Source organism: Selenomonas sp. AE3005 (assembly GCF_000686945.1).
Classification (GTDB): Bacteria; Bacillota; Negativicutes; order Selenomonadales; family Selenomonadaceae; genus Selenomonas_A.
In genome coordinates, this window is record NZ_JMME01000001.1 from 403,700 (window position 1) to 461,370 (window position 57,671).

Annotated in this window: 57 protein-coding genes and 1 tRNA gene (2 of these 58 running past the window's edge); 3 read left to right on the forward strand and 55 right to left on the reverse strand. The window is 50.1% G+C overall.

The features are described 5' to 3' along the window. The 5 genes in view from argF to argC are tightly spaced (at most 27 nt apart) and all read right to left on the reverse strand, a layout consistent with a single transcriptional unit that may run on beyond the window. Nucleotides 1-680, reverse strand: the 5' portion of a protein-coding gene (gene argF / locus DL94_RS0101950; protein ID WP_028128695.1) for an ornithine carbamoyltransferase. The gene continues 250 nt to the left of window position 1, outside the view; the window shows 680 of its 930 coding nt (coding positions 1-680); it begins with the start codon at nt 678-680; its stop codon lies beyond the left edge, outside the window. A gap of 11 nt (nt 681-691) precedes the next feature. Continuing rightward, on the reverse strand, nt 692-1,894 hold the full coding sequence (locus tag DL94_RS0101955) for an acetylornithine transaminase (RefSeq protein WP_028128696.1): 1,203 nt from the start codon (nt 1,892-1,894) through the stop codon (nt 692-694). A gap of 11 nt (nt 1,895-1,905) precedes the next feature. Further along, nucleotides 1,906-2,790 (reverse strand): acetylglutamate kinase, encoded by an 885-nt coding sequence (gene argB / locus DL94_RS0101960; protein WP_028128697.1) that lies wholly within the window; start codon nt 2,788-2,790, stop codon nt 1,906-1,908. A 12-nt stretch (nt 2,791-2,802) separates the two neighbouring features. After that, a complete protein-coding gene (gene argJ / locus DL94_RS0101965; protein ID WP_028128698.1) occupies nt 2,803-4,014 on the reverse strand; it encodes a bifunctional glutamate N-acetyltransferase/amino-acid acetyltransferase ArgJ in 1,212 nt (403 codons plus the stop codon). Nucleotides 4,015-4,041: 27 nt separating this feature from the next. Beyond that, complete coding sequence (gene argC / locus DL94_RS0101970) at nt 4,042-5,076, reverse strand: N-acetyl-gamma-glutamyl-phosphate reductase (RefSeq protein ID WP_028128699.1); 1,035 nt, start codon at nt 5,074-5,076, stop codon at nt 4,042-4,044. A gap of 203 nt (nt 5,077-5,279) precedes the next feature. Here argC and DL94_RS0101975 point away from each other — a divergent pair, with 203 nt between their 5' ends. Next, on the forward strand, nt 5,280-6,122 hold the full coding sequence (locus tag DL94_RS0101975; protein ID WP_028128700.1) for a transglycosylase domain-containing protein: 843 nt from the start codon (nt 5,280-5,282) through the stop codon (nt 6,120-6,122). 59 nt (nt 6,123-6,181) lie between these two features. Here the strand turns inward: DL94_RS0101975 and DL94_RS0101980 are convergent, their stop codons facing one another. The 10 genes from DL94_RS0101980 to DL94_RS0102025 all read right to left on the reverse strand — a co-directional run bounded on the left by DL94_RS0101980 (nt 6,182) and on the right by DL94_RS0102025 (nt 19,285). Next, the gene (locus DL94_RS0101980) at nt 6,182-6,748 is read right to left on the reverse strand and encodes a hypothetical protein (RefSeq protein WP_028128701.1); all 567 of its coding nucleotides are present in this window, start codon (nt 6,746-6,748) and stop codon (nt 6,182-6,184) included. A gap of 100 nt (nt 6,749-6,848) precedes the next feature. Continuing rightward, entirely contained in the window at nt 6,849-8,336 is a 1,488-nt protein-coding gene (gene thrC / locus DL94_RS0101985; protein ID WP_028128702.1) for a threonine synthase, read from the reverse strand. A 25-nt stretch (nt 8,337-8,361) separates the two neighbouring features. Continuing rightward, entirely contained in the window at nt 8,362-8,850 is a 489-nt protein-coding gene (gene ybaK / locus DL94_RS0101990) for a Cys-tRNA(Pro) deacylase (protein ID WP_028128703.1), read from the reverse strand. Nucleotides 8,851-8,969: 119 nt separating this feature from the next. After that, on the reverse strand, nt 8,970-10,061 hold the full coding sequence (locus DL94_RS0101995) for a hypothetical protein (protein ID WP_028128704.1): 1,092 nt from the start codon (nt 10,059-10,061) through the stop codon (nt 8,970-8,972). 119 nt (nt 10,062-10,180) lie between these two features. Then, nucleotides 10,181-11,047 (reverse strand): CoB--CoM heterodisulfide reductase iron-sulfur subunit B family protein, encoded by an 867-nt coding sequence (locus DL94_RS0102000; protein ID WP_028128705.1) that lies wholly within the window; start codon nt 11,045-11,047, stop codon nt 10,181-10,183. Nucleotides 11,048-11,049: 2 nt separating this feature from the next. Then, nucleotides 11,050-12,006 carry a succinate dehydrogenase/fumarate reductase iron-sulfur subunit gene (locus DL94_RS0102005; protein ID WP_028128706.1) on the reverse strand — a complete coding sequence of 319 codons (957 nt, stop codon included), beginning with the start codon at nt 12,004-12,006 and terminating at the stop codon, nt 11,050-11,052. A gap of 2 nt (nt 12,007-12,008) precedes the next feature. After that, on the reverse strand, nt 12,009-13,856 hold the full coding sequence (locus DL94_RS0102010) for an FAD-binding protein (RefSeq protein ID WP_028128707.1): 1,848 nt from the start codon (nt 13,854-13,856) through the stop codon (nt 12,009-12,011). Between the two features lie 135 nt (nt 13,857-13,991). After that, the gene (locus DL94_RS0102015) at nt 13,992-14,897 is read right to left on the reverse strand and encodes a LysR family transcriptional regulator (protein ID WP_028128708.1); all 906 of its coding nucleotides are present in this window, start codon (nt 14,895-14,897) and stop codon (nt 13,992-13,994) included. A gap of 640 nt (nt 14,898-15,537) precedes the next feature. After that, a complete protein-coding gene (gene nifJ, locus DL94_RS0102020) occupies nt 15,538-19,062 on the reverse strand; it encodes a pyruvate:ferredoxin (flavodoxin) oxidoreductase (protein ID WP_028128709.1) in 3,525 nt (1,174 codons plus the stop codon). A 146-nt stretch (nt 19,063-19,208) separates the two neighbouring features. Further along, a tRNA-Pro gene (locus tag DL94_RS0102025) sits at nt 19,209-19,285 on the reverse strand. A 237-nt stretch (nt 19,286-19,522) separates the two neighbouring features. Here DL94_RS0102025 and DL94_RS0102030 point away from each other — a divergent pair. Then, entirely contained in the window at nt 19,523-19,807 is a 285-nt protein-coding gene (locus tag DL94_RS0102030; RefSeq protein ID WP_028128710.1) for a hypothetical protein, read from the forward strand. Nucleotides 19,808-19,831: 24 nt separating this feature from the next. Here the strand turns inward: DL94_RS0102030 and DL94_RS0102035 are convergent, their stop codons facing one another. The 39 genes from DL94_RS0102035 to pepT all read right to left on the reverse strand — a co-directional run bounded on the left by DL94_RS0102035 (nt 19,832) and on the right by pepT (nt 56,464). Further along, nucleotides 19,832-20,167 (reverse strand): hypothetical protein, encoded by a 336-nt coding sequence (locus tag DL94_RS0102035; protein WP_028128711.1) that lies wholly within the window; start codon nt 20,165-20,167, stop codon nt 19,832-19,834. Between the two features lie 31 nt (nt 20,168-20,198). After that, nucleotides 20,199-21,404 (reverse strand): bifunctional phosphopantothenoylcysteine decarboxylase/phosphopantothenate--cysteine ligase CoaBC, encoded by a 1,206-nt coding sequence (gene coaBC, locus DL94_RS0102040; protein ID WP_028128712.1) that lies wholly within the window; start codon nt 21,402-21,404, stop codon nt 20,199-20,201. A 1-nt stretch (nt 21,405) separates the two neighbouring features. Further along, nucleotides 21,406-21,642, reverse strand: a complete 237-nt coding sequence (gene rpoZ / locus DL94_RS0102045) for a DNA-directed RNA polymerase subunit omega (protein WP_197020696.1) — start codon at nt 21,640-21,642, stop codon at nt 21,406-21,408. Continuing rightward, nucleotides 21,642-22,244 carry a guanylate kinase gene (gmk, locus tag DL94_RS0102050; RefSeq protein ID WP_028128714.1) on the reverse strand — a complete coding sequence of 201 codons (603 nt, stop codon included), beginning with the start codon at nt 22,242-22,244 and terminating at the stop codon, nt 21,642-21,644. Before gmk ends, rpoZ begins: the two co-directional genes overlap by 1 nt. After that, nucleotides 22,241-22,534 (reverse strand): extracellular matrix/biofilm regulator RemA, encoded by a 294-nt coding sequence (gene remA, locus DL94_RS0102055; RefSeq protein ID WP_028128715.1) that lies wholly within the window; start codon nt 22,532-22,534, stop codon nt 22,241-22,243. The genes gmk and remA overlap by 4 nt, the downstream gene beginning before the upstream one ends. 11 nt (nt 22,535-22,545) lie before the next feature. Beyond that, nucleotides 22,546-23,421, reverse strand: a complete 876-nt coding sequence (locus tag DL94_RS0102060; protein WP_028128716.1) for a YicC/YloC family endoribonuclease — start codon at nt 23,419-23,421, stop codon at nt 22,546-22,548. After that, nucleotides 23,421-24,269 carry a diaminopimelate epimerase gene (gene dapF, locus DL94_RS0102065; RefSeq protein WP_028128717.1) on the reverse strand — a complete coding sequence of 283 codons (849 nt, stop codon included), beginning with the start codon at nt 24,267-24,269 and terminating at the stop codon, nt 23,421-23,423. The genes DL94_RS0102060 and dapF overlap by 1 nt, the downstream gene beginning before the upstream one ends. 631 nt (nt 24,270-24,900) lie before the next feature. Continuing rightward, on the reverse strand, nt 24,901-25,371 hold the full coding sequence (locus tag DL94_RS0102070; RefSeq protein WP_028128718.1) for a hypothetical protein: 471 nt from the start codon (nt 25,369-25,371) through the stop codon (nt 24,901-24,903). Next, complete coding sequence (locus DL94_RS0102075) at nt 25,371-25,784, reverse strand: UPF0158 family protein (RefSeq protein ID WP_028128719.1); 414 nt, start codon at nt 25,782-25,784, stop codon at nt 25,371-25,373. Before DL94_RS0102075 ends, DL94_RS0102070 begins: the two co-directional genes overlap by 1 nt. 90 nt (nt 25,785-25,874) lie before the next feature. Next, nucleotides 25,875-27,302, reverse strand: a complete 1,428-nt coding sequence (locus DL94_RS0102080) for an AsmA family protein (RefSeq protein WP_028128720.1) — start codon at nt 27,300-27,302, stop codon at nt 25,875-25,877. A gap of 2 nt (nt 27,303-27,304) precedes the next feature. Continuing rightward, nucleotides 27,305-28,675 (reverse strand): SGNH/GDSL hydrolase family protein, encoded by a 1,371-nt coding sequence (locus tag DL94_RS0102085; RefSeq protein ID WP_028128721.1) that lies wholly within the window; start codon nt 28,673-28,675, stop codon nt 27,305-27,307. After that, nucleotides 28,672-29,907: a tRNA nucleotidyltransferase/poly(A) polymerase-related protein gene (locus tag DL94_RS0102090; protein ID WP_028128722.1), complete on the reverse strand. Its 1,236-nt coding sequence runs from the start codon at nt 29,905-29,907 to the stop codon at nt 28,672-28,674. The genes DL94_RS0102085 and DL94_RS0102090 overlap by 4 nt, the downstream gene beginning before the upstream one ends. Before the next feature lie 46 nt (nt 29,908-29,953). Beyond that, on the reverse strand, nt 29,954-30,886 hold the full coding sequence (thrB, locus tag DL94_RS0102095) for a homoserine kinase (RefSeq protein ID WP_028128723.1): 933 nt from the start codon (nt 30,884-30,886) through the stop codon (nt 29,954-29,956). A 4-nt stretch (nt 30,887-30,890) separates the two neighbouring features. Continuing rightward, nucleotides 30,891-32,189 carry a homoserine dehydrogenase gene (locus DL94_RS0102100; protein WP_028128724.1) on the reverse strand — a complete coding sequence of 433 codons (1,299 nt, stop codon included), beginning with the start codon at nt 32,187-32,189 and terminating at the stop codon, nt 30,891-30,893. Between the two features lie 24 nt (nt 32,190-32,213). Then, on the reverse strand, nt 32,214-32,660 hold the full coding sequence (locus DL94_RS0102105) for an ACT domain-containing protein (RefSeq protein WP_028128725.1): 447 nt from the start codon (nt 32,658-32,660) through the stop codon (nt 32,214-32,216). 162 nt (nt 32,661-32,822) lie between these two features. Further along, the gene (gene plsY / locus DL94_RS0102110; RefSeq protein ID WP_028128726.1) at nt 32,823-33,419 is read right to left on the reverse strand and encodes a glycerol-3-phosphate 1-O-acyltransferase PlsY; all 597 of its coding nucleotides are present in this window, start codon (nt 33,417-33,419) and stop codon (nt 32,823-32,825) included. Next, the gene (gene der, locus DL94_RS0102115; RefSeq protein ID WP_028128727.1) at nt 33,419-34,750 is read right to left on the reverse strand and encodes a ribosome biogenesis GTPase Der; all 1,332 of its coding nucleotides are present in this window, start codon (nt 34,748-34,750) and stop codon (nt 33,419-33,421) included. Before der ends, plsY begins: the two co-directional genes overlap by 1 nt. Before the next feature lie 21 nt (nt 34,751-34,771). After that, nucleotides 34,772-36,178, reverse strand: coding sequence for a DUF512 domain-containing protein (locus DL94_RS0102120; RefSeq protein WP_028128728.1), 1,407 nt, complete (start codon nt 36,176-36,178; stop codon nt 34,772-34,774). 93 nt (nt 36,179-36,271) lie between these two features. Then, nucleotides 36,272-37,318, reverse strand: a complete 1,047-nt coding sequence (rpsA, locus tag DL94_RS0102125) for a 30S ribosomal protein S1 (protein ID WP_231464468.1) — start codon at nt 37,316-37,318, stop codon at nt 36,272-36,274. A 2-nt stretch (nt 37,319-37,320) separates the two neighbouring features. Continuing rightward, nucleotides 37,321-38,148 (reverse strand): 4-hydroxy-3-methylbut-2-enyl diphosphate reductase, encoded by an 828-nt coding sequence (ispH, locus tag DL94_RS0102130; protein ID WP_028128730.1) that lies wholly within the window; start codon nt 38,146-38,148, stop codon nt 37,321-37,323. 132 nt (nt 38,149-38,280) lie between these two features. Next, the gene (gene cbiE, locus DL94_RS0102135) at nt 38,281-38,913 is read right to left on the reverse strand and encodes a precorrin-6y C5,15-methyltransferase (decarboxylating) subunit CbiE (protein ID WP_028128731.1); all 633 of its coding nucleotides are present in this window, start codon (nt 38,911-38,913) and stop codon (nt 38,281-38,283) included. Further along, entirely contained in the window at nt 38,903-40,021 is a 1,119-nt protein-coding gene (gene cbiD / locus DL94_RS0102140; RefSeq protein ID WP_028128732.1) for a cobalt-precorrin-5B (C(1))-methyltransferase CbiD, read from the reverse strand. Before cbiD ends, cbiE begins: the two co-directional genes overlap by 11 nt. Nucleotides 40,022-40,063: 42 nt before the next feature. After that, on the reverse strand, nt 40,064-41,053 hold the full coding sequence (locus tag DL94_RS0102145) for a lysylphosphatidylglycerol synthase transmembrane domain-containing protein (protein WP_028128733.1): 990 nt from the start codon (nt 41,051-41,053) through the stop codon (nt 40,064-40,066). A 35-nt stretch (nt 41,054-41,088) separates the two neighbouring features. Further along, a complete protein-coding gene (gene folE2 / locus DL94_RS0102150; protein ID WP_028128734.1) occupies nt 41,089-41,877 on the reverse strand; it encodes a GTP cyclohydrolase FolE2 in 789 nt (262 codons plus the stop codon). A 1-nt stretch (nt 41,878) separates the two neighbouring features. Continuing rightward, the gene (gene queC / locus DL94_RS0102155) at nt 41,879-42,565 is read right to left on the reverse strand and encodes a 7-cyano-7-deazaguanine synthase QueC (RefSeq protein WP_028128735.1); all 687 of its coding nucleotides are present in this window, start codon (nt 42,563-42,565) and stop codon (nt 41,879-41,881) included. Nucleotides 42,566-42,584: 19 nt separating this feature from the next. Next, entirely contained in the window at nt 42,585-43,229 is a 645-nt protein-coding gene (rpe, locus tag DL94_RS0102160) for a ribulose-phosphate 3-epimerase (protein WP_028128736.1), read from the reverse strand. Next, nucleotides 43,226-44,128 (reverse strand): ribosome small subunit-dependent GTPase A, encoded by a 903-nt coding sequence (gene rsgA / locus DL94_RS0102165; RefSeq protein WP_028128737.1) that lies wholly within the window; start codon nt 44,126-44,128, stop codon nt 43,226-43,228. Before rsgA ends, rpe begins: the two co-directional genes overlap by 4 nt. A gap of 21 nt (nt 44,129-44,149) precedes the next feature. Next, on the reverse strand, nt 44,150-45,910 hold the full coding sequence (gene pknB / locus DL94_RS0102170; protein WP_028128738.1) for a Stk1 family PASTA domain-containing Ser/Thr kinase: 1,761 nt from the start codon (nt 45,908-45,910) through the stop codon (nt 44,150-44,152). Nucleotides 45,911-45,937: 27 nt separating this feature from the next. Next, nucleotides 45,938-47,335, reverse strand: a complete 1,398-nt coding sequence (locus tag DL94_RS0102175) for a peptidoglycan D,D-transpeptidase FtsI family protein (RefSeq protein ID WP_028128739.1) — start codon at nt 47,333-47,335, stop codon at nt 45,938-45,940. Continuing rightward, nucleotides 47,328-48,599, reverse strand: a complete 1,272-nt coding sequence (locus tag DL94_RS0102180) for an FtsW/RodA/SpoVE family cell cycle protein (RefSeq protein ID WP_028128740.1) — start codon at nt 48,597-48,599, stop codon at nt 47,328-47,330. The genes DL94_RS0102175 and DL94_RS0102180 overlap by 8 nt, the downstream gene beginning before the upstream one ends. Beyond that, nucleotides 48,596-49,315, reverse strand: a complete 720-nt coding sequence (locus tag DL94_RS0102185; RefSeq protein ID WP_231464441.1) for a Stp1/IreP family PP2C-type Ser/Thr phosphatase — start codon at nt 49,313-49,315, stop codon at nt 48,596-48,598. The genes DL94_RS0102180 and DL94_RS0102185 overlap by 4 nt, the downstream gene beginning before the upstream one ends. Beyond that, nucleotides 49,312-49,764: an FHA domain-containing protein gene (locus DL94_RS0102190; RefSeq protein ID WP_028128742.1), complete on the reverse strand. Its 453-nt coding sequence runs from the start codon at nt 49,762-49,764 to the stop codon at nt 49,312-49,314. The genes DL94_RS0102185 and DL94_RS0102190 overlap by 4 nt, the downstream gene beginning before the upstream one ends. Continuing rightward, nucleotides 49,765-50,508 carry an FhaA domain-containing protein gene (locus tag DL94_RS0102195; protein ID WP_028128743.1) on the reverse strand — a complete coding sequence of 248 codons (744 nt, stop codon included), beginning with the start codon at nt 50,506-50,508 and terminating at the stop codon, nt 49,765-49,767. 67 nt (nt 50,509-50,575) lie between these two features. After that, the gene (gene rlmN / locus DL94_RS0102200; protein ID WP_028128744.1) at nt 50,576-51,616 is read right to left on the reverse strand and encodes a dual-specificity RNA methyltransferase RlmN; all 1,041 of its coding nucleotides are present in this window, start codon (nt 51,614-51,616) and stop codon (nt 50,576-50,578) included. Nucleotides 51,617-51,620: 4 nt separating this feature from the next. Continuing rightward, nucleotides 51,621-52,955 (reverse strand): 16S rRNA (cytosine(967)-C(5))-methyltransferase RsmB, encoded by a 1,335-nt coding sequence (gene rsmB / locus DL94_RS0102205; RefSeq protein ID WP_028128745.1) that lies wholly within the window; start codon nt 52,953-52,955, stop codon nt 51,621-51,623. Further along, nucleotides 52,948-53,763 carry a DUF116 domain-containing protein gene (locus DL94_RS0102210; protein WP_028128746.1) on the reverse strand — a complete coding sequence of 272 codons (816 nt, stop codon included), beginning with the start codon at nt 53,761-53,763 and terminating at the stop codon, nt 52,948-52,950. The genes rsmB and DL94_RS0102210 overlap by 8 nt, the downstream gene beginning before the upstream one ends. A gap of 41 nt (nt 53,764-53,804) precedes the next feature. Next, on the reverse strand, nt 53,805-54,740 hold the full coding sequence (gene fmt / locus DL94_RS0102215; RefSeq protein ID WP_028128747.1) for a methionyl-tRNA formyltransferase: 936 nt from the start codon (nt 54,738-54,740) through the stop codon (nt 53,805-53,807). Then, nucleotides 54,737-55,204 carry a peptide deformylase gene (def, locus tag DL94_RS0102220; RefSeq protein ID WP_028128748.1) on the reverse strand — a complete coding sequence of 156 codons (468 nt, stop codon included), beginning with the start codon at nt 55,202-55,204 and terminating at the stop codon, nt 54,737-54,739. The genes fmt and def overlap by 4 nt, the downstream gene beginning before the upstream one ends. Before the next feature lie 9 nt (nt 55,205-55,213). Then, nucleotides 55,214-56,464 carry a peptidase T gene (pepT, locus tag DL94_RS0102225; RefSeq protein WP_028128749.1) on the reverse strand — a complete coding sequence of 417 codons (1,251 nt, stop codon included), beginning with the start codon at nt 56,462-56,464 and terminating at the stop codon, nt 55,214-55,216. 150 nt (nt 56,465-56,614) lie between these two features. On the opposite strand from pepT, the gene lgt reads away from it, so the two are divergent. After that, on the forward strand, nt 56,615-57,397 hold the full coding sequence (lgt, locus tag DL94_RS13920; RefSeq protein ID WP_037371084.1) for a prolipoprotein diacylglyceryl transferase: 783 nt from the start codon (nt 56,615-56,617) through the stop codon (nt 57,395-57,397). 202 nt (nt 57,398-57,599) lie between these two features. Here lgt and lysS read toward each other — a convergent pair whose 3' ends face one another. After that, nucleotides 57,600-57,671, reverse strand: the 3' end of a protein-coding gene (gene lysS / locus DL94_RS0102235; RefSeq protein WP_028128750.1) for a lysine--tRNA ligase. It continues 1,437 nt past the right edge of the window; the window shows 72 of its 1,509 coding nt (coding positions 1,438-1,509); its start codon lies off the right edge, out of view; its stop codon occupies nt 57,600-57,602.

Below are 57,671 nucleotides of genomic sequence, written 5' to 3' on the forward strand. Positions count from 1 at the left end.
GTAACCACGATATCGGCGCCTTTAACTGCCTCCACCGGGTCAGTTACAAGTTCAATGCTGGCACCCGTGAGTTTGGCATCTTCCTTGGCCTGTTTGGTCACGGCCGCATCCGGCTGGTAATCTGCCGGTGTTGCGGCCACAAAGGTCATACCGGCCTTGGCACAGCCATACATGTAGGAGTTGGTCATATTGTTGCCATCGCCCACATAAGCCATCTTTAGGCCCTTGAGGTTCTTGCCCTTATGTTCCTGAATGGTCAGCAGGTCAGTCAGCACCTGACAAGGGTGGAGTAAATCCGTCAGCGCATTGATGACGGGGATATCGGCATATTTTGCCAGTTCTTCCACTCTGTCATGACCATAGGTACGAATCATAATACCGTCCAGATAGCGCGACAGCACACGCGCCGTATCCTTAATGGGTTCGCCGCGTCCCAGCTGCAGGTCACGGTTCGAGAGGAAAAGCGCCTGCCCGCCAAGCTGGTACATGCCAACTTCAAAGGAAACTCTGGTGCGCGTCGAGGATTTTTCAAAAATCATACCCAAAGTCTTACCTTTGAGCAGATGATGTTCAATCCCTGCCTTTTGCTTGGCCTTCAGCTCATGGGCCAAAGTCAGAATCTCCTGTACTTCATCCACAGATAAATCGTGGATGGACAACATATCGCGTCCTTTTAACATCCAAAGCCCCCTTAACCGGCGTATTTGCCGATAACTTCATCCATTACGGCAAATGCCTCATCAACCTGTGCGGTAGTGATAATGAGCGGCGGGATAAAGCGCAGCACCTTACCCGCTGTGCAGTTAATGATAAGTCCTTTTGCCAGACAATCATTGACGATATCCCGGCCATGTTCAGCACCTGCAAGTTCTGCACCAAGAATCAGGCCTTCACCACGCACATCTATAATAAATTTTGGATATTTTTTCGCTAATTCCTGCAATTTTTCCTTAAAATATTTGCCTACGACCTGAATATTTTTAAGGAAATCAGGCTGCGGTACGGTATCAAGCACCACATTAGCGGCAGCACAGGCCAGAGGATTACCGCCGAAGGTCGTACCGTGGTCACCAGGTTTAAAGGCTGCCGCCACTTTGTCGGTGACGATAAAAGCGCCGATGGGCATACCGCCGGCCAGCCCCTTGGCCAAGGTTACAATATCCGGCTTAATGCCGTAGTTCTCATAGGCAAAGAACTTGCCGCTGCGGCCGATGCCAGCCTGGATTTCATCGAGAATCAGCAGGGCACCATGCTTATCGCAAAGTTCTCTGACCTGTTTGAGATAATTACCATCCGGTGTATGAACACCGCCTTCGCCCTGAATGGTTTCGAGCATTACCGCCGCCGTCTTGTCGCTGATTTTGCTTTCCAGTTCGGCAATATCGTTGTAATGCACGTAGGTGAAACCTGCGGGCAGCGGCCCTAATCCTTCATGGTAATGCGTCTGGCCTGTCGCCGTCAGCGTAGCCAGGGTACGACCGTGGAAACTGTCCCAGGCGGAAATGATTTCCGTCTTATCGGGATTGATGTTATAGCCATACTTACGGGCAATCTTGATAGCCCCTTCATTGGCCTCGGCACCGGAATTACCGAAGAACGCCTTATCCAGGCCGCTGAGCTTGACAAGTTTGGCCGCTGCGTCAGCCTGCGGCTTGGTGTAGTAGAGATTGGAGCAGTGAATGAGTTTTCCTGCCTGCTCCGACACTGCCTGTACCAAAGCCTTGTTGTTATGCCCCAGCACATTTACGGCAATGCCGCCCAAGAAGTCCAGATATTTCTTGCCGTTTATATCCCAAACCTCGGCGCCTTCGCCGTGGTCGAGAACGATTTTATAGCGGTTAAATACCGGCAGATAGCTTTGCTGGTCCTCCGCAAAAATTTCCTGTTCCTGCATATTATGCCCCCTTACCGCACTACCTGAGTGCCAATGCCCCGGGAAGTAAAGATTTCCAGGATGATGGAGTGCGCGAGCCGCCCATCAATGATATGCGTCTTGCCTGCACCCTGTTCCAATGCCGTCAGACAAGCCTCCACTTTGGGAATCATGCCGCCGGCAATAATACCTTCTTTGATGTATTCCTTTGCCTCTGGCAGATGTAAGGTGGAGATAAAACTTGACTTGTCATTAAAGTCCTTGTAAATCCCCTCAATATCTGTCAGCAGCAGGAGTTTTTCCGCCTGCAGGGCGCCAGCGATTTCAGCAGCTACATAATCAGCGTTGATATTGTAACTTTCACCGCCATCACCGACACCAATCGGCGCAATAACCGGTACATAACCCTGGTCAAGCAAATCTTCCAAAATGCCGGTATCAACCTGTTCCACTTCGCCGACATAGCCGATATCGACCTTTTTGGTGTCCTCGCCTTCGTAAACCGTGGCCAGTTTCTTCCGGGCTTTTATCAGGCCGGCGTCCTTACCGCTAAGGCCTACAGCGCGTACACCGCGGCGGTTCAGAAGATTGACAATCTCGGAATTTACCTTGCCGTCAAGCACCATTTCCGCAATTTCAATGGTTTCCTCATCGGTGACTCTGAGTCCGGCCACAAAGTCTGACTCCTTGCCCACTTTTTTGAGGAACCCCGTGATATCCGGGCCGCCGCCATGAATTATCACCGGGCGGATACCCACATATTTCATCAAGGCGATATCCTGCATGACCTTTTCTTTCAGGTCATCGTTAATCATGGCATTGCCGCCGTATTTAATAACAATGGTCTTGCCGTAGAACTGCTGGATATAGGGCAGGGCCTCCACCAATATGGCGGCTTTGTCTTCTGCTGTAAACATGCCCTGTCCTCCTTAGGTGTGATACTCACCGTTAATCTTCACATATTCATAAGAGAAATCACAGCTCCAGATATCGGCCTTAGCGTCGCCTTCACCCATATCAATGCTGATAACGATATCATGAGCCTCCATGACCTTCCGCAGTTCTGCTTCATCATATTCTGCACCGACACCGTTGGCATAAACGGGGATACCGCCAAACTTCACCACGGTTTTCTGCGGGTCCATGGGTACGCCGGCATAGCCGACAGCACAGATAACGCGCCCCCAGTTGGGGTCTTCACCGAAGAACGCCGTCTTTACCAGCGGGCTCTTGGCAACACTCATGCCAATGGTCTTAGCCTCAGCAAAATTTCTCGCGCCCGTCACAGAAATGGTCAGGAACTTGGTAGCGCCTTCACCGTCAGCAGCAATCTTCTTGGACAGTTCCTGGCAAATATTCTGCAGAGTAGCCTTAAAGAGCTTGTAATCATCGTTTTCCTCGGTGATTTTTGCATTACCGGCGGCGCCATTAGCCAGAACGATAACCATATCGTTGGTGCTCATATCGCCGTCAATGGAAATCATATTGAAGGAAACCTCGACAATTTCCGACAGAGCCTTCTGCAGGAGCTTGCTGTCAATAGCTGCGTCCGTTGTAATAAAGCAAAGCATGGTGGCCATATTCGGCTGAATCATGCCCGAGCCCTTGGCAATGGCACCAAAGCGTACTTCCTTGCCGCCGAGCGTGATTTCCGTAGCGCAGGCCTTGGAATATGTATCCGTGGTGATAATGGCCTTGCCGGCATTTTCACTACCATCAGAGGACAGTTCCTTGACTGCCTGCTTGATACCATTTTCCATCTTGTCCATCGGCAGGTTCACACCGATAACACCGGTGGAGGCAACAACTACATCATCAGCCTTACAGCCTAATGCCGTTGCCGTGATATCCTGCATAGCTGCCGCGTCTTTTTCGCCCTGCTCACCGGTGCAGGCGTTGGCACAGCCGGCATTAGCCGTGATGGCATGCGCCATTCCCGTGGCGATAACCTTCTTGGACGCACGAACCGGCGCTGAGGCTACGGCATTCTGGGTAAAAGTTCCGGCTACTGCGGCCTCCTGCTCCGTATAAATTACAGCAACGTCGAGATTGCCGCTTTTCTTAATGCCGGCCTTGACACCAGCGGCCTGAAAGCCCTGCGGATAAGTTACACCGGCTTTTTTATGTACATCACTAAACATATATTTTCCTCCTAAAGGTTAGTATTATCAAGGATAAATAGGCACGAAATCAAGCCCCATACGTTCTTCAAAACCGCAGGCAATATTGAAATTCTGTACCGCCTGTCCGGCAGCGCCCTTTACCAGGTTGTCTATGGCTGAAAGCACAATCACGCGGCCTGTACGTTCATCTACATGCCAGGCAATATCGCAGAAATTAGAGCCGCGCACTTCCTTGGTGGAAGGATATGCCCCGGCACCGAGCAGACGGATGAAGTATTCCTTGCCATAAAGTTTGGCAAATGCGGCCGTGACCAGTTCTTCTGTAACCCCGTCTTTCAGATTTGCGTAGCAGGTCGAAAGAATGCCGCGTGACATAGGCACAAGATGCGGCGTAAAATTCAGCAGAACCTTTTCCCCGGAAATATCGGTAAGTGCCTGTTCAATCTCCGGCGTATGACGATGTTTGGCTACATTATACGCCCGGAAATTATCGTAAAGTTCCGGGAAGTGGTTCGCCTGTTTGGCGCTGCGCCCGGCTCCCGATACACCAGACTTGGCATCGATGATAATGCTGTTAACATCGATTAAATGCTGTTTGGCCAGCGGTGCCAGTGCTAAAATACTGGCGGTGGTAAAGCAGCCGGCGTTGCCGATAATCTTGGCGCTCTTTATCTGTTCGCGGTAAAGTTCTGCCAGACCATACACCCGTTCTGCCTCCTGATGTGTATGCGGGACATGATACCAGGCCTCATAGACGCTAGTATCGGCAAAGCGGTAATCGGCTCCGAGGTCGATTATGCGTACCGGCTTGCCGGCCAAAGCTCTGCCCACTTCCATAGCATGGCCATGCGGCAAGCCGATAAAGATAAAGTCGCTGTCCTGACCGATGCTTTCGATGTCCTTAATGCTCTCCAGCTGCATGTCATAAAGCCCACGCAAGTGAGGGTAAAGACTGGCAATGTTTTCTCCTGTATGACTTTCCGAGGTTATGTGGACGACCTCTGCCTGAGGATGCTGATACAGCAAACGCAGCAATTCAGCTCCGGCATACCCCGTTGCGCCAATAACGCTGACTTTCATGAATAATCCTCCTTCACATGCATAGCTTACGATAAACTGACCTGTCAGCGCGGATTGCATACTGCTAATCGCCGCCCGGCAAATGTACTCTGTAAACTATGTTTATAATTATACATCGTTAATGCATAAAATTGCAAGCCCCATTTGAAATAAATTCATGATATACTATTTAAGAAGCATTTAATTATTTCAAGGAGTTCAAGATGAGAAAAAATAAAAAACGGCGAATTTACCGACAATTTTTTCGCTGGTGTTTCTTTCTGGTCACGGTATTCTTTATTACCTTCCTGCTGGCAGGTGGGACAGCGTTGTTCTCGCCAAAGACCTGGCAGCATGCCGGCGATTTTCTGCCCAAACTGGAAAGCCGTCTGCCAGCCATTCAGCAGCCGGATATTCCCCTGCAGGTTTCGACCACTGACAGACTCAGCCGTATGCTGTTTATCAAAAGAGCTGTCGATGCCCGTATCGATAAGGAACATTATGTAAAGCTGGAAAATATTCCGTCTGACCTGCAAAAAGCTGTCATTGCTGTCGAGGACAGCCGCTTTTACAGCCATCACGGCTTTGACGTGGAAAGTATCATACGCGCCACCCTGGTCAATCTGCAATACGGACAAATTGAAGAAGGCGCCAGCACCATCACACAGCAGCTCGTAAAGAATTTGTTCCTTAGTCACGAGCAGTCCTTCGGCCGCAAGGGGGAAGAATTGCTGTTGGCTCTCGACATGGAAGCTAATTACAGCAAAGAAGAGATTTTGGAGCTTTACCTTAATACCATTTACTACGGTTCTAATTATTACGGTATTGGGCCGGCAGCTGAAGGTTACTTTGGCAAACAGACACAGGAGCTGAAACTGCCGGAATGTTCCATGCTGGCCGGGCTACCCAATGCCCCTTCACTCTATTCCCCTTATGTTGACTTTATGCTGGCCAAGAAACGCCAGTTTGTCGTTCTTGACGCCATGGTCCGCAATGGTTATATCGATGACAGCACCGCCGAGTCTGCGAAGATAAAACCACTTTATCTGGCCAAGGGTGCCAAATAAGCAGAATACAAGGTAAAAAAATGGAGACAATCCTCCCTAAGGAGTATGTCTCCATCTTTTTATTTCTTTTTGTTCTGGTCCTTTAACTGTTCAGCAGCGGAACGGTCAAAATGTTTATAGAACTGTTCGCTAAGGTTAGTGAAGGTATTCACGGTGTCCTTTTCACTGCTGTTGGCACGGATTTCGTAAGTGTAAAGCAGTTCGTTAGTGCCAGCTTTGAACACATCAAAGAAGAACGTAGTACGGCTGTTGTTAGCTACCGTCAGTACTACGTAAGCGTCAGCATAATCAGCTACGTTTTCCTTGAAAGTCTTGGCAGCCTGACGGCGGTCCAAGGACTTGATGTCTACGTTCTTAGCTGCTTTGACAGCCTCTGCTACAGCATCATAAGATACTACATAGCTGCGGGATACGCGGCTGGAATCATACACAATCTGCGTCAGCATGTCCTTATTCGGAGCTTTTTCATCAACCGGGGTATAAAGCGGTGCAGCAATAGCAATACGCTTTACAGCCGTGATATCAGCGCCCTCTTGAATCGTCACCTGGTCAGCATTGGCAAAAGCCACCTGTGCGCTGAGTACTACCATGCACACCACAAGAAGCATTTGAACAATTTTTTTCATGGATTGTTTCCCTCCATAATTATAAAATTTGGCGAAAAAATATCGCACATTCGTAATTATACACTATTTTTATTCTTTCTGCCAGTATTTATCGCAGTTATTACTGACCAATAAACGACAGGACAGCCTGACGCATATCTGTTTTGGCACAAACGTCCTGATGACGGGCAGCCTTTTGTTTTAAAGCACCTAACCCCTGCGGAATCGGATTGGTGTTCAGCTCCTGTAATTTAGCCAGCAGGGCGAATTCATCGAGCCCTTCCGTGCTGACCTCCAGAGCATTTAAAACGCTGCCGTTAAATTTATACGGACTGGCCGTGGAAACAACTACCATCTTGTGGTCATCGCCGGTGGCTTTTTGGTAGTTTTCTGCCACCTGCCAGGCCACAGCTGTATGCGTGTCCAAAATGTATTTATGCTGCTGGTAAACCTTATGTATGCAGGCTTGCGTTGCCTGGTCATCAACCCAGTCAGCCCAGAATTTTTCCTGCAGCAGCTGACGCGTTTGCCCATCGGTCTCATAAGCGCCCTGCGTTTTCAAGTCCTGCATCCAGCCGGCTACCTTGGCTTTGTCATTTGTCAGATGGTACAACAGACGTTCGAGGTTGCTGGAAATCAGGATATCCATCGACGGTGTGATGGTCTTGAAGAACTGCCGGTTTCTGTCATAACGGCCGCTATGCAGGAAATCCGTCAGAACATTATTAGCATTGGAGGCACAAACAAGTTTGTGAATTGGCAGCCCCATCTGCTGTGCATAAAATGCCGCCAGGATATTGCCAAAGTTTCCTGTAGGTACAGTGAAGTTAATGGCCTCACCCTTCGTAATCTTACCGGCCTTGCGCAAATCGGCGTAGGCACTGAAGTAATAGACAATCTGCGGTACGAGACGGCCCCAGTTGATGGAATTGGCGGAGGACAGTTTGACATTCTGCCCTGCCAGTTTTTGGGCAAAATCACTATCGGCAAAAATATCTTTAACACCGCTCTGCGCGTCGTCAAAATTGCCTTTTACCGCAGTTACATTGACATTAGCCCCTTCCTGCGTAACCATCTGCAGCTGCTGGATACGGCTGACGCCACCCTCGGGATAGAATACCATGATGGAAATCTGCGGTACGTCCTTAAACCCTTCCAACGCCGCCTTGCCGGTATCACCGGACGTGGCCACGAGAATCAGCACCTGGGATTTTTCCCCGGTCTTTTTGAGGGCAGTGCTCATCAGCTGCGGCAGCAGCTGCAAGGCCATATCCTTGAAAGCACTGGTCGGGCCATGCCAGAGTTCAAGAACCTGCATATCCCCTAAATCCGTCACCGGCGCTTTGGCCTGACAGTCAAATTTTCCCTGACCATATGCTTTGGTCACGCAAGCCTGAATTTCCGCCGGCGAATAATCCGTCAGAAATAAGCCTAACACCTTGGCCGCCCGTTCTTCATAAGTTAAGGGCACCAGGCTTTCGATAAAATCTTCATCAATGGGCGGCAGGCTGTCCGGCACAAATAAGCCTTCGTCACTGGCCAGCCCCTTGATAATCGCCTCAGCTGAAGTTACCTGCTCACTATTTCCCCTGGTACTGCTGTAATTCATCAAACCGCCTCTTTCCTAAAATATATTATCTGCTGATGGCCGTTACCGTGGCCTTGGCCGCCGTCACTAAATCGGCTGGCTTTAACAAAATCTGTTCACCGCGCTTACCGGCACTTACAGCAATAATCTCCTGCGCCAGCGCGCTTTCATCAAGGAAAACAGGATAATCCTTCTTGGCCCCTAATGGCGAACAGCCGCCGCGGATATAGCCTGTCAGGGCAAATACTTCCTTAAGATGTACCATTTCCACACGCTTATTGCCCGAGGCCGCTGCCAAAGCCTTTAAATCCAGCTCGCCGCCGCCCGGAATCACCGCCATGACCACGCCATTCTTATCGCCACGGCAGACCAGTGTTTTATACACCATTTCAATCGGCATGCCCACAGAGGCTGCCACATGCACCGCTGACAAGTCATTTTCATCAACCTCATAGGTTTTCAGCTCATAGCTGATACCCAAAGTATCTAAAATACGCGCCGCATTGGTCTTAGCCTCTTTTTTCTTTTTTGCCATAAAATAAATACACCTGATTTCCTTTTATTGTCCATGAATCATTATACAGCTATTTTACAAAATTGGCTATAGTATTTTATATTTATCATCAATTTTGTAAATCATTGTTTTGCCAGGGATTATATTTTCACATATTCCGAACCAAGTTCCATTATCTTAAGCCCGTTGCCTTCCAAAACAGCCGCCAGGTCATGGGCGGTGCCGTTGAATTCCAAGTCCACGGTGATGTTTTGCCAGGCGCTGCCCCGTACAAATACGTTATGAACCCCGGGCAGGCCCTGCAGATACTCTGTGAGCTCTGAGATATTGCCCAGCTTGCCGCCGGTGACCAGCAGGGTTATATGCTGGCTGGGGTTGGCAGCTTTATTTAGGGCGGCCTCCCCTACGGCCTTGGCAATGCCACGGCTCGCATTACGGGCAGCCTCCTGCTCAGCATTCGGACCACGACGTTCCGATTTTCCCTGAAAGTTGCCGGCATAAATAACTTCCCCGGAATTGGCATTGAGCAAACGCAGGGAAATTACCGCCGCCGCTTTTTTCAAATTGGCAAAACCGGGACGATTCACGTAATCGGCCAGACTACCGACGCTCATATCCACCTGCGCGGTAACAATATAATCCACAGGCGACTGCACCTGCAGAGCCTGCCATAACTGCCGGTCACCGCTGGCATTAGCAGCCAGCAGGCGGCGCCGCAGGGAGTCCGACACCTGTCCTAAGTCAACCACCCGGGAAAAGCCCTGACTGGTCAGCCCGCTGATAATTTCGTTTTCGACGCTTGGATATGTCTTACCGCCCCGGTCGACAGCGAGAACACCGATACGGGGGTCCTGCATATTGGCCTTGATAACGGCCTTTTTCTGCGCCAGGGTTCCCAGGGCCGCACTGATTTTCTGCTCTTGTACATCAGCTTTGATTTTTACCTGATATATCCCGTTTTTATGGGAGGATTCCAAAACTTCATAGCTTTTGATATAACCATCGGCCTGTGTATAGACGCGGTCATAAATAAGCCGGTAATTCTGCACATAACTGCGGCTGTCGACCATAACACCGACCTGCTGTTCCACGGCCTCCCGCAGCGCTTGTTTCAGAGCACTGCGCTCCGAACCGCCCATGCCTGTCACGGTAACAACCGCAGCCGATACAGGCTGCATGCTGACCAATAAACTCAAGGCGAGCCCTGCGCCTATTGCTGAAAATCTCCCCATTTATATTCACCTCCGCAAGATTGCTGTCACATATATATTTTATGGCAAAAAAAGGTCATCTGACAAGTCATTTTAACTGTCAGATGACCTTTGGGTACGGTTAATTCATCTACCTAAAATCAGCCGATCTTTAATTTTTCCTGAGCCGATACGTGGCGGTTAAAGCCCACTTCCTCTTTAGTCAGGCCCAAGGCCAGGCCAACGAGCTGCTGGAGGTGCAGAATAGGTACCTGGGCCTGGGAATGTACGGCATGACGTCCTTCCGGCTCGTACATATCGAGCTGCATCTGGCACAGCGGGCACGGCGTAGCAATAGCCATAGCCCCGGCCCGGTCTGCACTATCTACGATTTGACCTGTCACGGTCAGTACATCATGTTCGGCGGCCAGCTGTGCATGGAAACCGCAGCATTTACGGCTGGCATCGAACCAGACAGGCTCGGCTCCCAAAGCACGAATAAGACGTTCCAGATATTCGGGGTGCTTGCCATCGCCGTGGTCCATAACTTCCTGCGGACGCAAAATATGACAGCCATAATAAGCGGCAATCTTAACACCACTTAGCGGCTTTACAACCTTGCCGGCCAGAAGTTCCGGATGTTCGTCCAAAATCCACAGGAAATGCGTAACCTTGCTGGTGCCTTTGTACTCGTAAGGATGGCCAGATTCCTTAAGAATGCTGTTGACCTTTTCCTTCAGCTTGGCGTCCTTATCCAGACGCATTTTGGCCGTGCGCAGCTGCAGGGTGCAGGTGTTGCAGACGGTCATAATATCCAGCCCCATATGCTCGGCAATCGAGATATTACGGGCGTTGATAACCAACGCTGCCAGGTCATTAACTCCCTGGGCATGCGAGGCACCACAGCAGGTCCAGTTGGGAATTTCCTCAATTTCGATATTCAGCTTTTCACATACTTTTTTCAGCGAAGTGTAGGCCTCAGCTGCAGCCCCTTCCAGCACACAGCCCGGAAATAATGCATACTTCATAATTATTCAGCCTCCTTCGCTGCCGCCTCAGCATTCTTGACAATCTTGCGGATAGTATCTATTTCAGGATTTACTTTATGCGTATCCAGCGGATTCATCTTACCCACACGCATGAGGCGCAGGGCCATTGGTGCACGAAGTCCGGCCATAAGGAAACCCTCGGACTTGATGTTCAGCTTGGATTCATCAAGCGTACCGGACTCGCTGATATCATCATAGATAGCTTTGGCATGACGGGCACCGACGTTATCATCAAGCCCCTTCTTAAAGGTAGCCTCTTTAAGTTTTTCGATGGCACCGGCCGGGTCCAGTCCTTTAGGACATTTCGCCGTACATTCCTGACAATTAAAGCAACGCCAAAGGCCGGCTTTGACCACGGCTTTCAAATGTTCTTCCGGACTCTTGTCACGGGAATCAGCCACCAGTTTTTCCGCCTTGACGAACACAAACGGGTCAAGGAAGTCTTCCTGATTCAAGGTGTTCTTGTTGCACTCGGACACACAGGAACCACAGAGAATGCAGCCGGCGTATTTCTTGTATTTGTTGAAGTCCTCCGGCGACTGTTTGCAGCCTTTATCCTTGGAGAACTCATCTTTGGGCTGCACCACAGGTTTGATTTTCTTGATACGGGCATACTTGGGATCCCAGTCCACAATCAAATCGCGGATAACTTTAAAGTTGCCCAGCGGCTCAATGGTCAGTTCATTAGTGTCATATCGTTTTACCAGATTTTCTACGAGCATTTCGCAGGCCAGTTCCGCATTGCCGTTGACGCGTACCGAGCAGGCGCCGCAGATACTCGAGCGGCAAGAGCAGGTAAACGACAGCGTGGGGTCCTGTTTTTCCTTGATTTCAATCAGGGCCTCCAAGACTGTCATACCGACTTTTAAGGTCACGGTATAATTCTGCACCCATTTTCGGCCTTCCACGAAGCGATGGATTCTAAGTTTCACATCCATAATCAATACTTCCTTTCTTTCGGCTGGTATTTCGTGATAACAACATCTTTGTACTCAGAACGGTATTTACCCGTTTCCTTGTCCTTGAAAATCAAGGTGTGTTTCAGGAAGTTTGCATCATCACGTTTCGGGAAGTCACGCCGGGAATGACCGCCGCGGCTTTCCTTGCGGGCCAGGGCCCCCTGTACGATAGCATGGGAAATCTGCAGGAGGTTGCCCAGTTCGACATACTGCTCGAAAGCGGTGTTATATACATGAGAAGTATCGCCTACATAGCAATGCGCATACTCTTTATCCAAAGCGTCCAGTTCGGCGCTGGCCTGCAGGAGCTGAGCCTCATCACGGAATACGCCGACTTTGTACCACATGGTGTTAATCATAGCATCGCGGATTTCCGGTACGGATTTATTACCTTCCCGGCCGCGGCTGGTTGCCTTTTCAAAGTTTTCCTTCCATTTAGCGCAATCCTTAGCCAGGCTATCCTGGCTGCCAACATAGGAATTGGCCTTGGCAAATTCAGCCGCACCATCGCCAGCCGTATGACCAAATACCAGCACTTCCGACAACGAGTTTGCACCCAGACGGTTGGCACCATGTACGGATACACAGCTGCACTCACCAGCTACATAAACACCCTTTACACGGCTTTCACCGGTATGGAAGTCAGCCATCTCCAGTCCGCCCATAGAGTAATGACAGGTTGGGGCAATGGGCACAGGTTCTTTGGTAATGTCAACACCGGCAAAACGGCGTGACAGGTCATACACCTGACCGAGGCGTTCATGGATTCGCTCTGCCGGAATCTTGGTAAAGTCCATATATACGCCGGCATGAATGCCTTCACCGACACCGCGTCCTTCTTCAATTTCCGTGGCAATAGCCCGGGCTACGATATCACGGGTAGCCAGTTCCTTTTTCTCCGGCGCATATTTTTCCATGAAACGTTCGCCGTTCTTATTTATAAGCAGTGCACCCTCAGCACGGCTCGACTCGGAGAGCAGTACGCCGTTAGCCGAGAGGCCCGTGGGATGGAACTGTACCATTTCCGGGTCTTTAAAGGGAATACCCACGTTCATTCCGGCGACAATACCATCACCGGTGGAGCTGTACGGATTGGAAGTACGCACCCAGTATACGCGGCCATATCCGCCAGTAGCAATAATGACGGATTTAGCCGGCACGCCGAGCAGGTTGCCGCTGCGCATATCCATGGCGATTACGCCGTTAAGTTTGTCACCGTCCATGCTGATTTCCAGCATCTGACATTCGGAAATGAAGTCGATGTTGTTTTCCAGGCACTGCTCAAACAGTGTATGTACCATTGCATGACCAGCACGGTCCTCAAAATAAGAGGCACGCGGATGACTGTGGCCGCCCATCTTACGCTGATGGAAAGCACCGTCTTTCTGACGATTAAAGGGATAACCCATATAATCAAGTTCATAAATGTTGGCACCGGCACGTTCAGCAAAATACTCAACTGCGTCCTGATCGCAGAGATAGTCACCACCCTTGATAGTATCAAAGACATGGGATTCAACGGTGTCCGTGGGGTCGCTCACACCCGTTACACCGTTCATACCGCCCTGCGCCATCGTAGAGGCAGAACGCGTGGGAACCAGCTTGGTCATTACAGCGACTTTCAAATCTTTCCGCTCAGCCGCTGCCAAAGCTGCTCTCATCCCGGCGCCACCGCTGCCGATAACCAGCACGTCATAGGTTACGTCGCCAGTTTTAACCTTTTCCGGAATGTTTTTGCCATCCCAGGCAAAGTAAGTGCCTGCTGCCAGTACGACACCGGCAGCCGCCGCTCCTTTTATAAATGTGCGGCGTGAAATTTCCGTTGACATATTGCTTTCCCTCCTAAAATACACTTAGGCTTTCCCATAAATCCCATGGAAACATTAACTAAAACTAATTATATATAAATAACAGCTATAAGAGAAATACATACTCCTTATAGCTGTTATTGGAAAAAACAATATTCAGTTGCCTTGCAAAAGCTCGATAAATTTTCGGGCGGCCTGCGATAGATGTTTATTCTTGCCATAAGCCGCCACGAGCTGACGGTCGTCCACCTGTTCTTCCAAGCTGAAGAAACACGGCTGTTCCGACCAGCGGCCGTTATTTACGACCATATCTGTGACGAGTGTGGCGCCCATACCGGCAGCGCAAAGCTCAGCAGCATCAATAATGCTGTTGGCCTCGAAAACCACATCAGGACTGCACTGCGTTTCTATACATAAATCCTTATAAATCCGCGACATTCGGCGGCTTTCCTGCAGGCAGATAAACGGCTGGCCATGCATACGGGCAAAGGACAGCGTGGGATATGGTTCCCCCTCCCTATGCCTATAGCCCTGCGCAAACGGATGTGTTGCCGGCAGTGCCAGCAAGGTTTTTTCGGATAACAGCGGTATACGCTCAAAATTGTTTTCCAAAGATTCATAAATAAGGGCAAAATCCACTGCCCCCTCGGCCACGGCTGCCTTTAACTCGTGCACACTGCTTTCTTTCACCATCAGCCGTATCCCTGGGTAACGGCGGTGAAACTCAATGATAGGCTGTGTCAGATAACAGGTAGAACGTGTTCGGGAACTGCCGATAATGAGCGTACCCGATTTCATGCCCGTAAGGTCAGCTGTTTCCTGCACAAGTTCATGGTAAATCCGCTGCATTTCCTTGGCCTTACGCACATAAATTTCCCCGGCCGCCGTCAGCTGCAACGGTGTCTGGCTGCGGTCGAAAAGCGGCAGACCGATTTCGCCCTCAATCTTCTTTATGGACTGTGATAAAGATGGCTGGGATACAAACAACCGTTTGGCCGCAGCCGAAAACGTCCCTTCGCTGGCCGCCTGTAAAACATATTTCCATTCATGTTCGTCTATCACCGTAATCTCCCCTTTTCTTCCCTTTTTTATCTTCCCATATATATTTTACGCAAAAATTACGCATCTGACAAATATAACCTCTGCGGAAAACTGCCCCTGATTGACTTGTCATTTTTGACCGGTCAATTTTATCTAAATGCGTTTGACAGTCAGCGAGTTCTTAAAAGTATCCCGTTCATGCATGCAAGGGGTTCACGGGGGAGTAATTTTTCTGCCCCCGCAAACGCCTATACAATTGCCACGAACCCGTTCTCCTGTTACAAGAACATCTATGTACTTGCTCCCTGTCACTGCGAAATAATAATTTTAAACTGACGCTGCTTAGGACGGAGGTGGTGATGCTTTTCGCAGTGGAACGACTGTCCGAACGCAGTGAGGACTGGCCCACAAACAACAGTCTATGGATATTGAGATGAACAATCGCGCCGACTGCTTGCCGGCGCATGTAGCTAGAAAAGTCCAAACTTTTGCTGGTGGGTCATTCAGTGCAACAGCGAAAAGTATTACCACCTCCGCCCCACTGCGCTGTAACAAATAAAAGTAAGCAGGCAATGACCGTCAAACTGCAATTTATCAAAAAAGTCCGTTGACACATTTTTGTCAACGGACTTTTAACTTACATGCGGTAGATTACCGCATATTATTTGCCAGCGAGTGCCTTGTAGCCTTCGTAACGGCCCTTGGCATCGTTCTGGGTCTTTTCAAAGAGTGCCTCAGCAGCCTCCGGGAAGGAGCGCTGGAGGTTGATGTAGCGGTTTTCGCCCATCAGGAATTCCTGGAACTTGTCGAAGTCCGGTTCCTTGGAATCGAGGCTGAACGGGTTCTTATCCGTACCCACGAGCTGCGGGTTGTAACGGTAGTTCACCCAGTAGCCGCATTCCACGGCCAGTTTAGCCTCGAGCTGGCTGTTGCCCATACCCTTGCGGATACCGTGGTTGATGCACGGTGCATAAGCGATAATCAGGGACGGACCATGATAAGCCTCAGCCTCAGTGATAGCCTTCATGAGCTGGTTGTGGTCAGCGCCCATAGCAACCTGTGCCACATAGACGTAGCCATAGGACTTAGCCATCATGCCGAGGTCCTTCTTCTTCGTCTTTTTACCAGCAGCGGCAAACTGAGCGATAGCTGCAGCCGGCGTGGACTTGGAGGCCTGACCGCCCGTGTTGGAGTAAACTTCGGTATCGAAGACGAGCACATTGACATCTTCGCCGGATGCCAGTACATGGTCAAGACCGCCGTAGCCGATATCATAAGCCCAGCCGTCGCCGCCCAGAATCCACTGGGAACGTTTCACGAAGTAGTCCTTATTATCATAAAGCTTGCTGAGCTGTTCATCGCTGCCCTTTTCGGATTCGAGGAGCGCCGTCAGCTTATCGGCACGTTCACGGGAGCCTTCACCCTCGTTCATGTTGTCCACCCATTCAGTGAGGGCTGCCTGCAGTTCTGCACTGCCCTTGCCTGCCTCCACAGCAGCCTTGGCATCAGCAGCCAAAGCATCACGGACGGATTTCGTGCCCAGGAACATGCCCAGACCAAATTCGGCGTTGTCCTCGAACAGGGAGTTTGCCCAAGCCGGGCCATGGCCCTTATGATTCTTGGTGTACGGCATAGCCGGAGCACTGCCGCCCCAGATGGAGGAACAGCCCGTAGCATTGGCTACCATCATGCGGTCACCGAAGAGCTGCGTCAAAAGTTTAGCATACGGGGTTTCACCGCAGCCTGCGCAGGCACCGGAGAATTCGAGCAGCGGCTGTTCAAACTGGGAACCAAGCACCGTCGTCTTCTTCATCGGGTTCTTCTTCGGCGCAACCTTCTTGGCATCTACGCCGTAGTCGAAGAACACCTGCTGAGCCTTGAGCTCATCATCAAGCGGTTTCATATCGAGAGCCTTCACCGGGCAGACCTGAGCGCAGTTGCCGCAGCCCAGGCAGTCCATCGTGGATACGGCTACCGTGAAAGTGTAATCCTTGATGGCCTTCGTCTGCTTGGACGGGAAACCAGCCGGAGCATTCTTGAGTTCTTCTTCCGTCGTGAGTACCGGACGGATAGCAGCATGCGGGCAGACATAGGAGCACTGGTTACAGCCAATGCACTTGTCCGTATTCCAAACCGGTACATTGATGGCCGTACCGCGTTTTTCGTAAGCCGCACCGCCAACCGGGAACGTACCATCTACCATGTCTTCCGTAAACTTGGAAACCGGCAGCTTGTCGCCTTCCTGACGGTTCATGACTTCCTGGATTTCCGTGATGAATGCCGGAGCATCTTTCACCTCTACAGCATCATCTGCGGCATCAGCCCAGGCAGCCGGTACTTCTACGCGATGGAGGGCCTCGATACCCTTGTCGATAGCGCCGTTGTTCATGTTGACAACTTTTTCGCCCTTCTTGCCGTAGGACTTAACTACAGCGTCTTTGAGGTATTCCACAGCTGTTTCGAGCGGAATGATGGCAGCAATCTTGAAGAAAGCAGACTGCATAACCATGTTGAAACGGCCGCCGAGGCCAAGTTCTTTAGCGATATCCACAGCGTTAACCGTGTAGAATTCGATTTCGTTCTTGGCGATATAGCGTTTCATGGCAGCCGGCAGGTGCTTGTCAAGGTCTGCATCCGACCAGACCGTGTTGAGCAGGAACTTGCCGCCCTTTTTGAGTCCGGCCAGCAGGTCGTATTTATAAACATAGGACTGCTGGGAGCAGGAAATGAAGTCGGCGTTGTTGATGAGATACGGGCTCGTGATGGGCTGCTTGCCGAAACGCAGATGGCTCATCGTGATGCCGCCGGACTTCTTGGAGTCATAGGCAAAATAAGCCTGGGCATACATGTCCGTCTTGTCACCGATAATCTTGATAGCGCTCTTGTTGGCACCAACCGTACCGTCAGAGCCAAGGCCCCAGAACTTGCAGGCCGTCGTGCCAACAGGGGTGAGGTTCACATCGCTCATAACCGGAGTCAGGCTCGTATGGGTTACATCGTCATCAATACCGATGGTGAAACCGTCTTTCGGAGCGTCTTTCTTGAGTTCTTCAAACACAGCGAAAATCTGGTCCGGCGTCGTGTCCTTGCCGCCCAGACCGAAACGGCCGCCCACGATGATGGGGTTAAGTTCGGAGCCATAGAAAGCGGATTTAACATCGAGATACAGCGGTTCGCCCAGGGAACCCGGTTCCTTCGTATGGTCAAGCACAGCAACCTTCTTGACCGTCTTCGGCATAAACTGGAAGAAGTGCTTGATGGAGAACGGACGATAGAGATGTACACTCATCAGGCCGACTTTTTCACCCTGCTTGTTGAGGTAGTCGACCGTTTCCTGTACAGCCTGGCAGACGGAACCCATGGCGATGATGATGCGGTCAGCATCTTTAGCGCCATAGTAGTCGAACAGGTGATGTTCACGGCCCGTGATTTTAGCCAGGTCTGCCATGGCCTCTTCAACGAGTTCCGGCAGAGCCTCATAGAACTTGTTGGACGCCTCGCGTTCCTGGAAGTATACGTCCGGATTCTGCGCGGTACCGCGGATAACCGGATGGTCCGGATTCAGCGCCCGGCGGCGGAATTCTTTTACAGCCTCCCAGTCGAGAATCTTGCCCAAATCATCATAATCCACAACTTCGATTTTCTGAATCTCATGAGAGGTACGGAAACCGTCGAAGAAGTTAATGAACGGCACACGGCCTTTAATAGCCACGAGATGGGCTACAGCAGCCAGATCCATAACTTCCTGTACGCTGGCCTCACAGAGCATAGCACAGCCGGTCTGACGGGCAGCCATAACGTCCTGATGGTCACCGAAGATATTCAAAGAGTTAGCGGCCAGCGCGCGGGCGGATACATGGAACACGCCCGGCAGCAGTTCGCCGGCTACCTTGTAGAGATTCGGAATCATCAGCAGGAAACCCTGCGATGCAGTATATGTGGTGGTCAGCGCACCAGCCTGCAGGGAACCGTGTACGGCACCAGCAGCACCAGCCTCTGACTGCAATTCAATTACGCGGACTTTCTGACCAAAAAGATTGGTCTTGCCTTTAGCAGCATCCTCATCTACATGTTCTGCCATCGGGGACGATGGAGTGATGGGATAAATAGCTGCCACGTCGGTAAAAGCATAAGAGATATATGCGGCGGCCTGGTTGCCGTCCATGGTTTTCATCTTTTTGCTCATGTTGTGTTTTGCTCCCCTCTTAATTTAGAATACAATACCAAACAGATACCATTATACACCGCAAAAAAACAATTGTAAACAAGGCCGTCCCTTACAAAAGAAAAATCCCCCACCAAAACCCGGTGAGGGATAAAATTTCATAATAATGGTCGGGATGACAGGATTCGAACCTGCGGCCTCTTCGTCCCGAACGAAGCGCGCTACCAAACTGTGCCACATCCCGACAACGAATAATAGTATACAGCATGTTCCGGCACTTTGCAAGTCTTTTTTTAGATTTATTTACGTTTTAGACTTCTCTGTTGCCGGTAAGGACTTCCCGTATGTCCTATAGCTTTCTTTTAGGAAATTTTCAGAAATAAAGAGGATATTTCTCCCTCTTGTCGAAATAAAGCAATAAAAATCTTGGGGTTTATTTTTGCCGTAAGTAAATGGGAGTATACGGGAGTGTGATTCGCCAATGATTAAAAACATGACCATCTACGTTATCCTTAAACTTGAATATGGCAAGGGCCAGGAGAACGTCTTTTCCAGTATTCTCAATGTTTCCTCCAGTAAAAGTACCGCTGAAACCTTCAAGGAACACTATGAAGAAGAATTCGCTGATGAAATTCAAAACGAACATGATGGCCGGTTCGTGTCCATCCACATGCACAAGGCCTTAGTCCAGCTGGACGATGAAATCATCGCGCCGGACATGTTCATCCGCTTTATCGGTGACAAAAAAATCCGCGATAAGTATTAAGGCATTAAAAAGGGACTGTGATATTCACAGTCCTTTTTTGCTGCCGCTGCTCCGCTTTTCCCGCCCGCTGCGGCGTTCATGGAGTTCAGCACATTTTTCAACGATAAGACGAACAACCCAGGAAGGCGGCCGCGAGGCCTCCTTGTGAAACCACATTTCCACCGTACGGCTGGGAGCTCCCAGGAGCTTTTCACAATCCCGTGGCGTTATCCCCCACAGCTCACGCATGAGTTTCATCGGCTCATCAGCACAAGCAATGCGGTCCAGTTCAGCTGCTTTTTTCAGTTCTTCCACATCCACATTGAAACCTGTTTTACGCTGGAACCAATTGGGTATGTCTTCACGGGTAACCTTAGGCATAGTCCGCCTCCTCATGCTTTAATTGTGTTTTTCACTTTAAAAGCGTTTCTAATTTATCTACGATGATATCTGCCAGCTGGCGCTTGCTCATCAAAGGATAGTTTTCACTCCGGCCATCACGGAAATAGAGCTGCACACGGTTGTTATCCACCGCAAAGCCGGCATCCTTAGCCGATACATCATTGGCTACGATAAAGTCCAGATTCTTTTTCGCCAGTTTCCTGCAAGCATACTCGGCGACATTGCATGTTTCGGCGGCAAAACCTACCAAAATCTGCTGCTGTTTCTTTTGCCCCAGTTCCCATAATATGTCAGGATTACGTACCAGGTGCAAAACCAGTTCATCATCACTTTTTTTAATTTTCTCAGGCGCAACCGTCTGCGGCCGGTAATCAGCCACTGCCGCCGACATGATTACACCATCTGCGCTGTCATACTCAGACAGTACGGCCTCGCGCATCTGCCGGGCGCTTTCGACACGCACGGTATGGATATTAGCCGCATCCGGGTCTTTAAGAAACGTAGGCCCGGCTACCAATGTTACCTGTGCACCGCGGCTGGCAAGAGCCTCGGCCACGGCAAAGCCCATCTTCCCCGTTGAGTGATTCCCGAGGTAACGTACGGGGTCCAATGGTTCAATCGTCCCCCCGGCTGTTACGATTATTTTCCTGCCGGCCAGGTTTTGTGTTCTGCCCATATAGGCGCAGACATAGTCCACAATATCTGCCGGTTCCGGCAGGCGTCCCCTGCCTTCCGCACCGCAGGCTAAATGTCCGGCAGCCGGTTCAATAATCATAACACCACGGCGTTTCAAGGTGGCAATATTATCCTGCGTCACCGGATTTTCATACATATTCGTATTCATCGCCGGAGCCATAATCACCGGTGCTTTCGTTGCCAGCAGCGTGGTGGTAAGCATATCATCGGCCATGCCGGCCGCAGCTTTAGCCAAAAGATTAGCTGTAGCCGGAGCAATCAGCACTAAATCAGCCAGATTGGCCAGGGCTATGTGCTCGACATTGTAATTGGTCACCTTATCCCACATGGAAGTATTTACCGGCTGACCGGTGATTTCCCGGAAGGTCAGTTCCGTAACAAAACTCGTGGCAGCTTTGGTCATAATGACATGAACCTCAGCCCCGGCCTTGCGCAGACGGCTGGCTATTTCCACAGCTTTATAAGCCGCAATGCCCCCTGTTACCCCCAGCAGGATTTTTTTTCCTGACAGCGCTTTCATCTTACAGGTCAGCCTTGGAAATCTTATAGTTAATTTTGCCTTCAGCAATCTCTTCTAAAGCATTGGTAACGTCCTTAGTGGATTTCATTTCGATATTCTTCAGTTCTTCACCATCTACCAGCTGACGGGCACGCTTGGACGCACAGACCACCAGACCATAACGGCTGTCTACCTGGGACATCAATTTATCCGTGGAAGGATTTACCATGCTCATTTCCGGTTTGCTCATTACTTTCATTACTTTGCCAACTCCTCAAATATTTCCTGATTTTTTTCTACACGGCAGTGTTCCGCCGTACGAATGGCCATAATACGGCTGACAGCTTTTTTCACCGTGTCATTTACAACAACATAGCCATACTTTCTGCCATCTTCGATTTCTTTTTTTGCCGAACCCATACGCTTGGCCAGGGATTCAGCAGTTTCCGAACCACGGCCGCGAATACGGCGTTCCAGCTCCGCCAGAGACGGCGGTACCAAAAAGATAAACAGGCCGTCCGGACATTTTTTCATAACGTTTAACGCACCCTGGGTATCTATTTCCAGTAAAATATCTTCCCCGGCGGCTAAGCGCTCCTCGATTTTGGCCAGCGGTGTGCCATAATAGTTGCCATAGACATTAGCATATTCCAAAAAACCGCCCTCGGCAATTTTTTTTTCAAAATCTGCTTTGTCCATGAAGTAATAATTCTTGCCTTCAACTTCTCCAGCCCGGGGCTGCCGGGTGGTAGCTGAAATAGAATAAGCCAGGTCCTGCGCCTGAGTCAGCAATTCACTGCATACTGTGCCTTTGCCGGTCCCCGACGGGCCTGAAACCACTATCAATAGTCCTTTTTTCATGCCTCTTCTTCGTCTTCCTTTTCTTTTTCCGTCTTTACTTCCACATCATCGTCATCTTCAACCCGGTGAGCCACCGTTTCCGGCTGCACCGCCGAGAGAATAACATGGTCACTATCCATGATAATAACCGCTCTGGTCCGGCGGCCATAAGTGGCGTCAATCAGGCGTTCACCGTCACGGGCCTCTTGAATAATGCGTTTTATGGGCGCCGATTCAGGGCTGACAATCGCAACAATACGATTGGCTGAAACGATATTGCCAAACCCGATATTGATGAGTTTGATATCCATTTATATCTCCCCTATTCGATATTCTGCACCTGTTCGCGAATCTTTTCGATTTCACTTTTCATATCAACAACCAGTTGGGCGACTTCGGTGCTGTTGGCCTTCGAGCCAATGGTATTTGTTTCCCGGTTGAGCTCCTGAATCAGGAAATCCAGCTTGCGTCCCACGGGCTCGGCTGCCTGCATGATTTTGCGGAACTGGCCGATATGACTTTCGAGTCTTACCACTTCCTCGGTGTAGTTTACCCGGTCCGCATAGATTGCCGTCTCCTGAATAATCCGCGCCTCATCCATTTCCTTACCGGCTAAGGCGTCTTCCACCATGGCCAGCAAATGGTTCCGGCGACTTTCCACAATGGCCGGTGCCAGCTGGCAGACAAGCTGGCGCATATCTGCCAGTTTGTCGAGCCGCTGGGCAAAGTCAGCCTCAATATGTGCCCCTTCGCTGCGGCGCATGGCGTCAAAAGCCGTCAAGGCCTCGGACAGTGCCTGAAACAATACGGGCTGCAAATCAGTCAGCTCTGTGCTTTGCTCTACCTTGAGAATATCAGGAAAGTTCACATAGACTGCGGCATCATCGGGGCGCGGAATATGCAGTGTATCACTTAGCTCATTAAGTGCCGCCTGATAGGACAGCGCCAGATTCTTATCCACCCGGATAAGCGTCTTACCTTCCCGTTTGTCAACATAGTTAATAAAAATATCAACTTTGCCACGGGCGGCTGTCTGGCTTATTTTCTGCCGCAGGGCATCTTCCCACTGGCTAAGCTGCCTGCCCATGTGAAAGTTCAGTTCCAAAAATCGCTGATTGACAGCCTTAAGTTCCACCGTGACTTTGTAATCAGCGGTTTCCACCGTGGCTGCCCCAAATCCGGTCATACTCTTTAACATTATCTGACCTCACAATCTGTGAGTTTGCCGGAAAACACTAATTCTGCCGGTCCCGTCATAAAGACATGGTTGTTTTCCGCCCACTTAACAATTAACCGTCCGCCGTCTAACTGTACCTCTGCCTCGCGGTCCAATTTGTCATTTAAGATACCGGCGACCACCGTAGCACAGGAACCCGTACCACAGGCCAGCGTCACCGCTGCACCACGTTCCCAGACACGCATGCGTACATGCCGGCGGTCTTTGACCTCGACAAATTCCGTATTGGTTTTTTTCGGGAACAAAGCGTGACTTTCAAACTGTCTGCCCAGTTCATAAATGGGGAAGTTTTCCGCATCATCGACAAAAATAACACAGTGCGGATTACCCATGGAAACAGCTGTCATTCTGTAGGTCTTACCGTCAACTGTGAGCGGTTCATCAATAACTCTTTGACCGTCAAATCCAGTTACGGGAATCTCCTCCCCTAACAGATGCGGTTCGCCCATATCTACCTTAACACCGGTCACCTGCCCGTTTTCCAGAATGATTTCCGGCACCAGAACACCAGCCCCGGTTTCCACGGTAAAGCAAGTTTTGTCTGTCAGGCCAAAATCATAGATATACCGGGCAAAACAGCGAATGCCATTACCGCACATTTCCGCCTCACTGCCGTCAGTATTGAAAATACGCATACGAAAATCAGCGCAGTCAGATGGCAGCACCACTAAAATACCATCAGCGCCTACACCATAATGACGGTCACAAACCTGCTGCGCCAGTTTGGCATAATCGGCAGGTACATCTTGCCGGCAGTCAAACAGAACAAAATCATTGCCACAACCCTGCCACTTCGTAAATTCCTTCATGTACTGCATAGCCTCCCGTCTTTTTCATTAACATATATAATAACTGCTTATACGCTTTTTTTCAAGGTTTTTCTCACGTTTTCGCCCTCATACACCACCAATTTAGTAAATATCAGTAAATTTTGTACTAACAATAAAATTGCAGTTTGACAGTCAATGAGTTCTTAAAAATATCCCGTTCATCCGTGCATAGGGTTCACGGGGGAGTAATTTTTCTGCCTCCAGCAAAGATATTTACAATTGTCACCAACCCGTTGCACCCGTAACAAGAACATCGATGTGCCTGCCCCTTATCACAGCGAAGAATACATTTAATACATACGTTTCTTAGGGCGGAGGTAGTGATGCTTTTCGCAGTGGAACGACTGTCCGAACGTAGTGAGGACTGGCCCACAAACCACAGCCCCTGGAAACTGAGATGAACAATCGCGCCGACTGCTTGCCGGCGCATGTAGCTGGAAAAGTCCATACTTTTGCTGGTGGGTCATTTAGTGAAACAGCGAAAAGTATTACCACCTCCACCCAACTGAGCTGTAACAAATAAAAGTAAGCAGGCAATGACCGTCAAACTTCCATAAAAAACTCCCGTTGACGCGCATTTTTCCGTCAACGGGAGCTATATGATATTCGTTTAAAAAATCGTCCACAACACCAACAGCACAGCCAACAACAATTTAACCCCGATTGTCACCAACGACAACAACGTCCAGGGCGAATCCATATCGTCTAGCTGTTCCAGCAGGATAGCTGTCACATCAGCCGACTCGGCCTTTAGGGCACGCAGCTGATAAAAATTATGAGTTGAATCAATAAACAGCGCTGCCACAGCCAGATAAAAAGCCACTAACTGCCAGGGACGAAAATCAACATACTGATAAGTGAAAAACATCCCCACGCAGTCAATAAGCAGCAACAACGCACCGACAATGAAAAACATCCGGCCTATATAAGCTCCGGAAAAGAACTTACCCATGGACTCGATTTCTTCCCGTTGCTCCTGCTGCTCCTCCTCGTTGTCATTATTCAGCCTGTCCATCAGCATTTTTAAGGACGAACCGGTAACAAACAGCCAAAACAACGCATAACACTGTATCATAAACATTAGGCATCCTCATATTCCAAAGCATTTTCCTCGCAAAAATCACGAGCCATAGCTTTAAATTGATCCAGACAGAAATTTTCCCAGGCCTGCTGCAAAAACAAATGCTTTACCTGCTGGCGGAATTTCAGCGCCGGCGAGGTGCCCTGCAAAATGCCGTTCAGGCGTTCCCTGACCTCGGGGCGCTGGTTATCAGCAAAGCGCTGCATCATTTCCCCTTCTGCCGCATCTACGGCATTGGGCAGCGGCAGATAATGCTGCCAGTCATCTTCTATGTCAAAAACATGATTCATGGCCTCTTCCTCGCCTAAATCATCCTGCAGAAAAACAACCCTGCCGCTGGCAATATCAATATATCCCTGATGCATGTCCGACTGAGACAAGGCCTCAGCCAGGTCCTGTATATTAACTTTCATGGGTTTCTACTTACCTCCCCCAAAGAATGTATTTCTATTTTCTACCATTTTGGGAGAAAAAGCAAGAGGCGAATACTTATTTCTGCCAGCTTACTCATAAGGGTCAATAGTTCCCAGAGAATTACCGTCAATATCACGTAATTTTATCGGATTAAGAATTAGCTTATTATCCTTAATCCGCAAACCATCTGTATGAACCGTAAAGCCCGCAAACTCAATGGCCACATCATAAAACCTTAAATCACGGTAGCTTTGGTCAAAACGGCCGGAAATACGCTTGAACGGAATCAGGCTGTAGCGTCCTTCCCCGGAAGTAAAAGTCCCATTGGTCGTTGTTTCTCGGCCGCTGCCTTTGGAATAGAGATTTATATCCAAATCCACAGGGCAGGACAAGGAACTTCCGGGCAGGGCCTTTTTCGCCTGCAGATTCTCCCCCTTGCCATGCAGCCAGTAGTAGCGCGTATCGAGGTCATAGACGCCGTTAGCGGTCAGATGACCGTCATATACATCGGCCTCCACGTCGGAGAAATACAGTTTTTCCCCATCGTAATCAAGACGCCCCATGACATTTTTAAAGCTCAGTCCGGGAATATGCAGGTCTTTCATCGTAACACGGCCATCACCATCAAAATTATTCAACGGGCCGCGCAGCCGGCTCTCAAAGGTCATTCTATCATGAATGTTTATGCCCATATCCAGCGATGATGGGTCGACTTCCAAAAAGACCAGCCGCAAATCCCCTTCCGGCACTTCTTCACCGTTAAAATCAACCGTGCCCCTTAATTTAACGCCATTACCAATCATCGTGCCGCCAAAAGCGCCCGTGGTAAGGTCAAGTTTCATTTCATCATCGGTGTTTATATCAGCAAACAGGTTTACACGTGACAGCAGATAATGACGTGCTTTATAGAAAACCTCCAGCCGGCAGTCCTCAAAGCGCAGCTTTAGACGGATTTTCTTTTCTTCACGGTCAAAGTTGCTCCAGTCATTTGCCATTTTTTCCGCCCGTTTACGGCGGCGGATTTCGCCAATACGCTTGCGTTCCTCTTCACTTTTGCCGACCAGACTGACCTTCTTCTGCCAGTCCTCATCTTTCTCTTTTACCTTCCGCATTTCCGGAGATTGCTGAATGAAATCCACTGACATGTCATCGTTTAAATGAATAGATACAGCTGCATTCTTTATGGTCAGTTCCTGCAAAGTGGTGGACTTGATATGACCGATAACAACATCCCAGGGACGGGCCTGAAAACTGCCTTCGGGCACGAGCAGGAGCAGATGGCCATCGTTATCATACCATTTTAAATTGGTAAAAGTAACATAGCCATTTATATGGGCCACTATTTTTTCAGCCATTACCGTGCCTTTAAGCATGTCCTGCTCATTCATGGCCTTATTGAAAATACCTGCGGCTCCACGGCTGAAAACTTCCAGTATCAGAAATGCCGTTATACATATAACCAGCACTGTAGTCCCCAATACTCTTTTCCAATGCGTTCGAAGCCACAATAATTTCATCGTTAATCCTCCTCATCGTGCTGCAGCAGCTTGTCAGCCTGCAGCTTAACCTGAGGCCAATCTGCGTTGATTTTTTCCCCCATGAGTTTCTTGCCGGAGGCGTCGGGATGCAAGCCATCAAGTCCGTATTCTGTGGGCAGCAGGCCGCCAAGACTGGGAATTGCTGCTGCCGTATCAATATGCACCTGCGTACGGATAAAGGCATTTACCACAGCCAGACGCAGCTGCCAGTCCGGAGCAGTGTCCTCTTTAAAGATATGCTGGATATTATCCGGATTTAAAGCCGGCAGGGTTAAAAGTATCGGTCTTATATCATTTTCCAGACAACGCCGCTGTATTTCCTGCAGGCATTCAATAACCCCCTGCGGGTCCGCACCGGCACGCAGGCTGTTGCTGCCGGTCATAATCAGCAGATAGCGTGGATGAAAGGGCAGTACATCACGATTGAACCGTTCAAGTGTCATCTGCGCCGTATCGCCGCTTTGTGATAGGTTTATCGTCGGAAATGATAAATAGCTTAAATAACTGAATTCAAAATCCGCGGGGCCAAAGGAGAAATGTCCGCCGCCATGACTGATACTATCCCCCAGTACGCCCACTTCCCATTTGTCCTCAGGCGAAACTCTGTAATACTGTGGCTCAGACCAGGTTCCCCAGGGCTGCCCCTCCGCATCAAAAGACCGCACGCGCCAGTAAAAGCCACGGGCATAAGGCCTGGGTTCCGTATCGTAAAGTTCGGGCATGTCAGCCGTCAGCACGGCCAGCTGTCTGGCCGCGGGGTTGGTGACAGGATTTTCATCATACAGGACTATTTCATAACTTTTAGCCTTAGCCTGCTGCACCCAATGATAGACAGGGTAAAGCAGTACGCGTCCATTCTCCCCGTTATAATCTGCCACCGGCAGCGGTGCATTCATTATGGGAATATCCGCACTCGTCCACAGCTCCTGCAATTTACTGAACGTAGTTAAAGGCTTGTCGTCAAAGTCCATGGAACGGACACGCCAGTAAATAGGGCCTTTGCCCAAAACAGCACTGGCAAAATCTGCCAAGGGAGGATTATAGCGGTTTTGATAAACACGCCGGTTGCGAAACGCTGCTGACGGCGACTCACTATCCGCTTTTATAAAAAGGGGCTTGGAGGTAAAGAATTCCACTTCGTAGAATACAGCATTAGTATCCTTTTCCCACTCAATAACCGGTGAAAAAGAAACCGGAGCCGCCTGGCTGGTTGTGAGCATCTCAATATTCCTGGACTCAGTATCATTTTGTAATTTTTGCTGATAAAGAATCGCTCCTAAAACACCGCCTATAATAAATACCGTCAGCGCAAAAATAAGCATATACGTTCGGTATTTGCGCAATAACTTCATTTTAACCTGTCACCTTGCATTCTCTGATAGATTTTTATTTGTTCCGCACGGACCCAGGCCCCGATTGCCGGTCCTTTGAGGCCTGCCGGAGCCAGTTTTCCGTTTACCTGCTGCATTCTGCTTATCAACGACTCGGCTTGTTCCAGATAAGACGGCAGGCTATGATGGTCCGCCCGGATAACGGCCTGAAAATCTGCTACGGCTAAGGGAGCAGCTGCGATATCCAATAGCAGTTCGACGATTTTCCCTGGCTTTTCCAGCCGCGGGGCACGCATATGCTGACGAATGACAAACAGGCCTGCCTGCAGGAATTTTTTAGGCATGGTCATTCGCTTATTCCAGGCGTGCAAAACATCTATACCCTTGGATTCATGACCGTAATGATGCGGCAGCATCGCCTGCGGTGTCCTGCCCTTGCCCAGGTCATGTACAAGACCGCAGAATCTGGCTAAAACAGATTCTGTTTCTGCGGCCACAGTGTCAACGACCAACATTGTATGGGCAAAAGCATCGCCTTCAGGATGAAAAGCCTGTGGCTGTGTCTTGCCAATAAGGGCCTGCAGTTCCGGAAAGGTTACAGACAACAAATCTGTCTCGGCCAGAGCCCGGAAAAACAGCGATGGCTGCGGACTAGCCAATGCACGCAGCATTTCCTGCCACAAGCGTTCCGTTGGTTCAGCAGCCAGTTCAGTGCGGCACTCCTGCATAGCCGCTTTGATTTCCGGCGATAAGACAAAACCAAATTCCGCCCCCTGCCTGGCCGCCCGCAACGCCCGTACCGGGTCCTCAGCAAAGTGTTTTGATACGGGACGCAGTACACCTGCAGCCAGGTCAGCCCGTCCATTAAACGGGTCATATATCTGCCCTTCCGGCAGTTCCATAGCCATACTGTTAATGGTCGTATCGCGGCGGAATAAATCCTCCTCCAGTGTCACCTCACGGCTGTAATCGACTTTAAAGCCCCGATAGCCCTGGCCATTCTTCTCCTCTTTGCGGGCAAAAGCCACTTCCGCATATTGACCGTCAATTGTTACCAGATAAACAGGAAATGATTTTCCCACTCTTTTGGCGTCCGGAAAAATCCGCTGAAAATCAGCCTCGGTAATATTGCAGACCAAATAATCCTTATCATGGGGCGTCACCTGACGCAGATAATCGCGTACCCAGCCGCCGACAATAAAAATCCTGGCGCCTGCTGCCCGCAGGTTGTTTACAAATACTGTTTCTGTCATTTTCATCACAACTCACAAAAGCCTCCCCAGACGGGGAGGCTTTATCTCATTTATCATTTAATATATGCGCTCCGCGTGTATCCAAATCTAATATCATAATATCAGACTTTACGCCATGACGCAAAAAACATTCCTGCATTGCCTTTCCTACAGCCTCTTCCACATGATGACGCTGCAAGGTATAAGCTATCAGGCAGGGACCGGCACCGCTAAGGCTGGCACCTAAGGCTCCTGCTTTGCGGGCTGCGGCAAAAACATCATACATTCCCGGAATCAGCGGGGCACGATATGGCTGATGCAAAGCGTCCTCAAAGACATTCTTTAAGAACTTTTCGTTGCCCTTGCACAAGGCAGCCACGAGCATACCAGCCCGGCCAATATTATTTATGGCGTCCTTCAGGGATACTTTTTCCGGCAAAACCTCACGCGCTTTGCGTGTCGATAACGGGAAATCAGGAACCGCCACGACTAATTTAAGCCGCAGTTTGGGAATGAAAGTGAAACACTCTACCTCACCCCTGGTTACTGTACTGACCGTAAAGCCACCATAAATGGCCGGCGCCACATTATCCGGATGACCTTCGATATCCGTGGCAAACTGCAGCAACTCCCGCCGGCTGAAACGATTATCCAGCAGGATATTAGCTGCTTTAAGACCGGCTACGATGGCCGTCGCGCTGCTGCCCAGTCCCCGGGAAAGCGGCACTTGATTTTCCATATGAATAACCGCACCCGGATACTTTTTTTCCATATGCGCCTGTTTTAACAGATACTGCACAGCACGCCAGACTATATTACGTTCGTCCACCGGTATATTCTGCGCCCCTGCTCCTTTGATGGTTATCTGACAGCCGGGTTCCGTTGTCAGGCGCAGCTGCAAATCATTATAGACCGTACAGGCAAGTCCGATGGAATCAAAGCCCGGCCCGCAGTTGGCACTGGTTCCCGGAACCCGTACCCAAATACTACGACTATCCAAGCGCTTACCCCCGTTCCTGTTCTACACGGATAACACTGCGAATTTCATCGACTACGTCCAAAGCCGCCAGCGCTGACAGGGCGGCCTGCATCTGTGCATGCTCTACGCGGTGCGTGATAGCCACAATTTCTGCATGGTCGACCACATTGCGCTGCGTCTGAATTACCGATTCCAGGCTGACCCCGGCATTACCAAAGGCCGTAGCGACATAGCCCAGTACGCCCGGCTTATCATCAACCAGCAGCCGCACATAATAGGACGATTCCGTTTTATCCAGCGGACAAAGCGGCTTATCTTCATAGCAGGTGCAAAGTACCCGGCCAAAAGTCCCTCGGACAATATCACGGGAAACATCAATAATATCGGAAACAACAGCCGACGCCGTGGGCAGTGAACCTGCCCCCTGCCCATAGAACATAGCCTCGCCAATGGCATTGCCCCGAACAAAAATCGCGTTAAATACACCATTTACCGACGCCAGCGGATGTTCCTTCGGCAGGAATACAGGATGGACACGCACGTCCACACCAAGCTCGGGAATATCCTTACCCACAGCCAGCAATTTTATCACATACCCCAGGTTTCTGGCGTAATCAATATCATCAGGCGTAATCTTCGTAATGCCTTCCACAGATACGTCTTTTAACTCTACTCTGGTATTAAAAGCAAGCGAGGCCAAAATTGCCGCCTTGCGGGCAGCATCCAAGCCGTCTACATCGGCCGAAGGATTAGCCTCCGCATAACCTTTTTCCTGAGCCTCTTTCAGTACACTATCATAATCACTGCCGCACTCAGTCATTTTCGTCAGCATGTAATTAGTAGTGCCGTTGACAATGCCCATTATCTCCGTTACCTGATTGGCAGTCAGGCACTGTTTTAAAGGAGTGATAATAGGAATGCCGCCGCCGACACTGGCCTCAAAGAGAAAATCCACATTCTTTTCTTCAGCCATGGCAAACATCTCTTTGCCGAACTGGGCCACAACATCCTTATTCGCGGTGACTACACTTTTACCAGCCGCCATGGCCTTAAGCATGTAGTCCTTGGCAGGATTAAGTCCCCCCATGAGTTCGACCACAATATCGATTTCCTTATCATTTAAGATATCATCGATATTGGTAGTCACCTTATAACCATCTAAAAAAGGGCGTACCTTGCTGGAATCACGCACGAGCACCTGCTGCACCTGCAGCTCTGCGCCAACGCGTTCAGTAATTTGCCGGCGGTTCATCTCTAAAACTTTGATGACGCCCGAACCAACTGTTCCAGCGCCAAGGATTCCGATCTTAATAACCTTCTGCATGTGGTACACCCCTTTTTAATTTGCTTATGCCTGTCCGAGAACTTCCAAACGCTTTACGCCATCTACCATGCGCAGTTTATCCAGGAGCGCCTCCAAATCTACGCTGAGATTCATGGTCTCAATGGATACCGTGGCATTGGCCACCCCCTGCAAGGGAATGCCCTGGTTGATGGTCATAACGCTGCCGGAATCGGCAGAAATCGTCTTCAGCACATTGGACAGTACACCTTTTTTGTGTTCCAGCAGGAAAGTCAACGTGACAATCTTATTCTGGCTGGCTTCATAGAAGGGGAATACATAATCCTTATACTTGTAATAAGCACTACGGGACAATTCCATCTTTTCTACAGCTTCATTGATGGTGCGTGCGTCACCACGCTTAAGCATTTCTTTAACTTTGATAGTCTTTTTTATAGCTTCCGGGAGAATTTCTTCACGGACAAGGAAAAAACCACTTTTCTGTTCGTTCATCATTACGCCTCCAATGGATAATATTCTACTGACAAAAGATAGTATACCATACGTTGTATACATTTGTCACTTATAAATTTTACAAACGTCTACATTACCCATACTTTTTTTACGTTAATTGTATCATTTGAGCTAAAATAATAGTATATTTAACACATTTTATTAGCTTTTAGCTGCCTTTATTTTACTTTCAGTACCATTTAAAAGACGGCCAATATTGGCATGATGACGAATAATGATAAAGGCTGCCGCCAAAACACCAAAGAGAATAAACGGCAGTTCATAACCCAGCAGCCAGGCCAGCAGCGGTACACAAGCTGCAGCCACCATCGAACCTAAGGAAACATACCCCGTAATCTTCACAATGGCCAGCCAGATAAGGAATACAATCAGGGCTGGCAGAGGCATCAGTACTACCATAACACCCAGGCCCGTAGCTACACCTTTGCCGCCTTTGAACTTCAGGAACAACGAACAGGAATGCCCCACGATGGCCAAAATGCCACAGATAATCATAAATACAGGTGTACCTACCAGCAGGGAACCGGCGTAAACACTGACAGCTCCCTTGGCAAAATCCAGCAGGAAAATTGCCGTACCGGCAGTTTTGCCCAGTGTACGCCAGGCATTAGTAGCCCCGATATTTTTACTGCCATGCTCACGCAAGTCCGTATGCCAAAAAACTTTTCCGAGCCAAAGGCCATTGGGAATCGAGCCCAGAATATAAGCCAGTATTCCTGCTATAAGCATATTTTCCATCAGTAATCCTCCTCCTCGTCACGTGCCCGTACAATCAGACGTATAGGCGTTCCCTCGAAACCATACATTTCACGCAGGCGGTTTTCAATAAACCGCAGATAGGAGAAGTGCATAAGTTCCGGGTCATTGACGAAGATGATGAACTTCGGCGGTTTGATATCGGCCTGCGTCATAAAGAGAATCTTTAAGCGGCGGCCACGGTGCATCGGCGGCGGATTGATGGATACCGCATCGCGTATGAGTTCGTTAAGGACGCTGGTCTTGATACGCATGGACTGCTGTTCAGCCACGTATTTAACCAGTTCCGTCACACGGCCGACGCGCTGACCGGTCAGTGCCGACGCATAGAGTACCGGAGCATATTGCAGAAAACCAATTTCCTCACGCAAATCTTCAGTAAAGCGCAGGGTTGACTTGTCATCTTTTTCAGGATAAATATCCCACTTGTTGACAACAATCACTACGCCCTTACCGGACTCATGCGCATAACCGGCAATCTTCTTATCCTGTTCGGTGATACCTTCAAATGCGTTAATTACCATCAGCACAACATCGGCACGGTCGATAGCACGCAGGGAACGCATCACGCTGTACCGCTCTACCGGTTCATCAATCTTGCCGCGGCGGCGCATACCGGCCGTGTCAATCAGCATAAACTTCATATCGTCTTTGACGAAATGCGTGTCAATGGCATCACGGGTGGTGCCGGCCACATCACTGACGATAACTCGTTCTTCGCCAAGCAGCTGGTTAACGAGCGAGGACTTGCCGACATTCGGACGGCCGATAACGGCAATACTGATTTCGTCCTCGTCCTTTTCTTCCGGCACTTCTTCGGGGAAGGCCGCTACGATAGCGTCCAGCAGGTCGCCCAGATTCATGACGTTGGTAGCCGACAGGGGAATCGGGTCACCCAGGCCCAGATTATAGAACTCATAAATGTTCATTTCGAGCTGGGGGCTGTCAATTTTATTGACACCCAGGATTACCGGCTTTTTCGTATTGCGCAGAATCTTGGCCACTTCTTCATCAGAGGTTGTCAGACCTGCCCGGCCATCAACCAGGAAGAGAATTACATCCGCCTCTTCCATGGCTATTTCCGCCTGGCTGCGCATGGATTTTAAAATATGGTTGCTCTCATCAAATTCGATACCACCGGTATCAATCATGGTAAACTCATGGTTCAGCCATTCTGCGTCCAGATAAATTCTGTCCCGGGTAACGCCGGGCATATCGTCAACGATGGAAACACGTTTCTTGCCAATCTGATTAAACAGCGTGGACTTGCCCACATTTGGGCGTCCGACGATGGCAACGATAGGTTTGCTCATTGTCAGCCTTCTTTCTTGTACTTATTCCACAGGTTTCGTATAACCTGCATTACTCTGCCAGGTATAGGCAGTTTCGCCGCTGCGGTTCTTATGATAATTTGACCAGTCAGTAAGTGCATGGTAGTAATCTGCCCCACCTTGCACCGGTTCTACGCGGATATCCCGGAAATGCGCGGCAAATTCCTGCAGGCTCATATCGTCAAGGAAGATATCCTCCCCCGCCCTAAGTGCCGGTTCGGGGATAATCAGTGCCTGCCGCTTATCACCTTCAGGCATAGCCTGCAAGGTATCGATAATATCTTGCGCTGTCAAAAGTCCCGATACATTGACCGTCGAACCAAAATGCTTATTCTCCACAGGGACAATACGCACCTGCAAATTGCGGACATGCAGGGACTTAGCCAATTTTTCCAAAACCGGCGCAACAGCGGTTCCCGTAACCACATCAATCACAAATGGTTCGTCGTAGCCGTCTGACATGTCAAAATCCTGACATGTCATTTCCCAGTCATTGATAAAACTGCGCGTCAGGCCAATGCCATTATCGAGCTGCGGAAAGCCGTCATAGAAATCCGTAGGCGGTACGTCACGCCCGGCCAGGAAGTAAAATTCATCTCCCAGATAGAGGAAAGTACGGCCTTCTTCCTGCTGAAATTTACGCTGCCACTGCTCGACCATATCAATAACCTTGCCGGCACTTTCCCGGTCAAACTGCTGCAGGGGATACGGGTCAGTGCGGTATTTGGTGATACCCACAGGCACTATAGCCATGGACAGGGCATGCGGACGTCGGGCGGCGATTTCGCGAATAGAACGTTCCAATTCTTCGCCGTCATTAAGGCCTGCGCAGAGCACAATCTGCGTATGGTATTCAGCGCCGGCCTTTTCCAGATTTTCGAGCTGCTCGGTAATCCGCGCCGCCCCCTTGCAGCGCAGCATCTGGGCCCTGAGTTCCGGATTCATACACTGCACTGATACATAAAGCGGTGACAGATGGAACTGCTCAATCCGCTTAAAATCTGCCGGCCCCATATTGGTCATGGTCACAAAGTTACCATAGAGGAAGGACAGGCGGTAATCATCATCTTTAATCGACAGGCTGTCCCGCATATCCGGGGCAATCATATTGACAAAGCAGAAATAGCAGTTATTGGCACATTTGCGAATGCCGTCAAATACTGCCGACTCAAACTCCACACCGAGTTCTTCATCAAAATCCTTGTCAAAGGAAATGATTTCCCGGTCACCATCGGCATGTTCTACCAGCAGGTCAATTTCTTCATCGGCCATGGCAAAACTCACATCAATAATATCACGCAGTGGCTGCTCATTGATGGCGATGATTTTATCGCCGGGAGCCAGCTCCAGTTCTTCAGCCAGACTCCCCTCATTTACTCGGGAAATTATCCCCGCGTATTCCTTTCTCATATATTTATATCTCTTTCATTCTAGTTCTAATTAAACAAAGGAGTGATGGAAAACATCACTCCCCTGAGTTTATTCATTTATTTAGCTAAGCTCTTAGTTAGCTTTCGTGATGGACAGCGAAATGCGTTTACGCTTCGTGTCGATGCGCAGAACCTTAACCTTAACTTCATCGCCAACATGAACAGCCTCATCAGCACGTTCAATGCGCTTTTCAGCCAATTCACCCATCGGAATCAGGCCATCAAAGCCCGGTTCGATTTCCATGAAAGCACCGAAATCAGTCAGTTTGATGATTTTGCCTTCAATGATGTCGCCTTCAGCATACTTTTCAGCATTATCGAGCCACGGATCACGCATGGTGTCTTTTACGGACAGGGAAATGCGCTTTGCATCCTGGTCGATGCTCTTAACGTAAACATCGAGTTCCTGACCAACTTCGAGGACATCAGACGGATGCTTAACACGGTTCCAAGCCAGGTCGGAGATATGTGCCAAACCATCTACGCCGCCGATATCGATGAATGCACCGTAGTCAACGATACGCTTAACGGTTCCGCGAACCACCGTATCAGCCTGCAGATTGGAGAATACTTCGTCTTCCTTCTCAGCACGTACAGCCTCGAGGAGCTTACGGCGGGAAAGAACGAGACGCTGCTTGTGAACATCGATTTCGATGATTTCACATTCAACAGTCTGGCCAACATATACAGACAGATCCTTCACGAAGTGAAGTTCCATCTGGGAGGCCGGAATGAAACCACGGAGACCGTTAACGGAGGCAACGAGGCCGCCCTTAACAACCTGGTTAATCTGAGCCTGAACGGTTTCGCCGCGTTCCATGATAGCTTCCATATCTTTCCAGGCAACCATGCGGTCAGCTTTCACCTTGGAAAGGATACCGCCGTTGTCGCCGCCCAGGGAAACGATGTAAACATCGATTTTGTCGCCAACTTTTACTACGTCCTCAGCGGACTCCGGAGCCGGGTAAGCCAGCTCGCGCTTCGGAATAGCAATTTCCTGCTTGTATCCGATATCAACATAGGCCTCATCACGGGAAACCTGGATAACTTCACCGGTTACAACGGTGCGCTCCTGGATATCCGGCATTGCATTTTCAGCCTCTGCTAAGAGTTCTTCCATATTCATCTGTTCTGACACTTTTTATATACCTCCTTGATAATCCAGTCAGGTGTTGATGCACCTGCTGTAATACCAATTTTTTCAATTTTATCAAACCACTCGTCCTGCAGTTCCTCTGCAGTTTCGATGTGGTAAGTTAAGCATTTTTCTTCGCAAATCCGCGCTAGTCGCGTGGTGTTGGCACTGTTTTTACCGCCAATCACCAGCATTAAATCGACCTTAGCCGCCAAAGCCAAAGCTGCTGCCTGCCGCTGATCTGTAGCTGTACAAATGGTGCGCTGTATGCGTATATCACGGGACTTTTCCAATAACCGTGACACAATCTGCTTGAATTTAGCACCGGAGAATGTCGTCTGACATACAATCCCTAACTTAGCGCAGGAATGTAATGCCTCTGCCTCTTCCTCTGTCTCCACAATTGCCGCTTTACCGTCAGACCATTCAAAAATACTGTGGACCTCCGGATGACGCTTTTCACCGATAATGACAACACTATAGCCATCATCAACCAGCGCTTTTGCGGAAAGCTGTGCTTTTTTTACATGAGGACAAGTCGCATCCACCAGTTCAAGCCCGCGTTTTTTCGCCTCGGCGTAAATCTTCGGACCTACACCATGCGAACGAATTATTATCGTCCCTTCGTCCATCTCCGCCAATTCGTCAACAGTACCAACGCCCTCATTTCGCAAGCGTTCCACCATCTGCGGATTATGAATTATCGGTCCCAGTGTGCAGGCTTTGCCATCTGAAGAAGCATTCTCTTGAGCGATGGTTATGGCGCGCTTTACACCATAACAAAAGCCTAGATAATCTGCTAAAATGACTTCCATACATCAACCACCATAATTTAATTATGCGAAATTGGTATAGGACATACCCTTTTTCACAATCTATCATACATAATAGCATAGCCAGACGGCATTTGGCAAGAAAATTTTTGACAATTGACCTTTATTTTTTTGTCAGTTCCTGGCTTTAACCACCAGTATGCAATGTCCCTGGACAGCAATTGTCCCGGCATTACCTAAAGTAGTAGTAACAATTTCTTCGTCCGGATAAGACAACCGGCTGCAGATATACAGGCTGGTATCCGCAGGCCAGCCGTTCTTTAGCAATAGTTCGGGAATTGTATGCGAATTGTATTTGCCATCAGTCAGCATGCCCATGATTTTGCCGGGAGCATAATTTATGGCGTCAGCTGCTGGCTCGCGGCCATGAAAACTCACCCACTGGGCATCATGCCACGGCAGGGCCAGGCTGGCAAAGGCATATTGCATAGCGCTTATGCCGGGAATAACCTGTAAAGACTCAGGAGAAAACTCCCGGCGCAGGGCATCAAGCAGTGAGTAATAGCCCGGGTCCCCCGAAACCATCACCACCACATTATGCTCAGTCAGCTGCGACGCCATAAACGCCATAACGCCCTTGATATCTGCCGTAACAGCCATTGTTTCCTGCCCGGCATGGGCAAATTGTGCCAGAGCACGCCGGCCGCCGACTAGTACCTTGGCTGACTTGATGGCCTGCAATGCTTTAGGAACAATATAAGCCTCATTTCCCGGGCCGATACCGGCGACAATTATCTTATGTTTCATCTTGTACCTCCCAGCCCCAGGCTCTGCCCATTTGCGCAGCCATGTCATCCATGCCCAAGAGTTCACCTGTAAGGCTCACCAATACTGTCCCCACCTGCACCTTTTGGAACAGATAACGCTCTGCCCGCATACTGGCCTGTTGGGCCAGGCGCCGGCAAACTGTCTGCCGCAGATTATACGCCGTCAGTACCGCCAGAGCATCTTCCGTGGTATTGCTGGCCAGCAGTTGCTGTACCCCCTGCGTACTCATGCCGGCCGCCGCAGCATAGGCCGACATGGTTTCCAGCCGGGCATCGGCAATGCGGTTATGCGTATAAAACACCCCGGCCGCTACTTTCACCAGCTTGCCGATATGACCAAAGAGCATAATCCGTTTAACATCGCGTTTGGCTGCCGCCTCCAGCATAAAGCCGATAAAATTACTTGTCTGCACCATGGCCTCCTGAGGCAGCTGCCAGCGCAAGGCAATTCGTTCCCCGATTTTTCCCGGCACAAAGATTAAATCGGCAAAACCTGCAGCTCTCGCCACATCAATCTGGGGCACCAGTGAATTTTTAAAGCCCTCTTCCGACATTGGACGCAGGACGCCTGTTGTACCAATCACCGACAGGCCGCCTTCCACCCCGAGGACAGGATTTAATGTCTGCCGGGCCAGTTCTACACCGGCCGGAATGGAAATCGTAACCTCCAGTGGCAGGTCCTCACGGCCTGATAATTCAGCCACAACCTGCCTGATAAGCTGCCGGGGGCCGGGATTGATGGAAGGTTCCCCCACCGCCACCGATAAGCCTGGTTTGGTAACGCGGCCGATTCCCTCACCGGCCTTAAAGATTATTTCGCCCTGCTCTCCCGGCAAATGACGCACCGCTGTGAACACGGAAACGCCATTGGTAATATCCGGGTCATCCCCGGAAAACTTAATTACCTCTGCCTCCAGCCCTCTGGCCGTTTCCCGTACTGCCTGCACAGGAATAATCAGCTTTGTGCCGTCCAGGGCTGTAAGTTCGACGTTTTCCCATTCCAGCCCGGCCTCGTATAATAGAACAGCTTTTACCCCGGCTGCAGCACATGCACCGGTCGTGTAGCCGCTGCGTAATTCATCTGCCACAAAAATCCCTGCCTTTCAAAAAAGCCGCCATAACGGCGGCTTTTATTTATTCAACTGACGATTGAGGAAATCACGGCCAAAAACAGTCAGTGTATAGTAGAAACCAATTAAGAAAGGAATATACTCTGCGATAAGCCGCCAGCATACGGCCACAATCCCTACGGTTCCGGCAGGCACCGTTTCACTGAAGAGCAGTACAAAGCCGCCTTCAGCAATGCCCGAACCTCCGGGAGTCGGCGTAAAATACAGGAGCATATTGAGGAATATCATGCGCCCCATTACCGTGTACCAGTCCGCGTCCGTAACGCCCAGTCCGAGCAAAAGACAGGGAACTATTGCATAAATGCACAACAGGTTAAGGCCTGACTCCACAAACACCAGGAGCATTTTCCACGGCGCCTGCAGGAGCAGATTGATAGCACACTTGGTATCGCGGTAAAAGGCAAAAATCTTGCGGCGGCGCTGATGGCGCATGTGCCGGGTAAAGCGGATAACAAAAAAATCCAAAAAGCCCCTTCTTGCCCCGATTACAATAGCTACAATGACCACAAAAGCTGTAATTGTTATGGCCATCAGTGTCGTATTGGATACGCCCGGCACAATGCCATTATCATGCATAAAGATAAACGGCATACAAAGCACCAGAAAGAAAATCGACAGCAGCGTGCGGACGATAACCAAAACAGTAGCCTTGCCCGTAGGCACACCGGCATGACGCAAAAACATCAGCTGGGCCACAGCCCCGCCCGTCGCCCCGGGAGTCAGCAAAGCCAGGAAGTAATTGCCAAACACGACCTGTACCGCTTGATATAAAGTTATTTTCTCATTGGATATCTTTACCATGTGCATCAGGCGGCTGCCATCAAAGAACATGCCCAACGCCACGGCAAAAACGGCCAAACCAATCGACCACGGCTGAAACTGATTAAGATTCTGCAGGGTATTGATATCCACGGTAGTGTAAATAACCACACCGGAAATTATCACAACCAGCAATATTAAACCAATAAACCGCTTGTAAAATTTATTCATGCAAACCGTCCCTCAGGATAGTTATTTATTCGCCCTTAGGGCAATTCTTCCTCATGCTGGGCATAAGCGCTATGGTTATGAATGGATTCATAGTTTTCACATTCCAAAGAGAACCATTGCAGCCCTTCAAGCCCGCGGAGTGTCAGCACTGTATCCCTGAGAATATCCTCAACGAACTTGGGATTTTCATAGGCAGCCTCAGTGACGAATTTTTCATCCTCACGTTTAAGCAGCGGATAAATGGGCGAAGAACCCTGCTTTTCCACCATTTCTGCCAGATCCTCAATGTAAATGCAGTCATAGCCCGGCTTAAAGCGCAGCTGAATCCGGGCTACAGACCGCTGATTATGTGCACCATAGGCCGATATTTCCTTACTGCAGGGACAAAGCGAAGTAAAAGGTACTTCTACCCCCAGCTGGAATTCCATCGGCTTATCCTTGTCCTTATGTCCCCTAAACGAGCAGTCAAGGTCCAAAACAGAAGTACGGCCGCTTACCGGGGCAACCTTATCCACGAAATATTTAAAGGATAGTTCAACCTCCGCCGAACTGGCCTCCAGCTTGGTCAAAGCCTCACCGAGCATGGCCTCCATCTCCGGTTCTGCCAGTGGTTTCTTGCTCCAGGGCATGAGAATTTCAAGAAAACGGCTCATGTGGGTTCCCTTGTATTCACTGGGCAGAGATACGGTAAATCTCACCCGGGCCAGGACCTGCTGGTACCCGCCCTCACGGGTTTTAATCAAAAAGGGCAGATGCGCCTCTTTAATCCCCACCTTTTGAATATCAATGCCCCGGCCGTCGGCACGATTTTGTACGTCCTGCATATTAACCTCGCGTTTCGTATTCCACAGGGTCTTCGACACCGGCCTCGGCAAAGCCCTGCAGGCGCAGTTTACAGCTGTCGCAGACGCCGCAGGCTTTTTCGCCGCCCTTATAGCAGCTATGGGTATACTGCAGGGGCGCACCTAATTTAGAACCCAGCTGGACAATTTCCTTCTTGGACAGTTCCTGCAAAGGTGTTTCCAGCTTAATCTTATTCCCGTTCACTGCCGTTGCCGTGGTGGCATAGTCAGCCAGCTCCTGGAATTTTTTGATGAATTCCGGACGGCAGTCGGGATAACCGGAATAGTCAACCGAATTAACGCCGATATAAACATGCGCAGCGCCTACCACTTCCGCATAGGCCATAGCATAGGACAGGAAAATAAGATTTCTGGCCGGCACATAGGTCACCGGCACATCATCACGATTTACGTCGCCCTCAGGAACGTCAATGTTTTCATCAGTCAGCGCCGAACCGCCTATGGCGTCCATATTGGTTTCAATAATCAAATGTTTCGGCACATTGTAGAACGCCGCAATTTTCTTGGCGCCCTCTAACTCAATGCTATGACGCTGATGGTAATTAAAACTTATCGGGTATATTTCATAGCCGGCCTCTTTGGCCACAGCCATACAGGTGCAGCTGTCCAAACCGCCGGACAGCAGTACCACTGCTTTTTCTTTTGCCAATTCTTACATCTCCTTATTCTTAACCACGAATGGCCTTTATAGCGGCTGCCACATCGTCCGCTCCGTAAATGGCCGAACCGGCCACCAGTACGTTGGCACCAGCCTCCTGCACCAGCTTGCTGGTTTCGGCATTGATGCCGCCATCTACTTCGATATCACAGGTAAAGCCCATATCCTTGATGGTATGGTACAGCATGTGGATTTTCTCCAGCTGGGAACTGATGAACTTCTGACCGCCAAAGCCAGGATTTACAGTCATAATCAGCACCATGTCCACTTCAGGCAGGATTTCCTCAATCATAGACAGCGGCGTGCCCGGGTTCAGGGCAATACCAACTTTGCAGCCGGCTGCCTTAATCTGCTGGATAATGCGGTGATGATGACGGGCGGCCTCCCAATGGAAGGTAATGATATCCGCTCCGGCTTTCGCAAAAGCCTCAATCTGATTTTCCGGGTGTTCCACCATCAGATGAACATCAAAAACCGCCTTGCTGGTAGGACGCAGGCTCTTTACCACCAGCGAACCAAGGGTGATATTGGGCACAAAGGAACCGTCCATAACATCAATATGAATGTATTCTGCACCGGCATCAGTAACTTTTTTCACCTCATCAGCCAGATAGGCAAAATCAGCCGATAAAATGGAAGGTGCTACTTTAATCATTTATATTCCTTCTTTCGTTTCAACTTTTGACTCTCTTGTATTTCCTGATAAATGGCCTTATAGGCCTCATAGCGTTCTGCCGTAACTTCACCACGCTCCAATGCCTGCTTTATGCCGCAGTCCGGTTCGTGCGTATGGCTGCAGGGTGCAAACCGGCAGCTGTCGAGATACTGCCTGAACTCCGGAAAAAAACCGGCCAGTTCTGACAGGTCAATCTCCCCGAGTTCCATAGCACTAAAGCCCGGCGTATCCACAATATACCCATCACCGTAAGGCATAAGCTCAGCCACTCTTGTCGTATGGCGTCCGCGTTTTATCTTGTCGCTGACACTGCCAGTCAGCAGCTGCAGATTTTCATCAATGGCATTCAGCAGGGAGGATTTCCCCACACCGGAAGGTCCGGCAAATACGGTTACCTCGCCTTGCAAAGTATTGCGCAAAGCCTCAATGCCGATATTATCCTTGGCCGAAACCCGCAGGACCTTATACCCTGCCTGCTCATACAGCTGCAAAAAGCCGGCAATATCTCCGGTATACAGGTCTGCCTTATTGACACAAATAATGATTTTTTCCAGTCCTGACCATTCGGCCAGCACCAAAAAACGATTAAGCAGGAGCGGATGTAAATCCGGCTGCGCGGCGGCAAAGGTCAGAATGACTTGCGAGACATTGGCCACAGCCGGCCGTTTCAGCAGGCTGATACGGGGCAGCTGTTCTTCAACAACGCCAGTACCATCTGGCAGTATGCCGATGAGTACCTTATCGCCAGGAACAACCCCGGCACTGCGGCGTGTCTTTTTGAACTTGCCCCGCAGCTTGCAGCTGACCAAGCCTGTGGCGGTCTGCACGTAAAAAAAGCTGTTATAGGCCTTAATCACGCGCCCTTCCTGTGTTTGCATAAATGCTCCTCACTATACATATCAGCGGCTCTTACTCGACTCATTAGGTTTGGGTGCTGTAGTTGTTTCCTTGCTGCTGCCAGCTGCCGGCTTGCTGTTTTTTTCCTCAGTTTCCTTGCCGGCTTCAGCCACCACCAAATGAACCGACTCACCAGCTACAGCGTCAACGCCGCCGGACGGCGACTGGCTGATAACTGTCCCGGCAGCCTGTTTGCTGGCCTTCTTTTCTACACCGCCGACTTTAAAGCCGGCATTGCCCAAAGCCTTGCGGGCTGATTCGATCGGCAGTCCTGTAACATCAGGTACGGCAGCCTTTTTCTCTTTTTTACCCTTGCTCACTACCAGGTCAATGCTGAGGCCTTTGGTCACTTTCGTACCGGCCCGTGGGTCGCTGGCAATAATCACACCAGCCTCTTCATCATCGGAATTTCTCTCTGTTACCCGGCCTACTTTTAAGCCCATTTTTTCCAATTTCGCGATGGCATCGGCCCGTTTCAAGCCACGCACATCAGGCATCTCGATATTTTCGCCGCCCTTGCTGACTTTGATGGTTACAAGACGCTCCTCCTTGACCTTGGCTCCGCCCTCGGGATTTTGCGAGATAACCATACCGGCAGGAACCTCTGCGTCAAATTCTTCATCAACCTTGACGCGCAGGCGCTTGTCCTCGAGAATCTGTTTGGCCAGAGTCATCTGCTTGCCGGTTACATCAGGCACTTCCACTTCGGAATTGCTCCAGAACTTGCCAAAACTCAGAAAAGCGCCGACAAAGAATCCCATAATCAAAACCATTGTCAAGCCGACGATAAATTTTTTCGACTTGAATACAGCCTTTTCATTTTCCGGCTCTTCATCATCATAATTTGCCGTATAGCGCTCACTGCGTGGAGCCACAGCCGATTCCTGCACCCGCGGCAGTACCTGTGTAGCATAGGGGTCACTGACCGCAGGGGCAAAGCCGCCGCCGAGCATCTGCATAGCCTGACTTATATCCTGAACAAGCTCCCGGCTGCTGGGCCGCATGTTGGGATCTTTGCTCATCATGCGCGAAACAATAGCCTCCACTACCGGCGGTATACTGCTGTCCAGCTGTCTTACCGACAAGGGCTGCTCCTGCAAATGTTTCATGGCAATGCTCACCGGAGTTTCCCCATTAAAGGGCAGCTGCCCCGTCAGCATTTCATAAAGCACCACGCCCAACGCATACACATCAGAACGTGGGGTAATCATCGTCCCCTTGGCCTGCTCCGGCGAGAAGTAGTGCACAGAACCAACTACATTCCCCGTATAGGTCATTGTCGATTCCGTGACCGCCCGGGCGATACCAAAGTCAGCCACCTTGGCACTGCCGTCAGGCATCATCAGTATGTTATGGGGTTTGATATCGCAGTGCACCAAATTATTGGCATGGGCATGAGCCAGGGCACTGGCAATATCCCGGGCCACACGCAGGGCAGCAGCCGGCTGCAGATGTCCTTGTTCCTTTATCAGGTCCTTTAAGGTACTGCCAGGCACGTATTCCATGACAATGTAATGGTCTTCTTCCATCACGCCGACATCATAAATATTGACGATATTGGGATGGGAAAGTTTGGCCGCGGCCTGTGCCTCCCGATGGAACTTCTCAATAAATTCTGTATCACGTTTAAATTGTTCATGTAAAATCTTTACAGCTACCGGGCGGTCCAGCAACAAGTCCTTAGCTTTATATACATCAGCCATACCGCCGCCGCCAATGAGCTCCTGTAATTCATAGCGGTTATCCAATACACGCTGGTTCATTTATTAGTTCCTCCCCCAAGGCTTTGCTTAGTTCTGTAAACTCAATATTATCTTACGGGCAATAGGCGCCGCTACTGTACCGCCGCCACCGCCGTTTTCCACAATAATGGCAAAAGCTATCTTACGATTGCGCAGCTGGGCTGAACCGATAAACCACGCATGGTCCTCGCCATGCGCATTCTCGGCTGTACCGGTTTTCCCCGTCACACGTACACCGCTGACCTGGGCAGCCCGCCCCGTTCCCTTGGTAACTACATCTTCCATGAAACTATCTATCTTTGTGGCCATCGCGGCCGTTGTGGCTGTCAGCCATTTTTCCGGCCGTGTATCCTGTACTATCAGTCCGCTGGGCGTAACCACCTGCTGTACCAGATAAGGTTTCATGATGGTCCCCTCATGCGCAAATGCCGCTGCCAGCAGGGCCATATGCATGGGCGTGACCAGCAGGGTGCTTTGACCAATAGCCGTCTGGGCCTGGTCACCATTGCCCAGCGTGCCAAACGCCGGCAGATGGGAACTGGTCATCACGATGTCACCGCCGATTGACTGGTCAAAGCCAAAACGCTTAAAAGTGCTCTTCAGCTTGTCATCTTTTAAACGCATACCCAATGTGCCAAACGTCACATTACATGATTCCGTCAAGGCCTTGCGCAGATTAACCTGACCGTGAACCTCGCCATGACTTTCCCGAATACTATGACCGCCGCCAACGTCCAACTCACCGGAACAGGAAAATTCTTCCTGTTCGGTCGTCACAGACTCTGTCAGGGCAGCGTCAGCTATCATGGGTTTAATCGTGGAGCCCGGCGGATACATACCCTGAACAGTGCGGTTGAGTAAAGGACCGTCTGCAACTTTAGACAGATTATCCCAGTTAGCCTCAATATTATTAGGGTCATAGGATGGCGAACTTACCATCGCCAGCACGGCACCGGTATCCACATCCAGTACCACCACTGCCCCTTTACGGCCATCAAGTCCGTCAAAAGCAGCCTGCTGGGCATCAGATTCAATCGTCGTCTTTACATCGTTGCCCTGCTCTGTCTGAAAAAGCTGTGCCAGCGGCCCTAACCGCGTCATATCATCGGTTAGCCCGAGCAATGCCCGGTTGGCATGTCCTTCCAGGCCGGCACCGCCAATATTTTCCCCATTATAACCGGTAACCTGCGCCATAACAGCACCGAAAGGGTAGCTGCGGCTGCCATCGCTGCGTGTCTGTGCCAGCGCCCGGCCCTGGGCGTCTAAAATACTTCCCCGGCGTATATCGGCCCTGGCCGCTGCCTGACGCATATTCAACGGATTATGCGCCAGCTCATCGCCTTTCCAGACGGTCAGATAACCTACATAAACGACCAATACGGCCACAATCAATAGCAGGCATACAGCGCCCTGTAATATTTGCCGTTTTAATTTCCAATCAGCCATTTCCCTGCTCCTTTGTCAGTGCTAACAGCAGAGCGAGCAAGATAAAACTCGATACCATAGAACTGCCCCCGTAACTTACAAAGGGCAGTGTAATGCCCGTCAAAGGCAAAAACTTTGTCACACCGGCAATAATAATAAACATCTGCAAAATTATCAAGGTAGAGCAGCCAGCCATCAACAGGGCCTCACTGGCATTTTTCTGCCGCAGCGAGGCGCGAATCCCGCGCCAAAATAAAAGCACATAACAGGCTATCAGCATTATGCCGGCCGTCAGGCCCATTTCTTCCACAATCGCGGAAAAAATAAAATCAGTGTGTACTTCCGGAATAAACCCGGGATGGCCATAGCCAAAGCCTGTGCCCCAAATACCACCGGTTCCCAGGGCAAAGAGGGACTGCACTACCTGATAGGCCATGCCATTAGGGTCCTGCCACGGGTCAAGCCATATGTCAAAACGCACCCGGACATGTCCAAACATCGCATAGCTGGCCACAGCAGCCACAGCCATAAAGGCCAGTGCCAAAAAGACATAGGATTTGCTGCCCGTAGCCATATACGTCATCAGTAAAGCCATACCGAAGAACAGCAGGGCTGAACCTAAATCTTTTTCCACCACGAACATTAAAACCGCCATGCCCCAAATACAAATCAAAGGGGCGATAAAACGCAGCGGCGGCAGCTGCAGGAACAATATTTTATGAACTGGCAGTGTAAGTACCCGGCGATGGTCAGCCAGATAAGAGGCCAGAAAAAACAGCAGCACGATTTTACCAAATTCCGAAGGCTGCAGGGATACAGGACCTAAAACAAGCCAGTTTTTGCTGCCGCCAATCTCCGTGCCAAACAATAATGGCAAGCCCAGCAACAGTACACAGCCTATGCCGAGCAGATACGGATAAGCCAGCAGCCGGCGAATCCGCGGCCACAGGCGTATGACGACGAACATCACCAGCATGGCAATACAGAGCCATTGCAGCTGTCTGAGCAACAGCGCCGGTTTTAAGCGGGCTATTTCCACCAGGCCGATACTGACCAGCATTAAAATCAACGGCAGGATATAAACATCCAAATGACGTTTTACCACCACCACCTGTATGACAATGGTTAAAAATATCACTGCGGCCAGATACGGCAGATACACCCAGGGCTCCTGCAAAGTCTTGGGCGTAATATGCATACCGGCTGACTGCATTTTCATATACAGAACGCTCATTCCACATAAGAATACGCCCAATGGTGCAGTGAGAATACCAAAATTCTTCATGACACTCCCACCACGATTACTGTCACATTATCGGAACCGCCGCCTGCAAGCGCAGCGTTTATCAGTTCCTGTGCAGGATTATCTTGGGCCTGCCGCAGAATACGGACAATCTCCTCATCAGTTACATGTTTCATCAAGCCATCTGTAGCGAGCAGAAACACATCACCTTTATGCACGGCCAGTTCGCCGCTGTCAATCTGAAGATTTTCCATAGCACCTACAGCACGGGTGAGCATATTACGCTGCGGATGATGCTGGGCCTCCTCTGCGGTAATAGTGCCTTTGCGCAACAATTCCTCAACGTAGGAATGATCCTCCGTTACCTGCGTGAGTTTATCGCTGCCGGCAGGCAGGATATACAGCCTGCTGTCACCGACATGAGCCCAGGCCGCTGCCTCATCAGTATCATTGACCTGCAGCATTGTTGCTGTCGTTCCCATGCCTTCATAAGACGGATGTTCCCAGACACATTCCCGAATTGCCTGGTTAGCCGCAGCTATGGCCTCACACAGGTCTGATTTGGCGATATGCTCCCTGGCCGCCAAAACTTCCTGCACCTTATCCACCAGAATTTTACTGGCCACCTCACCGGCAGCCTCACCGCCCATGCCATCGGCTACCACATAAACCGAATCAAACATTGCTAAATTATCTTCGTTACCTTTGCGCAAAAGTCCCACATCGGTAGCTGCAAAAACCTGCTTCAATTCGTTCACCTCTCGAACTTTAGGGTAACCATGCCAATACGAATCATATCACCCGGTTTCAAATAGGCCTTGCCCTGTAAAACCTGACCATTTACATAGGTGTGATTAACACTGCCTAAATCCTCAATCACATACTGTGCTCCATGCAGGAAAATCGTCGTATGACGATGCGAAACGAAATTTTCCGGAATGACCACGTCATTTTCCCGGCTCCGCCCTATGGTGATTTCGTCCTGAAAAGCAAACCGCCGGCCTGCCAGTGACTCCTCTTCCGCCTCCACCACAGACAACACAGCCTCATTTTTGCCATAAACAGGCTTGCGCTGTTTACGCATTTCCTGACGCACATCCCTGAACATCTTATTCATCAGGCGTAAAACAAAAAATATCAGCCACAAAAGCATGCCGTATTCCAGCAATACCCGGACTATCTTTATCATTATCGCCGTTGTCGGCACTCAAATCACCTCATAAATTAAAACCGTAGCCCCGATACTTATCTTATCTCCTGCCTGCAGGCAATGAGATTCAACAGCTTTGCCGTTTACAGCCGTACCGTTGGTACTTTGCGCATCGTAAAGCACATGACGGTGATTTTCGTAGGCAATCCAGGCATGCAGACGCGATGCTTTTGTATCAGTCAAAATAAATTCATTCTTCTCGCGTCTGCCAATATATATCTGCTGCTCACCAATTTCCAGATAGGCGTCCTTATCCGGTCCCTTTATCACCTTTAATGACGCTATCCGCAAATCCCTGGGCAGATTAAGCGGCTGCCTGCCCCCCTGCAGCGACGGCTTGGCCAGTACCAGCGTGTTGGGCTCATCATATTGGGCAGCCGTTTCCTCTTCGGTAAAGCGTGACTTGATTTCATATGTGCCACGCTGCCTGGTGCTGTCAATCTGGCAGCTTACAGTCAGCTTGCCGCGCAGCAGGTAGTCCTGCAGAATTACCTGCTTTTCCACCGCCAGATACAGCTCATCCATAATACGCTGGGCACACAGCCGCTGATAATCCTCCTTGGCCAGGAAGAATATATATTGATTGGGAATATCTTTCTGGGCTTTGCCACTGCCCTGCCTGGCAATTTCCTTTTCCAGTCCCTTTATAAGTTCTACAGGTTCCAGGTCACTGCTAAAACGTTTATTGAAAAAACCTTCAATGTGATCTTCTAAAAATGTTTCCCATTTGCGCATGCCCATGTTACCAGGCCTCCTTCACATTTGGAAACGTAGTTGTTCAGTATATCGTAATTTTACCACGGGTACGTCATTTTTCAAGATGTTTATTACGCAACTGGCCACAAGCCGCCTGAATATCAGTGCCCATTTCCCGGCGCACGGTGACGTTCACATGATGGCTGGCTAAATAACCTTCAAACCAATCAATCCGCGCCTTGGAGGGGCGCAGCAAATTACGCTCCACTACCGGATTTATGGGAATAAGATTGACGCTGGCCAGCTGGCCGCGCATTAAAGCGACCAATTCTTTGGCCTGCTCCTCGCCATCATTAACACCATCAATGAGAATGTACTCATAAGTCACGCGACGCTTGGTTTTATCTGCGTAATTTCTCGCAGCAGCCACCACATCCTGTATAGGATACTTGCGATTGATGGGCATAAGCTCGGAACGCAGCTCCTGATTGGGGGCATGCAGCGATACCGACAAGGATATGGGCAGCCCTTCTTCAGCCAGCTGATACATACGGGGAACTATGCCCGAAGTGGACAGGGTAATATTACGGTACCCCATGCCCAAGGTATAAGGCTCATGAATCAGCCGCAGAAATTTCAACACTTCCGCGTAATTCATCAGCGGTTCACCACTGCCCATAATGACCATGGTATCAACTTTGCTGCCGTTTTCTTCCCGGAGCATATCATTTATGACTACAGCCTGCGCCAAAATCTCGCCACAGGTGAGGTCCCGGGCCATACCGTGCAGCGTTGACGCACAAAAAGCGCAGCCCATATTACACCCTGCCTGCGTGGAAACACAAATGCTGTTGCCGTAGGGCTGACGCATAAGCACCGTTTCAATAGCCGTACCATCAGCATACTCCAACAGAAATTTCGTGGTCTTACCGTCCTGGGAATCCAGCCGGGCCTTAACCTGCGGACGGGCGATTACAAACGCCTGCGCCAGCTGCGCACGCAAATCCTTGGAAAGATTTGTCATCGCCCCAAAATCCACTACCCCTTTTTGATAAAGCCATTGGGCAATTTGCTTGGCGCGAAACCCCGGTACATTATAAGGCTTTAACGCCGCCTGCAGTTCAGCGAGCGGCATGCCAAAAATATTTATCACTTAATTATCCTTTCCGTTTGCACATACGGGCAATGAAAAAGCCATCAGTACCATCACGCTGCGGATAGAGCTGTACCATTTCCGCCTGCCGCGGCTGCGGCAAGAAGGCGCCTGTCTGCTCCAAAGTAAACTCCGGATGATCAGCCAGGAATTTTGCTACCACTTCCTGATTCTCCGCCGGCTCGATTGTACAGGTACTGTACACCAGTACCCCGCCGTCTTTCAGGGCCTTGGCCGCACTGTTAAGTATCTGCAGCTGCAATTCCGGCAGCCGGGCAATTTCTTCCGCACTCTTATTCCAACGGGCATCAGGTTTGCGGCGCAAAACACCGAGCCCGGAACAGGGAGCATCTACGAGCACCCTGTCGGCCATGGCCTCATATTCATCGCCCACCTCACGGGCGTCGAGCAATGTCGGTTCAATAATATCAATGCCTAAACGCCTGGCGTTCTCGGCAATGCGTTCGAGCTTATGCTCGTAAATATCACCGGCCACCACGCGTCCTTCATTGTTCATCAAAGCAGCGATATGTGTAGTCTTGCCGCCAGGAGCACTGCAACAGTCGATAATCAGTTCTCCCGGCTGGGGATCAACAACATGCGCCACCAGCATGGAACTTTCATCCTGCACCTGGCAGCGGCCATCCTGCAGCGGCGTCAAATCATCCAGGGAACCATGCGCCGTTATCAGCACGCCCTCCGGCGTCCAGGTACTGGCAGCTGCTGCAGCACCAGCCGTCTGCAAAGCTGCCAGCAAATCTTCACGGTTAGTTTTTAACGTATTGGTACGCACCGACAGCACCGGCTGACCATTGTCGAATTTACATAAAGCCTCGGCCTCGTCAAAGCCAAACTGTTTCACCCAGTGCTTTACGAGCCAGTACGGGTGCTGTTCCTTTAAAGCCAGCCCTTCCGTGGCCTTGCCTTTGCCTTCGGGGAAGGCCGCCTTTTCCGGCTCACGCACCGCGGTGCGCAAAACGGCGTTGACAAACTTCACCGTACCGGCATGACTGTATTTCTTGGCCAGTTCCACCGCCGTATTACAGGCAGCCGAAGGCGGTACTTTATCGAGATAAAACAACTGGTATATCCCGAGGCGCAAAACCTCACGAATCAGCGGGGGAATCTTCTTTAACGGCCGGTTCACATAGCGCCGCAGTATCCAGTCCAGGGTATCACCGGCCTTTACTGCCCCGTAAACCAGTTCCGTGGCAAAGCGCCTGTCCTGGTCACTGAGATTTGCCTTGCGCAAATGTTTGACCAGTGCCACATTGGCATAGGCTCCCTTTTCATGAACTTCATTTAAAACTTCGCAGGCAAGTTCCCTTGCTTTATCCATTATCTTGCTCCTTGGGAATAATGATTTTTTCTAATTGCTGACGTACTTCTTCCATATCAACGTGGGTGTTATAACAGGGCCCATTAGGGCGAATGTTCAGCACTCCGACAGCCGGCAGCGGATAAACGTCCTGAATACCGCTCATTAAATCACGCTCACAGGCAATCGCCAGCACAGCTTTTGGCCTGGTGTTATAGACAACCTGCCGGGCCAGCGTTCCTCCCGTAGCCACAAAGAAGGTAAATCCCATTTCATCGGCCAGTGTCACGAGCGCCCCGATATCACAGCCGCCACAACGTTTGCAATTATGCGGGTCACGGGTAATTTTATGCGGACAGGTCGCCAGCTGCAGGCAGTGCGGTGTCACCACCAGCAATTTATCAGCCGGCACTTTAATGCCCATATTGTTAAACATCAGATTGCTGGTGGCAATGAAAGAACCTTCCAGCCGCCGACGGCTGATACCAAATATTTTGGCAATGCGCACCGCCAAAGGAAACAACATATTGATAAGCTCATAATTCTGCCGCTGCAGAAAGGGCAGCCTGGGCAGGCCGTTGACCGCCAGTATCATATTGCCAATACCTGAGAGCGCCACCAGGGTGATAAGCACAAAGACAGCCCCGAGCAGACCGGGCAGAAAATCAGCAATGCCAGCCAGCCCCGGCCGCGCTATATACCACACGCCATAAAAAGCAGCTGCCATCAAGGTGGTCGTCAATAACAGCATGCCAATAAACAGCCGCTTTTGCGGCCGTTTCGGCAAAGTAAATTTTTTTGTCGCTTGTTTCTGGGTTAAATCTGCCATTAAAGCCTCTCACAATGTCCTGCTATTTTAGCTGCCGCTAATCAGTTAAATCTGGCCTCTGGTGTAAACGTATGGCCATTAAGATAATCAACGGCTTTCATTTTCTTTTTCCCCGGTGCCTGCAGCTCCACGATTTCCAAAACTTCGTCAGCAGCCGCTACAAACAGGCCCGTCTTTTTATCAGCACTGACAATACTGCCCGCCGGCAGAGTTGTGTGTTCGCCCGTGCGGCGGGTACGCCAAATCTTATACTTGGCCTCATCCATAAAAGTATATGCTCCGGGCCAGGAATTAAGCCCACGCACGAGATTATGAACTTCCTGTGCTGTTTTTGACCAGTCAATCTGACCTGTCAACTTCGTCAGCATCGGCGCATAATTGGATTCCCCGGACTGCGGCGTCCTTACCAATGTACCGTCGGACAGCTCCGCCAGCGTATCCATCAGCACCTTGGCCCCCATGGACATCAGGCCGTCATGCACCTCTTCCAACGTGGTATCCTCACCGATGGGCATTTCTGCTTTAAGCAGCATATCACCGGTATCAAGGCCGGCGTCCATAAACATCGTGGTAACACCGGTTTTCGTTTCGCCATTGATAACGCACCACTGCATGGGCGCTGCCCCGCGGTAACGCGGCAACAGTGACGCATGCACGTTAATGCAGCCATAAGGCGGAATATCCAAAATCCGCTGGGACAGAATCTGGCCAAACGCCACAACTACCATCAAATCCGGCTGCATTTCCTCTAACTTGGCAGTAAATTCTTCCGTCTTGATTTTTTCCGGCTGATATACCGGCAGGTTGTGCTCCACAGCCCAGGCCTTTACCGGCGACGGCATTAACTTCTGCCCCCGGCCGCGCGGTTTATCCGGCTGGGTAATCACGGCAATGACCTCACATTGTTCATGCAAAGCCGCCAGGCAGGGCACAGCAAAATCCGGCGTACCCATAAATACTACACGGAACTTCTTCAACCCTGATTCCCCCTATGCACACTCTGGGCAATATCGATAAACAACTGGCCTTCCAAATGGTCAAGCTCATGCTGAATGCAGCGGGCCAACAGACCTGTAGCCGTCAAATTCTGTATTTTGCCGCGGCGGTTGGTGTACTTCACCTTGACCTTAGCCGCCCTGCTTACTTCGCCATAAATATCCGGCACAGACAGACAGCCCTCGGTATCAACGACCTCGCCTTCCTTGAAGGTGATAACGGGATTTATCATTTCGAGCAGGCCATGGTCGTCCTGACAGTCAATGACCACCACACAAATATTCTTGCCAATCTGGGGAGCGGCCAGGCCAACGCCATCGTTGGCATACATGGTTTCCGCCATGTCGTCGAGCAGTTTTTTCAAACTCTTGTCCACCCGTTCCACAGGTACTGACTTATTCTTTAACACCGGATTGCCGGCCTTTAAAATATCAAGTAATGCCATAAATTCTCCTTATTTTTTCAGCTTGCCAGCACCAACAGCTATCTGTAATACCGTTTCACCGGCTTTTTTAAGGGACTCCAACGGCAGATATTCAAACCGGCCATGGAAATTGGCCCCACCCGTAAAGATATTAGGACAGGGCAGCCCCATAAAGGACAGGCGTGCACCGTCCGTACCGCCGCGAATCGGCTGCACGTCCGGCGTAACACCGGCAGCGAGCATGGCCTCTTTGGCCAGGTCCACCACGTACATATTGCCGTCCTCAATCTTTTCCAGCATATTGAAGTACACATCATGGTGCTTGACTTCCACAGTGCCCTCACCATATTTTTGATTGAAGAACTCCGCCAGCTGGTCAAGAAATGCCTTGCGCTGCGTAAACTTATCCTTGTCATGGTCACGAATAAGCATCATCATCGTACAGGTTTCCACATCACCGGACATCTTATACACATGATAAAAGCCTTCATGACCTTCCGTATACTCCGGTTTTTCCCCGGCCGGGAGCATCTGCTGCCACTCACAGGCAATGGACAGGGCGTTTTTCATCTTGCCTTTGCCATCACCGGTATGCACGCTGACACCATGGAAAACAATCGTCGGATTGGCGGCATTAAAGTTTTCATACTCCAGCCCCCCCAGTTCACCGCCATCGATGGTGTAAGCAAAATCAGCCGCGAACTTCGCCACATCGAATTTATCTGCACTACGGCCCGTTTCCTCATCAGGCGTGAACCCTACGCGAATCTTGCCGTGCTGTACTTCCGGGTGCTGAACCAAATATTCCATCGCACTGACAATGGCCGTAACCCCGGCTTTGTCATCGGCACCCAGCAAGGTAGTACCATCAGTGAACATAATATCCTGGCCCTTGTACTTCAAGACTTCCGGAAAAGCCTTGGTGGAGAACACAATGTTCTTCTCCTTGTTCAGCAGGATATCCTGGCCATCATAATTCTTTACAATCTGCGGCTTTATATCCTTGCCCGAGGCCGACGGGCTGGTATCCACATGAGCAATAAAGCCCACCGTCGGTGCATCTTCCCTGCCGTTGGCCGGCAGCGTAGCCATCACATAACCATGATTATCGAGGTCTACATCCTTAAGCCCGATTTCTTTCAGTTCTTCGGCTAAATGCTTGGCCAGAATCATTTGTCCCGGTGTGCTGGGGCAGGCCTTGTCATTATCTTCATCGGACTGCGTATCGAAACTTACGTAATCCTCAAACCGTTTTACCAAAACATCCATGCTTAAATCCATGAAAAAACACCTCGAATAATTTTATTCTGTTCATACATCCCATTATTATAGCATAACTGCGCCCCAGTTAAAAGAAATATAGCAAAAAAGCCCCCTATAGGTTATAATGAGGGACAGATTATATTATTCAGCTTTTAGGAGACAAAGCAAATGCACCAGTATTTATTCTTTATCGGCGACTTTCCTGTACGTGCTTACGGATTGGTTCTTTCCCTTTCGATTATCCTGGCCACCGGCGTGGGATATTTCCTGGCCAAGCAGGACGGACGGGGCGCGGAAAAACATATTGTAGATTTAGGCATTTACTGCGGACTGGCCGGCCTGTTAGGCGCGCGGCTTTGGGATGTGTTCTTTTTCGACTGGGATTACTACTCCCACCATCTCTCAGAAGTTCTCAATGTCTGGCAGGGCGGCATGGCCATACAGGGCGGTGTGTTCCTAGGCGTCCTCACCGGCGTTTACTACTGCCAGCGGCATAAGCTCGACACCGTGCATTTAATGGACGTACTGGCTCCGGCCATCATTTTAGGGCAGGCCTTAGGACGCTGCGCCAATCTTTTAAACGGCGACGCCTTTGGCGCACCTACCGGCGGCAATTTTGGGATTATCTATCCCGCCACGACGCTGGCAGCTCACACCTATGGGCAGCAGCCCCTCTGGCCGGCAGAAATTTGGGAAGGCCAGCTCGATGTAGTAATCTTCGCCCTGCTGCTCATCTACCGGGCGACGGTAAAACACGCCAAAGGCCAGTGTTTTGCCCTCTATGTTATGCTTTACTGCGCCGTACGTTTCGGACTGGAATTTTTACGCGGCGATTATGCCGACAAAGTGCTGGGCTTTATGACCAGCGGACAGACCACCAGTGCTATCGGCTTTATCCTGGCCTTAGGTGCATTCCTGTTGCTGCCCAGAATAAACGCGGCCAGCAAATGACTTTTGACATTACAAAAAGGCTTGACTTGTCAGTGACAGGTCAAGCCTTTTTATTATAACGCCGTTGTTCCAGTTTTGCCATAGGCAAAACTTCCTCTTGGCGTTTCAACGAGGCGGGAGATATGCTCGTCGCCTGTTTTGGTATTCGTGCCCCCACCTGCTGAGGCGGGGGACATTTTCTTGCCTCGTTATATCTCCCGGCTTATTGGTCAGCCAGCGGTTTCATAGTCGGGAACAGGAGTACGTCGCGGATAGAGGCAGCGTCCGTCAGGAA

Coding starts and splice junctions, on each gene's coding strand:
- coaBC (WP_028128712.1), bottom strand. CDS start 21,404: ATGAAAGCGCTGTCAGGAAAAAAAATCCTGCTGGGGGTAACAGGGGGC.
- DL94_RS0102070 (WP_028128718.1), bottom strand. CDS start 25,371: ATGTTTATGATACAGTGTTATGCGTTGTTTTGGCTGTTTGTTACCGGT.
- DL94_RS0102085 (WP_028128721.1), bottom strand. CDS start 28,675: ATGAAGTTATTGCGCAAATACCGAACGTATATGCTTATTTTTGCGCTG.
- DL94_RS0102100 (WP_028128724.1), bottom strand. CDS start 32,189: ATGCAGAAGGTTATTAAGATCGGAATCCTTGGCGCTGGAACAGTTGGT.
- DL94_RS0102120 (WP_028128728.1), bottom strand. CDS start 36,178: ATGAGAAAGGAATACGCGGGGATAATTTCCCGAGTAAATGAGGGGAGT.
- DL94_RS0102005 (WP_028128706.1), bottom strand. CDS start 12,006: ATGGATGTGAAACTTAGAATCCATCGCTTCGTGGAAGGCCGAAAATGG.
- folE2 (WP_028128734.1), bottom strand. CDS start 41,877: ATGCAGGACGTACAAAATCGTGCCGACGGCCGGGGCATTGATATTCAA.
- DL94_RS0102180 (WP_028128740.1), bottom strand. CDS start 48,599: ATGAAGAATTTTGGTATTCTCACTGCACCATTGGGCGTATTCTTATGT.
- DL94_RS0102175 (WP_028128739.1), bottom strand. CDS start 47,335: ATGGCTGATTGGAAATTAAAACGGCAAATATTACAGGGCGCTGTATGC.
- remA (WP_028128715.1), bottom strand. CDS start 22,534: ATGGATATCAAACTCATCAATATCGGGTTTGGCAATATCGTTTCAGCC.
- rsmB (WP_028128745.1), bottom strand. CDS start 52,955: ATGGATAAAGCAAGGGAACTTGCCTGCGAAGTTTTAAATGAAGTTCAT.
- DL94_RS0102195 (WP_028128743.1), bottom strand. CDS start 50,508: ATGGGCATGCGCAAATGGGAAACATTTTTAGAAGATCACATTGAAGGT.
- DL94_RS0102080 (WP_028128720.1), bottom strand. CDS start 27,302: ATGAAATTATTGTGGCTTCGAACGCATTGGAAAAGAGTATTGGGGACT.
- cbiE (WP_028128731.1), bottom strand. CDS start 38,913: ATGAAACATAAGATAATTGTCGCCGGTATCGGCCCGGGAAATGAGGCT.
- DL94_RS0102075 (WP_028128719.1), bottom strand. CDS start 25,784: ATGAAAGTTAATATACAGGACCTGGCTGAGGCCTTGTCTCAGTCGGAC.
- DL94_RS0101995 (WP_028128704.1), bottom strand. CDS start 10,061: ATGGGGAGATTTTCAGCAATAGGCGCAGGGCTCGCCTTGAGTTTATTG.
- plsY (WP_028128726.1), bottom strand. CDS start 33,419: ATGGAAAATATGCTTATAGCAGGAATACTGGCTTATATTCTGGGCTCG.
- DL94_RS0102105 (WP_028128725.1), bottom strand. CDS start 32,660: ATGAACGAACAGAAAAGTGGTTTTTTCCTTGTCCGTGAAGAAATTCTC.
- argB (WP_028128697.1), bottom strand. CDS start 2,790: ATGTTTACAGCAGAAGACAAAGCCGCCATATTGGTGGAGGCCCTGCCC.
- rpsA (WP_231464468.1), bottom strand. CDS start 37,318: ATGGAAGAACTCTTAGCAGAGGCTGAAAATGCAATGCCGGATATCCAG.
- DL94_RS0101955 (WP_028128696.1), bottom strand. CDS start 1,894: ATGCAGGAACAGGAAATTTTTGCGGAGGACCAGCAAAGCTATCTGCCG.
- DL94_RS0102060 (WP_028128716.1), bottom strand. CDS start 23,421: ATGTTAAAGAGTATGACCGGATTTGGGGCAGCCACGGTGGAAACCGCT.
- rpe (WP_028128736.1), bottom strand. CDS start 43,229: ATGATTAAAGTAGCACCTTCCATTTTATCGGCTGATTTTGCCTATCTG.
- nifJ (WP_028128709.1), bottom strand. CDS start 19,062: ATGAGCAAAAAGATGAAAACCATGGACGGCAACCAGGCCGCCGCATAT.
- argC (WP_028128699.1), bottom strand. CDS start 5,076: ATGAAAGTCAGCGTTATTGGCGCAACGGGGTATGCCGGAGCTGAATTG.
- DL94_RS0101980 (WP_028128701.1), bottom strand. CDS start 6,748: ATGAAAAAAATTGTTCAAATGCTTCTTGTGGTGTGCATGGTAGTACTC.
- argJ (WP_028128698.1), bottom strand. CDS start 4,014: ATGTTTAGTGATGTACATAAAAAAGCCGGTGTAACTTATCCGCAGGGC.
- DL94_RS0102090 (WP_028128722.1), bottom strand. CDS start 29,907: ATGACAGAAACAGTATTTGTAAACAACCTGCGGGCAGCAGGCGCCAGG.
- rpoZ (WP_197020696.1), bottom strand. CDS start 21,642: ATGAAAGTAATGAGCAAACCGGAAATGAGCATGGTAAATCCTTCCACG.
- rsgA (WP_028128737.1), bottom strand. CDS start 44,128: ATGCAAACACAGGAAGGGCGCGTGATTAAGGCCTATAACAGCTTTTTT.
- lgt (WP_037371084.1), top strand. CDS start 56,615: ATGCACCAGTATTTATTCTTTATCGGCGACTTTCCTGTACGTGCTTAC.
- thrC (WP_028128702.1), bottom strand. CDS start 8,336: ATGAATTACAGCAGTACCAGGGGAAATAGTGAGCAGGTAACTTCAGCT.
- gmk (WP_028128714.1), bottom strand. CDS start 22,244: ATGAAAAAAGGACTATTGATAGTGGTTTCAGGCCCGTCGGGGACCGGC.
- DL94_RS0102145 (WP_028128733.1), bottom strand. CDS start 41,053: ATGAATAAATTTTACAAGCGGTTTATTGGTTTAATATTGCTGGTTGTG.
- DL94_RS0102010 (WP_028128707.1), bottom strand. CDS start 13,856: ATGTCAACGGAAATTTCACGCCGCACATTTATAAAAGGAGCGGCGGCT.
- ybaK (WP_028128703.1), bottom strand. CDS start 8,850: ATGGCAAAAAAGAAAAAAGAGGCTAAGACCAATGCGGCGCGTATTTTA.
- DL94_RS0102000 (WP_028128705.1), bottom strand. CDS start 11,047: ATGAAGTATGCATTATTTCCGGGCTGTGTGCTGGAAGGGGCTGCAGCT.
- DL94_RS0102030 (WP_028128710.1), top strand. CDS start 19,523: ATGATTAAAAACATGACCATCTACGTTATCCTTAAACTTGAATATGGC.
- dapF (WP_028128717.1), bottom strand. CDS start 24,269: ATGAAGGAATTTACGAAGTGGCAGGGTTGTGGCAATGATTTTGTTCTG.
- pknB (WP_028128738.1), bottom strand. CDS start 45,910: ATGAACCAGCGTGTATTGGATAACCGCTATGAATTACAGGAGCTCATT.
- pepT (WP_028128749.1), bottom strand. CDS start 56,464: ATGGATTTAAGCATGGATGTTTTGGTAAAACGGTTTGAGGATTACGTA.
- def (WP_028128748.1), bottom strand. CDS start 55,204: ATGGCATTACTTGATATTTTAAAGGCCGGCAATCCGGTGTTAAAGAAT.
- der (WP_028128727.1), bottom strand. CDS start 34,750: ATGAGCAAACCTATCGTTGCCATCGTCGGACGCCCAAATGTGGGCAAG.
- DL94_RS0102210 (WP_028128746.1), bottom strand. CDS start 53,763: ATGGCAGATTTAACCCAGAAACAAGCGACAAAAAAATTTACTTTGCCG.
- DL94_RS0102035 (WP_028128711.1), bottom strand. CDS start 20,167: ATGCCTAAGGTTACCCGTGAAGACATACCCAATTGGTTCCAGCGTAAA.
- DL94_RS0101975 (WP_028128700.1), top strand. CDS start 5,280: ATGAGAAAAAATAAAAAACGGCGAATTTACCGACAATTTTTTCGCTGG.
- ispH (WP_028128730.1), bottom strand. CDS start 38,148: ATGGAAGTCATTTTAGCAGATTATCTAGGCTTTTGTTATGGTGTAAAG.